The following is a 57,671-nucleotide window of genomic DNA, read 5'->3' as shown; positions in this document are numbered from 1 at the left end:
ATTCGTTTATTCATCGGTATGTCAGTGATTTTTTCAAGGCCAACTCCTGATTGCAATATTTTGCCAAACTTAATTATAATTGGGTTGATATGCAAGATTGTAAAATGGCACTTTTTGTGCTAGGTTTGTAACGGATGAGGAATTTAATCATTGTCATATCGCTGGTATTTATTGCTATCATTGCCGTTTCCTATTTTTACTTTTCCAATCTGGATGAGCGGGAGCCTGCGCAGCCACCCGAAATCGCACCGGACGAAGTCGGTGCAGTACCTGCGGAACCACCTGCTGCCGAAAACGGCATATTGTGGACGTTTGACCTGAATGCGAGCGCCATCACCAGCCCATCTATACATCGAAATGGCGATAGCACACGGTTCATCCTCGTTCAGGATGCCTACCACATCCTCCACGCCATTTCGCCCGAAGGGCAGAAGTTGTGGAACGCCCAATTACCCGGCCCTCTTGTAGACAGCATTTCACAACTGACCGACGGCAGTCTGGTATTCACTACAGCCGAACGGCTTTACCGTATCGATACCGAAGGGGATCCATTACCGGGTTTCTCACTCAAGCTCCCGCAACGGGCCACCCAGGGTGCCGTAGCAAAGGCCGATGGCACGGTGCGCATCGATGTTGGAACCCGAAGACAGGTCCTATCGTATGATGGGCGCGGGCGATTGCTGCGGCGGCAGGCACGCAGCCGTCGCAGTAGTTCCGACGAGGTAGACCCTGCGGATCAACCAACGGCTTCCCTACCCCATGGTTGCGGGCCGATTGCTTACGTCGGTCCGTTGAACGGCAGCGGCCAACGTTACCTCCTTTGTGGTAAAGACGGGAAGCTCTATTGTTTCCGCTATTAACTTATTTACGTCCGCCGGAAGCGGCTGTCTCTGCAGCAATGGCTGTGGCCATGTTTTCTAATACACGAACGGCCGCCTCCAGTTTGTCTCGCGGGGTGAGATTTTCAATCTGCTCCGGCAAGCCCGATATATCCAGTTTTACCGCACCCAAGTATTCGTCGGAAGCGATAAATTCCGAGACGGACGTAAGCGCTGGAAAGTGTTTACTGAGATTTGAGAACGTGTAAAAGCCTGACTTATTGATTGCTTTACGGATGATATGGCCCCCCAAATCAGCCAAGTTATAGGTCTTCTTCTTCGTATCTGCTACAACGGTGGTCGCAGTGCCGAATACCGCGATCGCCTTCGTGTAACCCGCTTCAAGCGAAACGTGATAGGTTTGTCGATTGTATCTTCTCGGTGCATCGGCGACCAAAACGCCCGAATTGGGTGTTTCCTTTACCGCCAGCTTCCGTTTCCTTGGCCGCTCCATGGCCTGTTCCGGCTTGATACCCGTAGCTTTCAACGCCATATTCAGCTCTTGGATATACCGTGGGTTGTACGCGCTGTGGTAATAAAGCACCTCGCAAATCCGCAATTCATGAGCCGGGTCGTCATCAAACTTCCTTTCGAAATAAGGCTGGTCGTCCGAGATGCGGAACGGACAGTACCGCGCTCCCCTACCAATGAGCTGCGCCTCTGCCATGGTGGTTTTACCGGGCTTACCCCTTTGGGCATCCCGCGTATCGTATAACCTTACAATATCAAACAGGTTCAACACATCCCATCCTTCATTCAACTTATCCACCGCAAAAACCGCCCGGTATTCGTTTGCCTCGTCCTCCAGTGAGTTGATCGCCAACTGCTTCGCTTCGCTATCGTTTTTGCTGTTCACCGAAATGAGCTTTTCTTCCGAAAAATCTTGTTTAAGTTCGGTGATCAGGTTCTCCAGACTGATGTTATTGGCCGCCAAATATCGAAATGCGTTCTTAATGGCTGCATCCGGATGGGATGTCCTTATTTTTTCCAAATCAGAGACCTTCAGGTTTTTGATGCCCGTTATAAATTCATCGAAGAACTGTTGGCTTTCTTTGATCGTTCTGGACTTAAAGAGGATGATAGGCTTGATCAGTTGTTTACGGCTTTCAAACAGCTTTCGCCGGTATTGGCTCAACAAAACGCCCTGTATGGCCCGCTCCAACGGAGGGAGGTCGGCCTGCAACACCTTTACTTCCTTGGAATACCCATCCACACGGAATTGCTTCAATGGATAATCAAAAAGGAGCTTATCGCTGTATTTCCGCGCGATCTTTGGCACCGACAAATCGATGGTTGCGGTAAATTCCAACAGGACATTATCCTTATTAGCATGGAAAACCCGGTTTACCGTATCTTCCCAGCTCCGTAGTTCCTCGGCTTCTTCGGCGTTAAGTTCACTTTTCTTTTTGGTTTCCGCATTGATGTGATGAGCCTCATCGGATATAAGGACGATTTTCGTTTCTTCGAAATCATCGTAAGTAAGGCTGTTCTCTTTCGGCGTGTTCAATCGGGAATGTAAGCCTTGGATTGTCGAAAAAACCACGTTGATATCGTCTGGATTGGCGGCTTGGAAATGATCCACTTCTTTCATGCGGACGGGTTTGTCGCCAATAGCCATACGATCCGCAAACAGGTATTTAGCGGATATCGCATCCAAAAAATTAGCCCGCGTCTTTTCGATAATATTCGTGCTGTTCACAAAAAACAGAAAGTTGCGGTAGCCATGCTCGTATAAATAAATGATAAGCCCTGCCATCACCAAGGTCTTACCGCTACCTGTGGCCATATGGTAGAGCAGCTGGGTAGGTACACCCTCAGGCTTGTGATGGTAATCGTTCCAAAAGAAATCGAACCTTCCCAAAGCTTCTTGCTGATAGGGCCGCGGCCGGAACCCTTCCCGAAGGTTGGCATAGACGTATGCTGGCACCCGGCTTTTGTAAAAATCGGCGCTATAGGATTTCAACGCTGCGTCCAATATGTGGTGTAGTTGCTGCATGCCTAGCGCCCGGCTGTTAACAAATCAATAAACCGTTGCACCAATGATGCTTGATCATTTTGAACAAGCTCCTTCCGGCAGTAATATAGGGATGGGAATGTCTTATCGCCGTATGATAACGGTGGCTCATGTACCACGGAATCGATACGCCCCTGTTTTTTGATGAGGTTGTAGGTTTGGAAATTGGCTGCAATCGCACCTTCATTTGCCACCAATTTACCCGAAGTAACATAACGGTGCATACCAGCCTTGTAGGCATTCATATAGTCCCAGTTGGGTTTGCCCTCTTTATAAGGGAAGTAGGGTATGGTAATGGTGTCAACTTCCTTCAGCATATAATCATCTTCAGCTGGCGCCCAGGTAAGTATAAAATACCTTAGACCCGATTGGACCCGTAAAATCTCCTGAGATGTCCACCTTCGGATGTCGTCGTGGTACTTCACACGGCCTTTTTCATCTTTGGTGGCCATCTTGCACAGGAAAAAGTCATTGTTGCAGTGCTGCGCCACCTTCGTAGTTTTTGCATTCTGGAACTCCAGTATGGCCAACGGTCTATTCGATTCATCGCATATAAAACAGTCGATATTCGTTGGCCAAGGGGTGCCGGCCTTCCGTAGTGCCTTATCAAAATAAGGCAGGTCTTGGCGTTCCCTGAATGGCTTGCTCGATTTCCATCCCTTGATGGCCGCGATCCAATCCGCAAATTCGGGATAGGAACGATAATGTTTGACGAATTCAACCTCGGTGAGGGAGTGGAAGTGGAAGAAATAGACATTTTCACGCTCATCGCAATACAACGCGTATGATAACGGTACACCATAACATTGGGCGAAGTTTATTTTTCTGGCGAGCGCCTCCTTACCTTCCAAAGCGACAATCGATGTCGTAATTTCGTCGATTGTACCGTTGGCACTTGGATCGTAATCAACCCTAGCCCGTTCCATCAGGCAAGTAACCCGGTTGGTGGCATCTTGGTTACAGCCTTCAACACTGTCTAGGTAAAAACCCGATTTTTCTACCAATAGTGCTTTCGCCTAGTTCACTTGGTCGCTTCGCTCTGACGTTTCTTTCCTAAAGTTTATTAGCGCCATGCTCGTCAGGTTATAGTCGGGCAAATTGGTGATTTAAATCGATGATGTCACGCCCAAATCGATAGTCATTATCATGGATTTCCGACAATGGCACATACCACTGGTTTTTGTCGAGTGTTTCATAAATGAGCGATTGGATTTCTTGGATATCCATCGTTGAAGCAGTGGATAACAACTCATCTACCCGGGGGATATTCACCCGCCAACTGACAAATGCTTCGGTTTTAGTCCGCCGCCAAACGGCCTTTATTTCACGAATGGTCGTAGCCGCTTTTACCAGGTCGGCGTAATGTGCATTGAGTTTGGCCAGTTCGCAATAAATAAACGTTTCTCCATCTAAACATTTCTGTATGCGTTTTGCCGTTACCGACTCCACATAATCCATTTGTTCACATAGAATAAACCGCCGCGTCGAGTTTTCTTCACGATTTACCTGCAGCACCGCTTCCGCCGTCGAACCACTACCCGCGAAAAAATCAAGGATAACATCATTTTCACCAGTGGTGAATTTGATGATCTTCTTGAGCAGATTGATCGATTTCGGATTTTCAAAAACCTTTTTCCCCATCATGTTGGTCAACGCCCGTGTCGACTTCCGGTTATCTTCGTAGAAATAGCCTTTCAGTAGTTCCGTTGCCGTATGAAGCCGCTTCTTTATTTTGGGTATGGTGTTTTCATCGCCCCCCCACAACACATCCCCCCTATCGGCAGCAGCCCAGAAAGTCGTTTCCGGCCAACGGTAACCGTTAACGGGTTTATTACACACCTTTTTCGTAACCGGATGCACAATATCGTAGTGGTAACCACCGGGCTTCGTATTTGCCGAATTACCGGGATAAAAAATACCTTGATCATCCACGTACGTATAATGCGAAACACCCGATAGATCGATCTCGTTGGATTTTTTAACACTTTTAACCCAGTTCCTCAAGTCTTTCTCTATCCGACCCGTATCCGCCCCGTGCTCAGCTTCCAAAGTTTCATATTGATGTTGGATTGCCTGCGCTTTCTCCGATTGGATCTGCCACTTCGGCTGGCTGGCTTTATGCTTAGCGTAACCAATCACATATTCATGCTCCACCGATATCTGCGTGGCATTGTTGTCCGTAGCCGTTTCCCAAATGATCTCACCCAAAAAATTGTCACGACCGAAAATCTCATCGCAAAGCACCTTCAAATAGGCATGTTCGTTGACATCGATTGAAATAAACAGCACCCCAAGGTTCGAAAGAAGCTGTTTACTGACCTCCAGTCTGTTTTTCATGAAGGTCAGCCAAGCCGAATGGTTGAAGCTGTCATTATATCCGAAACTGTCTTTTCCCGTGTTATAGGGCGGGTCTATATAAATCAATTTGATTTTACCCGCGAAGGCCGATTTCAGGGTATGCAGGGTCAGCAGGTTGTTTCCCTTCATCAAGAAATTATCCTTACCGCTCAATTCGGCAACATCGGCCGTGTCGACGGCGGTGTATTTTTTGAAGTTTCTTAACACTTTGGGTTGCAACAGCCGATCGATTTCGTCGGGGGCCAATGTTTCGTTCCAAAAGATTTCGTTTCCTTTGGCCTCTTCCTTTGACTGCCCCCCTTCCAGTACGGCATCTTTATACGGCCAAGCGAGCACCACCTGTTTATGCTCCTTGATGAACTCGTTGCCGTCAATCAGGCCGATACGGTTTTTAAACGCGGTGTAACTGTCGGGCAAAAAGGCTTTGTTGCTTACAAACTGCTGAAAGCCGATTTTATCAAAAACCATCACGCCTCCAATGTCTTGAAAGAAGTGCTTTTTAATGCCCTCGTGCGATAGCAGGGTCCTGATCAAGGCCGGGTCGAGCTGTAAGGTCAACTCGACAATCTTGTTCCGGAGCAGCTTACCCTCCACCACAAGCCTTTCATCTTGTTGCAATAGCCCTTTTAATTCGTCTAACAGGTTCCACATATGGGTTTATTGTTCACTTTGTCTCGGTGTCACTAAGGTCTGTTCGCGCATCCCAATGGCCAACGGTTTTCGCTAAACCTATGAGCTTATTAGCGGCTGCTTGTATTTGACAGATGACGCCAAACTTAGCCAAATTCCCGTTTATATGCAACGGTTCGCCTATTTCGCAGATGTTTCTTCAAAATAGGCTTGGAATAAACCGACAATAGTTTTAATTTGGGCAACAATTAAATAGATAATCTCAGGTTATGAATAAACGCGAATTCTTAAAAAACAGCACATTAGGTGCTTTGGGAGTGATGCTAACCCCCAGTTTATTGAAATCTTTCCCGAAGGGAACCCGGTTGCGGACGGCCCACATCGGCGTGGGGAACATGGGCGGAGAAGACTTAAAGGCCATCTCGTCGCATGCGAGTGTGGACGTCGTGGCGCTTTGCGACGTAGACGCGCTGAATTTATCAGCGGCACACAAACTCCACCCGGGCGCACGCGTGTTTTTTGATTATCGCATCATGCTGAAAGAAATGGGTAATGAAATCGATGCCGTCATCGTATCCACACCCGACCATACCCATGCGCCAGCTTCCATGCTGGCTATGCAAATGAATAAGCCCGTCTACTGCCAGAAGCCGCTGACCCATTACGTATCTGAATCGCGAGCAATGAATAAGCTGGCCGCCGAAAAGGGGCTGGTTACCCAAATGGGTATCCAGGTACATTCTTTCTATGACTACAGGCTGGCCACCCTGCTCATTCAATCGGGCATCATCGGCAAGGTACATACCGTACACGCTTGGTCGCCCAAGAACCACGGGTATGACGGTCCCCTGCCCGAGGGCGAGGATCCAATCCCCCCGCAGCTGCACTGGGATCTGTGGGCAGGAACATCAACCAAACGTCCGTATAAAGAAGGCGTTTATCATCCGGGGGTATGGCGGAAGTTGATGGACTACGGCTGCGGTACTTTGGGCGATATGGGTGTGCATATTTTCGATACCCCCTACAATGCACTGGCACTTGATGTGCCCCGGACGATTAGAAACGAATGCCGGCCAACCAACGGGTTCGGTTTTCCGGAACACAATAAGGTTACCTACGAGTTTCCGGGTACCGAATATACCACCAGGTCACTGAAATGGATTTGGTACGATGGCCCAGGCGCCCCGCCAACGCATGAGGATCTGGTGCTGCCCGGCATGGAGGATAAAGCAGACAAAAAGAAAACAGACAAGGAAGCCGAAGTCGCAGGGAAGGTTTCGCTCGATCCGAAGATAGCGGGCCAGCACGAACTGCCCGACCAAGGCGCGATGTTTGTGGGCAAAAAAGGACGCTTGTTGCTTCCCCACTTTATGCAGTTGCCAAGGAAAATTGTGAAAGGCAAATATGTCGATATTAGTGAAGAAATAGCCGGGGTATCGAAAAAGCATGGTCTCGGCGAGCCGATCCGCAACTACGCAACCGAAGGACCTAAGCATTACCACCAGTTTGTGGACGCCTGTTTGGGCAAAGGAGAATGCTCGGCTCCTTTCGATTATGCCTCACGGCTGACCGAAACCATCCTACTGGGCACCATTGCCGGGCGTTTCCCTGGCGAGACACTGCACTGGGATGCCCAAGCAGCTAAATTCAGCGAAGAGGAAGCCAATCAGTACCTTACCGGCGATTATCGGGAGTTCTAAATTGGTTGACTCCTGAACGGGGTTAGGCTCAGGATTCGTTTTTAACCTTCACCAAATCCTAAAAAAACAAATTATCATGGCCCCGGATACCAGCAAAAAGCAGGATCCGGCCATGGTAATTTTCGACTTGACGTTGGTAAATTGCAATTTTACCGTGGTAAGCTCTTTGCGAAAAAGCAAAAGCCCTCCTAATATAGCCAAGCTTCGCTTATTCGTCTCCTTTCCGTTTCAAATTGACCGTCTCCGATCCGCTTAACGGTTTAATACCCATACCCGGCGAATTGGTATATTGCGCATGGATACGCAGCACCGTTTCCTTATCGCCTTCATCTCCTTTCTTGGCGACAATCGTACCGGTTGCCGGCAGCGACTTCGGCTTACCGTTGTTATCATCGGCTAATGACATGATCCAGCGGACAATCTGCCGGGCCTCGCCGTCTTTCATGTCGGGATGTGCCGCCATGGCAACCTCCCCCCAAACGCCGCTACCACCTTGCATAATCTTTTGCATCAGATAGGACGAAGCCTCTTTCTCGTTTCGATAGCGCAATGCGACGTCTTTATAAGAAGGGCCGACACTCGGTTCGTCGATTTTATGGCACGATTGGCAATCAGAGGCCATCATGAGACTACGACCCAAAACAATTTCCGATACCTGCTGATGCCCCAACGAGGCTCCGGCCATATCCGAACCAGAGATATAGTCAACAGCTACGACAAGGTTAGCAGTGTCGATGGCACGTCCGTGGTCGTCTATATTCACCGTATATTCGATACGTTCGCCGGGCGTATAAACGCCCGATGTGTTGGATAACAAAATATCCACAATCGGGTTGTCATTGCCTGCATAAACCGATACCGGATTACTTTCAGCCTGACCCTTACCGTCCGATACCGTTACGCTAATGGCGTATTCGCCACGGTTCTCTAATGTATAGCTAAGGATTGGTTCACTGGTTTCGTGGGTAATGTCGCCTATTTTCCAGGTATAGGTAAGCTGGTCATTTTCATAATCAGTAGCGCTTACAGTAGCCTGCACGGTGAATGGTGTGGCGCCGTTTGACTTTTCGACCTCGATATCGCCCAACTGCGGAGGAAGATTACCACCTATATAATCAATCCTTAAAATACCGGCATCATCATTCTTTGCAAACCATCCCCTGCCGTACTCCAACACATAAATCTTGCCGTCCTTTCCCACTTCCATATCGATCGGATTGGCAAATGAGGCACCTTCCATAAAAGGCTCCATTTTATCGAAGTCGCCGTTCGGCAACAGCGTAACCGCCTTAATCCATCCCCGGATCCAATCATAGATAAACAGCTTGCCATCATAATAATCAGGATAACGGGTTGCTTCAGGGAACATATCGGTATAATATACCGGACCAGCCATGGCGTTGCGCCCGCCGGTACCCACTTGTGGAAACTGCGGCGATGCTGCGTAGGGGTACCAGATAAATGCCGGCTGAGCGGGTGGCAATACCCGCAACCCCGTATTGTTGGGCGAGTTATTTTCCGGGTGTGCCGGATCGAAAGGTTCGCCCCATTCACCTGTTTTGTAATTAAATGGCCGATAAGCATAATTCTCCCCGATAAAAAACGGCCACCCAAAGAAACCTGCTTTACGGGCCTGGTTTACTTCGTCATACCCACGCGGCCCACGTGTCGCCAAGCTGTCGTTGGCTGCATCTGGCCCCACTTCCCCCCAATAAAGGAATCCCGTTTTCTGATCCACCGAAATACGGTAGGGATTACGATTGCCCATCACGTAAATCTCAGGGCGCGTTTTTGCCGTCCCTTCGGCGAACAGATTCCCCTCGGGTATACGGTAGGTACCATCGGCCTGCACATCGATCCGGAGTATTTTACCCCGTAAGTCATTGGTGTTTCCCGCTGATCGGCGCACATCGTACTGCTCGTACCCCGCACGGCCATCCAATGGTGCAAAACCATGGTTTTTGTAAGTCGACGGATCCGGTTGGTCGAACGGCGTGGAGTTGTCGCCGGTAGACAGGTAGAGCAATCCGTCCCCACCAAACGCAATGGAACCGCCTGTGTGGCAGCAAATCTGGCGTTGCGAATAAAACTGAAGAATGACCTGCTCGGATGTCATATCAAGCTTGCCGTCGTCGTAAACAAATCGCGATAGACGGTTTACAGAGGTATCCGTAGGGCTGTAAAATGCATAAAGGTATTTATTCGTTTCGTAATCGGGGTCCAGTGCCAATCCCATGAAGCCCTCTTCGGCATTCACATTCGGAACGCCCGATTGATGGTACACGTCGAGAAACCCAACCTGCTTCACCGTTTGGCTATCCTGCTGGAACAACATCAGTTCGCCACGCCGTTGGGCAATAAGGATATCATAATTGGGTAATATGGCCATCTCCGTTGGCTCAAAAAGCGATCCGGTGTGCAACTGCTTTTTAACAAACCGTTGCGGATTCGGCGGCAATTGGGTTTTTACGTTATTGTAATTGAGCTTGAGGTTTTTGCCAACGGCATACTTGATACCTCCCAAAATAAGTTTTAGGTGCAAGGAATCACTGAATGAGGCTTCGGAATGCCCCAGCGCGGTATAAAATGATCTTCCCCCATCATATTCGTGATACCATACCATGGGATGCTCCTCGCCATTGTCTCCACCTTCGTAACTATCTTCATCAATGGTTACCAGTACCTTGCTTTCGGAACTCAGTTTCTTGAAGTTATACCATTCATCGTTATAACTGAATGTGCTAGGAAGTCCTTCCGTAGCTGGATGCAGCGAATCAACAACGTGGAATGTGGCTTCCTGCGGGTGGGGATGCCCCTTAAAGTAACCACCTACCAATCGGCCGAACCAGCCCCAATCATATTCGGTGTCTGATGCGGCGTGGATGCCCACAAAGCCACCTCCAGCTTGGATATACCGCTCAAACGCTGCTTCCTGGTAGTGGTTAAGCACCTCACCGGTGGTACTGAGGAAGACAACGGCCGAATAGTTCTTCAAACTATCATCATTAAACCATGCTGCATTCGTGGTTGTATCCACAGCGTATCCATTTTCGGCAGCAAGTTTAATAAGCGCAGCATTGCCAGCCGGTATTGATTCGTGGTAAAACGCCGTTGTTTTACTGAAGACCAACAGGCGCGGTTGACCACTCCGTTTGTTACACGAATAGTTGGTCAGCAACCAGATAACTGATAAAAAAAGCACTAATGGTTTCGTAACACTTCGGTGATTAAATCTTTCCATGTTTTGGGGTTCAATTACATATAGGATTGCAAAAATGATAATTTTTATGGTATTTTCGTTGTAAATATCAAATAGATTTCGTAAGTTTCACAATACAAATCACCGACATATGCCAATAAGCGCAAATTCCCAATTCTTTACAGATTTTGACGGTTATTTCACCGCCGAGGAAAAAAAACCGTGAATGGAGGGTAAGTTGGAAGAAAACCAAGACTTGGCATTGGTTATGGCCTGGCCAGATCAGACGGCGCGCGGCGATGAACGGTGGATGGCCATACTTAAACAACTCGGTGTCGTAAAAAATCTGAACTTCAAAGTGGGCCATGCTGCCATGGTGCTGGTACATCGGAAAACAGGGTCGTTGGCTTATTTTGATTTCGGTAGGTACATCACGCCACGCGGATACGGCCGGGCACGATCCGTCGAATCAGACCCGCGACTTGCATTGGAAACCAGGGCGCAAATTGACAACAAGAGCCGTATCACCAATCTGGAAACGATTTTGGATGAATTGCACCAAATAGAAGCTGCTACCCATGGTGGTGGCAGGTTGTTTTTTTCGGTTGCCCAGGGCTTGTCGTATGAAGCCGCACACCGATTTGCTACCCGCATCGTGGAGCAAGGTCCGGTAAAATATGGGGCAATCGCTATCGGAAACAATAGTTGCTCGCGCTACGTAGCCCAAGTGTTGTTGGCAGGGTTGGTAAACGAGCAAGCTGCACGACGCCGGATTACCCTGCCCGAAAGCATCAAACCGAGTCCAATGAGCAATGTTGTAAACGCTTCGCCCGACAGGACGATTTACTGCTACCACGAAGGTGAGTTGGAGACCATCCGGATGAGCCGCTGGCGTTCGCTGGGCTTTCAGGTAGACCAGCTATTGCACAACTTTTCGACGGGAAAATCCAAAGGCCTTCCCTGCGATAATAAGCCAGGCAACATAGCCGAGCCCAAACGCCCTAAGACATTGCCCGCTACGGCGCAGTGGCTGGGGGGCATTGGCGAGGGGGCCTGGTTTACCCTCGAACGAGCCGTCGATAACAACACGTTTGTTGTGGCCAAATATGCGGCAAACGGGCACGAAGAATACCGGGTTGCATGTAGCGGTAATCACCCGATAAATCCGGACATGCCTTACCAATTTACCTACCATTGCCACCACAAACACCACATGGTGACGCAATACGGCAAGGAAATTGTACTGGAAACCATCGAAAAGCCAAACAAACAGGCAAAGACAGCATAACAAAACAAAAAGGAAACACACAAACAATATGGAGTTAACTATTTTAAAATCAAAAATTCACACGGTTAAAGTAACGGAAGCAAATGTAGCATACAACGGATCGATAACCGTGGATGCCGATTTGCTGGATGCAGCTCAAATAAAGAAATATGAGCAGGTGTATATAAACAACGCCATAAACGGCAGTCGCGTCATGACATATGTACTCCCCGGAAAGCGCGGGAGTGGTGAGGTTTGCATGAATGGGGGCGCTGCCCTGCACGCCAAAGTAGGCGACACGGTTCATATTCTTAGCTTCTTTAAGGTTACCGAAGAAGAGGCCGAAAGCTATCAACCGGTACTGGTCTTCACCAAAGATAACAACCAAATCGAAAAGATAGACAAATACAATTATTAGTAAATAACTAAATGAAGAATGGGTGTCCCGAAGTTCGCTTTAAGACACCCGTTTTTTATTTACCCCCTGTCAACCAACTGCCAAAGCCATTCCCGTTCACTAATCACCACTTCGCTAATCGAGTTTCGTTAGTCCGATTCATCATTTGCCAAAATAGGCTCTCTTCAAAGAACAATCAGGACAGTACAGGATGATTTTTTATGGTAAAAAAAGTACCATTGTAATCTCCAATTGTTGGCCGTATGACGTTATACGACCCCATTATCAAGCTTAAGTAAAAGCATGCAAATCGATGGAAACATCAGTAAAATGTATTAAATCAGTGAGCTACAAACACCGTATTAATGGTCACTTTCGGTCGCTGGCTCTCGTGGGTATGTTAGCTACAGTTGCCTGTTTCTTTCAGTGCAGCGGCCCCGCACAAAAGCCGTTAACGCTCCAACAAGGAGACCACATCATGCTCGTAGGCAACAACCTGGGAGCGCGGATGATGAATTATGGATATTTCGAAACCGAAATGTACCTGCGGTACCCCGACAGTCTTCTGTATATCCGTAACATGTGCGATGCCGGCAATACACCGGGCTTCCGGCCCCATTCGGGCCGCCCCTCCCCGTGGGCATTCCCTGGCGCCGATACGCTCCAATCAGACACCGACCTGCTAAACAACCCCAATACGCAGGGCCACTGGGAAACCCCCGATGAATGGTTAACCCGACACCAAGCAGATGTCATCATTGCGTTCTTCGGCTATACCGAGTCGTTCCGCGGCGAAGAAGGACTGCAACAATACCGGGAGGAACTCGACGCATTTATTAAATATACCCTGCAACAACACTACAACGATGCCACGACCCCGCGACTGGCCATCGTATCGCCCATTGCTTTTGAAGACCGTTCTGAAGACTACGATTTACCTAACGGCAAGCAAGAAAACAAACGCCTAGCCATGTATACCGAAGCCATGGCGGAGGTAGCCCGAAACAATGACGTACTTTTCGTGGATATGTATCGTACGCTCAGCAAATTGTACGACAGCAACGATAATCCGCTGACGATTGACGGCGCACAGCTGAACGATGCCGGATACCGCGAATTTTCTTCGCGACTGGTCGATGCCGTGTTCGGCAAGGTAAAGGAAACGGACGACACCCACCGGCAGCTGGTTCACGACGCCGTGATGGAAAAGAACTGGCTCTGGTTCCAAGATTTCAAACACCCCAACGGGGTACAGGCGTTCGGACGCCGCTACGATCCTTTTGGACCTGACAACTACCCAGCAGAATTCGCCAAAATACGTGAGATGACAGACATCCGCGACCAAGCCATCTGGAAAGCCGCCCAAGGGATCCGGATGGACCTCGATAGTGCCGATGCGACCACCACCGTATTACCCGAAGTGGAAACCAATTACCTACCACGCAATACCAATTCACCCCTACCGAGGTACCTCTATGGAGAAGATGCACTCGAGAAATTCCATATGGCACCGGGCTATAAAATAGACCTCTTCGCATCCGAACAGGAATTCCCCGATCTGCAGAAACCCGTTCAGCTTACGTTCGACAACCAAGGGCGACTGTGGGTAGCCACCATGCCGTCCTACCCGCATTGGAAACCGGGCGATCCGAAACCGACGGACAAGCTATTGATACTGGAAGATACCGACAACGATGGTAAAGCAGACAAACAAACCATCTTTGCCGACGGCCTGCACCTGCCCATGGGATTCGAATTAGCTCCCGAAGGGGTCTACGTTTCGCAGGGAATGAACATGGTCCTCCTCGCGGATACCGACGGAGACGATAAGGCAGATAAAAAGGAAATCCTACTGAGCGGCTTCGATGACCACGACACACACCATGCCCACCATGCCTATACGAGCGATCCCTCGGGCGCCATATACATGGGACAGGGGGTATTTCTCCTGAGCGACCTCGAAACACCTTACGGCCCGGTGCGCGCCACCAACGGCGGCTTTTTCCGCTACAACCCCACCCGGCATAAACTGGAATATACCGCACAGCTCTCCATCCCAAACCCCTGGGGTATTACCTTCGATGAATGGGGGCAGAACTTTTACGCAGAAACCTCTGGGCCCGATGTGACCTGGATGATGCCCGGATCGCTGAAGCCGGTTTATGGCAAGGCGAATCCGAAAGCCAGAAACCTGATCGAAGACGCCCACCGTGTGCGTCCCACATCAGGGCTCGAATTTATATCCAGCCGCCACTTCCCCGACAGCGTACAGGGCGATATGCTCATCAATAATACCATCGGCTTCTTGGGAACGAAACAGCACGCCGTGGTCGAGGATGGAACGGGCTACCGCAGCTACCACCGGCAAGACTTGATGCGATCGGACGATCCGAACTTCCGGCCTGTCGACATGGAATTCGCACCCGATGGCTCGCTGTATGTCGTTGACTGGCATAATGTGCTGATCGGCCATATGCAGCACAACCAACGTGACCCCCTGCGCGACCATACCCACGGTCGCATATACCGTATTACGTACCCCGCTCGGCCATTGGTCAAGCCAGCCGCCATCGCGGGAGCCGATATCGGTACTTTGCTGGATAACCTGAAACTGCCCGAATACCGGACCCGCTACCGTACGCGGCGTGAACTCCGTGGCCGTGATGCCGACGATGTACTTAAACAGCTAGGGACTTGGCTGGACGGGCTCGATAAAAACGCCCCCCGCTACGAACACCATCTGCTGGAAGGCCTTTGGGTAAGCTGGGGACTCAACCGGGTCGACCAGCCATTGCTACGCAAGCTATTGCAAGCCAACGATCACCGCGTACGCGCGGCAGCTGTAAGGGTACTTCGCTACACCGGGCACCAGGTAAAAGACCAAGCAAAACTATTGCAAAACGCCGCCGCCGACCAGCACGGACGGGTACGCCTGGAAGCCATCGTGGCGGCGTCGTGGTTGGATAAAGATCAAGCGACTCCCATCGTGGAAGAAGCTGCCAAACATCCTATTGATAGCTGGATGGCCGATGCTTACCATACCGCGGCAACCCGGCTGGGAAATGCTACTACGCCGGTTGAAACCGAGACGGATGTTGCCGTCAATACCGATTTGAAAGGACCCGAGCTGGCTCGCTTCAAACAAGGCCAGCTGATTTTCCAACGCGAAGGTTTTTGCATTACGTGCCACCAAGCCGATGGTAAGGGACTGCCCAATTCCGGCTTCCCGCCGCTTGTCGGTTCCCGGTGGGTTTTAGGCGACGATGCCCGTCTGATTAAGCTTACCTTGAATGGATTGCATGGACCTATCGAAGTACTGGGCAAGAAATACCCCGGTCAAGTGCCCATGACACCCTTCGGTGGGCTGTTGAACGATGAAGAAGTGGCCGCCGTGCTTACCTACGTCAAAAACGCATTCGGCAACAAGGGAACACCCATAGATGCCGATCAGGTAAAAGCCATCCGCGCGGCCATTGCCGATAAAAAGGGATTCTACTCGCCAGAGGAACTGCTCGGCGAACACCCCCTGAAATAACGGCGCCAGAACAGGCTAACAGGACAGTGCAGGATGAAATTTTACGGTAAACATAGTAGCATTGTGGACACCAGTTAGCTATTATTTTATGTTACTCAATATCAAATACAATACTAAAAAGGCGTTGCCAACCATCCAAAAGCCAATCATCGATAAGAATCAACAGGATTATCCACACTTCGTGGGTATCGGAGTTTTCACATTTGGACAATAAATCAATCGACTAAACGTGATAGATTGATGGCTAGCAGGCACCTTCAAGGTATTTGTTACACGTATTTTCATGCTAAACAGATATATGCAAACAATCATCAGAAAAAAAACCGGCATCATCGCCGTATGTGTTTCGTTATTAACGATAACGGGATGCCAAACCGAAGACACCGACCAAGAATCCGTGGCGAAGAAACCGAAAGTGGAAAAAATCACAGTGGCTACGGATTTTGTCGTGGAACACCTCTATAGCCCCTCAGAAAACAAAAAGGGATCTTGGGTGGCCATGACATTCGACGACAAAGGACGGATGATTACTTCCGACCAGTATGGGGCGCTCTACCGACTGGAAATGCCGGAAATCGGCTCGGATACACTTACCAGTGAACCGCAGCAACTTGTTTTCCCCAAAGATCAGTGGGAAAACGATAGCACCCAAACCAAAATAGGCATGGGGTACGCCCAAGGGCTGCTTTGGGCGTTCAATAGCCTGTATGTTGTGGTCAACCATGGTGGCGGTGACAAGATGGAGAAAAGTAGCGGCCTCTACCGACTGAAAGACACCGACAATGATGATCAGTTTGACGAAATCACGCAATTGAAGTTGTTCCATGGCCAAGGGGAACATGGTCCGCATAGCATTATTCTCGCGCCCGACGGCGAGTCGCTCTACTTGGTTTTGGGTAACCATACGGACGTACCCGAAATGGATAGCTACTTGTTACCGTCAAACTGGAACGAGGACAACGTCTTTCAATTGATAAAAGACCCACGTGGACACGCCAACGACCGTATGGCCCCCGGTGGCTTCATCGTGAAAACAGATTCGCTCGGAAAAGAATGGCAACTGGTTGCCGGTGGCTTCCGCAATACCTTCGATATCACCTTCAACAACGATGGCGAACTATTTGCATACGATTCGGATATGGAATGGGACTTCGGCATGCCTTGGTATCGCCCTACACGCCTGTTACACGTTACCAAGGGCGCAGAATTCGGGTGGCGTACCGGAAACAGCAAATGGCCAACTTATTATCCCGATGCGTTACCATCCCTGCTTAACATCGGCCAAGGCTCTCCAACCAACCTCCTATACGGTGGTAAAGCAAAATTTCCGGACAAGTATCGCAACAGTTTATTTGCATTCGACTGGAGCTTCGGGATTATCTACACCGTGAATTTAGAACAAAACGGCGCAACATATCAAGTGTCTGCCGAGGAATTCCTTTCCGGGGTACCGTTGCCATTGACCGATGGTGAAATCGGACCGGATGGCTCATTATATTTCCTTACCGGCGGACGGCGGCTGGAATCTGATCTGTACCGCGTTTCCTATAAAGATTACCAGAAAATCAAGGAAGCGTCGAAAAAAGAAGCCCCTATTACCGAAGAAATGGCCATCCGCAGGAAAATAGAAGGCTATTTCGAGTCAGCTCCCGACACGAATATCGTTAACGACGTATGGCCATACCTGAATCACGAAGACCGCCATATCCGTTACGCCGCCACCATGGCACTCATGCACCAGCCGGTTACCACCTGGGGCAAAAAAGCCTTCCGCGAACGGAATATCCGCACAGCAACGCATGCCATGTTGGCCATGGCCAAAATGGGAGACACCATACTCCAACCCGTTATGCTCCGTAAATTGATGACCATCGATTTTGGCCGCATATCGAAAGAAAACAAGATCGCGCTCTTGCGGGCCATGGAAGTATCGTTCTACCGCATGGGTAATGTAAAACCGGAAATCACCAACCGACTCTTCGATTACTTTGCCGACCATTATCCGGCGAACGACAACGCATTGAACCGCGAATTAAGCAAATTGCTTATCCATATCGGCGCGCCATATGCCACCGAGAGAAGCCTCGCGCTTCTCGAAAATGGCATCGATGATTCGACAACCACCTACGCGATGTTAACCAGCTCGGCAGACTTGATTTTAAGAAACCCCGATTATGGAATGACCATAGCCAACGTGCTGGCTAAAACACCGCCGGCGCAACAGATTTATTTTGCCACGGCATTGAGTAAAGCAGATACGGGGTGGACACCCAAACTATATGAACGTTACTTCAATTGGTTCTATGGTGCCTTCGGATACAAAGGTGGCAACAGTTATGTTGGCTTCGTCAATGCCGCTCGGAAAGCGGCGCTGGAAAAAGTACCAACCGAACAGTTCGAACATTACAACACCATTTCGGGCGACTCCCTGTTGACCAATTCGGGCAAGGACTTATTTGCCGATATCACACCGCCTAAAGGTCCCGGTAAAAATTGGAAAATAGAAGACGCCGTGAAAACCGTCGAAGAGGATGAAACCAAAGAATCGCGCAGCTACGAAAATGGTAAGTCGCTATTTGCTGCCGTAAGGTGTGCATCCTGCCACACCATGCAGGGCGAAGGCGGAGACATCGGTCCCGACCTGACCCAACTGGGCACCCGCTTCTCTGTGCAGGATATGCTCACGGCCATCATTGAACCTGGCGACGCAATTTCCGATCAATACGGCAGCAAAGTGTTTGTATTGAAAGACGGTTCGTCCGTCATGGGCCGGTTAATCAACGAGGGCGACGAAAGCTATTCCGTATCCCAAAATCCGTACGCACCCCAGGAATTGAGGGAGATACCGAAGAACGAGGTAGCAGAAATACGGGAATCTAAGATCTCCACCATGCCCCCGGGTACGTTAAATGTATTGAATCCGGAGGAACTGAAAGACCTCATGGCCTACCTCATGGCCGGTGGAAACGAGAATAGTTCAGTCTATAAACAATGATAATGGGCAACGGCAGGATAACAAATTGGGCAAAGAAGGTTTCCAACCCACTGCAAGTGGGTGGCATTGAAACCGCCGTGCTCGATAACGGTGCCGCCAAAGGAACACGGGTAGCCTGGATAAATACCGGGGCCGGGTTACGCTATAAAGTGGTGATCGATCGCGGGATGGATATCGCAGACGCACAGTACAACGCCCATAGCTTAGCCTGGTTAAGCCATGTTGGCATCACGGCACCAGCGCACCGCCCCTATCGTGGCATCGAATGGCTAAATGCTTTCGGGGGTGGGTTGTTGACCACCTGCGGCCTCGACCACATCGGCGGACCGGAGTCCGATGCGAACGGTGAACGAGGGCTTCATAGCCAGTACAGTGGTATTCCGGCTACCATCGAATCCATCATCCAACCCGACCCGGCCATCGGTCAACTGGATATGCAGATAACCGGGGTAGTGAAACAATCGCAACCCCTGGGTGCCCAGTTTACCCTGCGGCGCACCATCTCATGCCGCCTGGGCGAGGCTGCTATCCGTATTGATGACGAGGTTATCAATACCGGGAACATCCCGGCGCCACATATGCTGCTTTATCATATGAACCTCGGATGGCCCTTGGTGGATGAGGATGTGGATATCTGCTGGCAAGGACCATGGACATCGCGCGAAGGGAAAGACAAGGCGAAAATCTTCAGGGAAGGATCGCCGTTTAAAAAAGGAAAGCCACCACTGGAAGACCATGTCGGCATCGGTGAGGAAGCTGCATTTATAGATATCGCTGCAGACCAAGATGGCATGTGCCATTGCGGGATACATAACCCTCACTTGGGAATCGCATTGGCTATTGAATTCAAGAAATCACAGCTTCCATGGATGACCAACTGGCAGCACTGGGGACCAGGAGAATACGTGGTAGGCATAGAGCCCGGCACCCATCCGCCAATCGGGCAATCAAACGCCAGACGAGACGGATCATTGATTGTTTTACAACCAAACGAACGGCGCCACTATGGCGTCACCGTGCGGGTCCATGACAATCCCGAAGAGATTGCCGCGTTTTTGCAGCAAACGGCCAACACACATTAACACATTAGTAAACAGGAATACAGAAAAAAAGACCAAAATACATGATGAACACGAAACAGTTAATTCGCGATGCATTTGATTCCGGTTCCGGAATATTTAGACTAGCACCAACATGGGTACCGCGCTCTTTCTGTGTACCAGGACGGCGCATCAAACTCCACCCCGATGACTATTATGTGCTCGGGGGAGTCCGCGGTGGTATAGACGAACGCTGGCTATCATCAACTACTCCGGCAGAAAACGGTCCCCTCACAGGTGAACACGAGGGACTGAGCCAAGTTGTTTATGAAAAGGACGGACAAACCGCACAATTCCTCCTCCGGGATGCCGTAGACGAACTAAAGGGCGAACTGATCGGCTCGCGGATATGGGACGAGCATGGCAGCTGGCCCATGTATTCCAAATTTTTCGATAATATGGGGCCCCTGCCCCACCACGTACACCACAACGATGAGAAAGCCGCTCTCGTAGGCCAAAAAGGAAAACCCGAAGCATATTACTTCCCGCCGCAGCTAAACAACCACGGTGGCGACTACCCGTATACGTTCATTGGCTTGGCTCCGGGCACAACCAAGGAGCAGATACGCGAATGTTTGGAGAACTTCACGAAGGGCGACAACAAAATCACGAATTACTCACAAGCTTATCGCTTGGAACCGGGAACGGGTTGGGACGTTCCTCCCGGCCTGTTGCACGCACCGGGTAGCCTATGTACCTATGAGCCGCAGAAAGCATCAGACGTGTTCGCCATGTACCAGTCGCTGGTCAACGAGGCCATCATCCCCGAGGAATTGCTGTGGAAATGCACACCCGAAGACCGGCTGGGCGACTTTGATGAATTGATTGACGTGCTCGATTGGGACCTCAACCTCGACCCCAACACGATGAAAAACCGGTTTATGCCGCCACTGCCCGTTCATAACGAAGCGGAAATGAATGCTGCAGGGTACTCCGAAAAATGGATTTGTTACAAATCGGAGGCATTCAGCGCCAAGGAGCTGACCATATTCCCCGGGGCAACGGTAACCATCCACGACGCGGCAGCCTATGGCATGATCATGATGCAAGGCCACGGCAAAATGGGCAACTGGGACATCGAGACACCTGCACTTATCCGGTATGGCCAGCTCACCTACGATGAGTACTTCGTGAGCGAATCTGCCGCGCAGGCTGGAGTTAAAATCACCAACTTATCGAAAACCGATCCTATCGTGATGCTGAAGCACTTCGGACCGGAAAATCCCGATCTGGTGATATCGTAATCAGATGTTTAATCACTTAGCTCTAAAATATCCGTAGCGGAATACGCTTATCGCAGCGGAGAAATGAATAACTTTCTTTTATAGACAACGCTATTTATTGTATACAATAGAAATTTAGCTAAGTTTACCTTTCATTAACTAGTAAAGATATGGATGCAACAAATAATTTTCCGAAATTACACAACGCAACGTGGCCGGGTATTGTAGGCAAGGGCCCCGATTCAGAACCTGTTATCCCTTTTGACGACCTACTTGCCTATACGGCGGCAGCAGAGGTCGACGGCATAAAATTCGATGGAGTCGATATCGGGCTGTTGGAACCGCACGTGGATTTCAATGGCGGCAGCGACGAAGTGAAACGTCTGGCCGATAAAGTAGCCCACCATGGCTTGAATATCGGTTCGCTCGTTGCTCCTATTTGGGCGGGATCGGCCATGGGCAGCGAAGAAAACCGGAAAACATTTGTGGAAATGGTGCGGAAGTCGTGCCAATTCGGGCAACAATTGCGTGAGTTGGGCGTCCGCCCCTATGGGGTGATACGCATCGACTCCTCATGCTCCCCGGCGGCGTGGGCAGAGGACCCCGTAGGCAACACAAAAGTCATCGCCGAGACATTCAGAGCAGCGTGCGATGTGGCGGCAGACTACGGCGAACAGCTGGCTGCTGAAGGTGAAATATGCTGGGGCGGTATGCACAGCTGGCGCGCCATGCTGGACACGCTGGAAGCAGTAGACCGACCGAATATGGGCTTCCAGGCTGATATGTCGCACACCTTCTTGTACCTGTTGGGCTATAACAAACCTGAAGACCGAATTCTTCCTGTAGATTTCGATTGGAGCGACCGCGCAACCCTCACTGAAGGGCTCAAAACGCTTACCCGCGCACTGCGCCCCTGGACAATCGACTTCCACGTAGCGCAGAACGATGGTACGGTATTCGGATCGGGCTCGCATGATAAAACAGGACGCCACTGCCTGCCCAATGACCCGAACGGCAAGCTAGACATCGCCGCGGATGCTGGCCATTGGTTGCGCGATGAACAAGGACAGCTCACCAAAAAATTCAATCACATCTGCTGGGACGGGTGCATGTTCCCGAATGCCGTGCTCAATAAACAAGAAACATGGAATGACATATTGGCCGCGCTGGTGAGCGTGCGCAACGCACACGGGTGGCAAGAAGGATAATACGTAAACATCATCGGTATGCAAAGTAATCCAAGCACTTCCTTTTTTCTACTGATTGCCCTATGGCTGGGCGCCACCTGTTGTACGGGTAATAGCACCGCTTCGGATACGGAGCAACAGATCCAGCAATCGGATCAATGGGTTACCTATGCCGGGGGCGACGGACCGGGAAAAGGTAAACATATCGTACTGATCAGTGGCGACGAGGAGTACCGCTCAGAAGAGGCCCTGCCCATGCTGGCGCAGATCCTGGCGAAACGGGCGGGGTTTACCTGTACCGTCCTCTTTTCCCTCGACCCGGAGAGCGGTGAAATCGATCCCAACCAACAGGCTAACATACCCGGGCTCCAAGCGTTGGAAACGGCCGACCTCATGGTCATCTTCACCCGGTTCCGAGAGCTTCCTCCCGAGCAGATGCGCTATATCGACGACTACCTCATGGCGGGCAAACCCGTAATCGGCCTTCGGACTGCTACCCACGCCTTTCACTACGCGAAGCATCAAGAAGACCAGTATGCCAAATATGACTTCCAAAGCAGCGTACCGGGATGGGAAAAGGGCTTCGGCAAAATCGTCCTTGGCGAAACATGGGTAAGCCACCATGGTGACCACGGCAGCGAAGGAACTCGCGCCGTGATCAATGACGCTCATGCCACGCATCCCGTGTTGAAGGGTGTTACGGATATCTGGGGCCCCACGGATGTGTACACCGTGGGGGCGCTCAACGACGCAACGATATTGCTTTATGGGCAGTCGACCAGCGGCATGACCGCTGATGCTCCAGTCAATACCGAAAAGGAAATGCTGCCTATCGCCTGGACGCGGGCCTACCAACTGCCTGGAGGAAACCCAGGAAAAGCCTTCGCTACGACCATGGGTGCATCGGTAGACCTCCAGAGTGCTGATCTGCGGCGATTATTGGTGAATGCCAGCTTCTGGGCCACGGGCCTGGAAATCCCCCGGCAGGTCGATGTATCAACCGTATCAACGTACGCACCAACCATGTTCGGTTTTGACGATTTCAAACGTGGACAATTTCCAGCAGACTTCAGGATGAAGACCGACTAACACTTGGATAAGTGATATGCTAAAAATCAAAATATGTTAAAAATAGGAGTCAATACCTTTCTGCTTACCTCGCCGTTTACCAGCGAACAGGTGGATATCTTCGGTCAATTCAAAGCTTGGGGCTGCGATGCCGTTGAAATTGCCTTGGAAGATGCCTCGCATATAGACCCTCGTATCATCAAACAAGCGCTCAGTGAGCATAACATCACCTGCTCTTCAATCTGTGCGGCTATGGGCCCGGGGCGCGACCTCCGCGGTACACCGGCGGAACAACAGGCAGCCATCGAATACATCACCCAAGTGATGGAGGTTATGGCACAAATCGAGTGCCCCGTGATGGTTGGTCCGTTGTATTCCACCGTGGGCAGAGCCGAACCAACACCTAAAGACGAATACCGTAAGCAGTGGGATACCGTGGTGTCACACCTGCAACGCCTGGCGGCTCGGGCCGGTGACTTGGGGGTTAAGTTGGCTTTAGAACCACTAAACCGTTATGAAACCGACTTTATCAATACCGCTGATCAGGTAACGGCACTGGTCGATGATATCGGCCATCAAGCTATTGGTATTCTGTTAGACACCTATCACATGAATATCGAAGAGAAAGATTCGGCAGCTGCCATCCGAAAAGCGGGGCACCGCTTACTACATGTCCACGCATGCGGTTGCGACCGCGGCGCACCCGGTGGCGATCATATCGACTGGGATCGTATCCGCGGAGCCCTGCAGGAAGTCAATTACCGGGGGAATTTAGTCATCGAATCGTTTACGCCGGCGGTCAAAGTGATCGCCAAAGCTGCCTCCATCTGGCGAGATTTCGAGCCCTCCCGAGAAGATATTGCCAAAAAAGGGGTTGCTTTTCTACGTAACCATTTTATGACGGGTTTTTAATTTTATAAACAAAATTTAGAAACTGACGATAAACATCGTATTTTCAACGCTTCATTTGGATATCGAATGGGTATTAGAAAAAACAATCAGGATTTAACCAGTTAAAACAGTAAAAAAATGAACGACAACGTTAACAGAAGTGCGCTATTCAATGGCTCTTGTTTCGCGCTGATCACCACGGCTTTTACATTTTCCATTCGAGCGGGGATCTTGCCCCAGCTTGGCGCAGAGTTTAATCTGACCGACACGCAACTTGGGTTTATTAACTCCATGTTTTTCTTCGGATTCCCAATTTCCATGATATTGGGCGGACTGTTTTACCACACGTTCGGCCCAAAGAATATCATGCGGGTAGCGTTTATCGCACACACCATCGGTATTATCATGACCATCTACGCGGGTGGCTATACCACACTCCTGCTGTCTACCTTATTCATCGGTTTTGGAAATGGATGTACCGAGGCGGCTTGTAATCCCATGATTGCCGATATGTATTCCGGCGTTAAAATGGACAAAATGCTAAACAGGTTCCACATGTGGTTTCCCGGCGGCATTCTGTTAGGCGCATTGATTTCCCAGTTCATGACCAGCTTAAACTTGGGATGGGAGCTACAAATGTGGATTACCATGGTTCCGACAGTTATTTACGCGTTCCTGTTTTTCGGTAAAACGTTTCCCAAACCCGTGGTGGAGGCCGCAGCGTCATTGGGCCAGAACGTCCGCGCCATGTTTACGCCGACGTTCTTGTTCATTTTCTTCTGCATGTTCCTTACCGCAATTTCCGAATTCGGTCCCAACCAATGGGTAAGTGTAATCATGGCAGCCAGCGGTGCTGAACCCATGTTGATACTGGCATTGACCAGCGGACTAATGGCGGTGGGGCGGTTCTTCGCCGAACCGGTAGTGCGCGCATTTGGCCAAACGGGTGTGTTACTGGGCGGAGCCATTTTAACGGCCATCGGCATCTATATGTTTAGTGTGGTAACGGGACCAATGGCCTATGTCGCAACGGTCATTTTTGCCATCGGCATCTGCTATTTCTGGCCGGTTATGATTGGTGCCACGGCACAACGGGTACCGAAGAGCGGAGCCCTGGGAATGTCAATTGTCGGCGGTGCCGGCATGCTTTCTTCGGCCATCTTCCAACCCATTATCGGGAGTTGGATCGATGGTGCCCGCGCCACAAATGCAGCTGCCGGGTTGACCGGAAATGCACTTGAACTTGCTACCGGCCAGGATGCGATGGTGAAAATGCTTAGTTTTCCGACGCTCCTCATCGTCTTGTTCCTTATATTTTTCTTTTGGCAAAAGAATAAGCACACCAAGCCAGCGGAAGAAGTACCCACGGCTGCTGCGTAAGCTGCTGCCTATGGGCGCTGCGGGCGGGGCGTTATGCCCGGCTAAACGGTGCTTAACATGATGACAAACAGTTAATGGCGATTATTTATCGACAATGGCAATGTTATTTACTAATAAATCAGTAATATGGATATGAAAAAACAGTTAAGAATAGGTTTGATCGGGTGCGGTTTTATGGGCCGCACGCATTCCAACGGGTACAATCGCATACAGAACTTCTTTCCCGACCTTCAATACCAACCGGTACTCCAGGCCGTGTGTTCCCGACGGGAAGAAAAGGTAAAGGCCTTCGCAGCCCAGTGGGGATATGCCTCCTACGAAACCGACTGGCGTAAATTGATTGCCCGCGACGATATCGATGCCGTGGATATCTGCACGCCTAACCACCTGCACGCAGAGATTGCCATCGCTGCGGCCGCTGCCGGAAAAGTGGTACTGACCGAGAAGCCGCTTGCACGAACCCTGGATGAATCCAAGGCGATGCTCGATGCCGTTACCAAAGCAGGGGTAAAAAACATGGTTTGGTACAACTACCGTCGGTTGCCCGCCGTAACGCTGGCCAAGAAAATCATCGAATCGGGCAAACTGGGGAGAATATTCCATTACCGGACGAATTTCCTGCAAGATTGGACCATCAGCGCCGATGTACCACAAGGGGGCGATGCAACATGGCGCATGGATGTCGATGCGGCCGGATCGGGCGTCACCGGCGACCTTTTGGCCCATTGCATCGATACCGCCATGTGGCTCAACGGCAGCATCTCCGAAGTATCGGCAATGACCGAAACGTTTGTAAAACAACGGGTACATGCGGACACCGGTCAGCTGCAGGATGTCGGGATCGATGATGCCTGTATTTTCCATTGCCGGTTTTCAAATGGTTCATTGGGCCTCTTTGAATCTACCCGCTACGCCCGGGGCCATAAGGCGTTATATACATTTGAAATCAATGGTGAAGACGCGTCGATAAGATGGGACCTGCACGACCTCAATAGACTGGAATACTTCGACAACCGGTGTGAGTCTGACGTGAAAGGCTGGAGCTCCATCCACGTGACCAATGGCGACCACCCCTATATGGATAAATGGTGGGTACCCGGGCTCGGAATCGGTTACGAACATAGTTTTATCCACCAAGTAGCAGATTTCCTCAAAAGCTTGGAAACGGGTGAACCATGCCAGCCGGATTTTCAAAATGCCTATGAAACGCAAAAGGTATGTGAAGCAGTCATTGATTCGGCAAATTCCAAAGCTTGGAAAAATACAAACGTAGAACTATGAATATATTAACAATCGGTACGATTGCCCTATCCACCTTGGCCATATCGTCTTGCACGTCGGGCAATTCCCAGCAAAACGCCGGAAATGCGTCCGACTCAACGGACTACTTAACGTTGTTTGATGGTACAAGTCTAACGGGATGGCGTGGCGACACAAGCCTTTGGCGGGCCGAAGATGGCGTCCTCGTGGGCGAAATTGTGGCCGGCGAAGAGCTAGCCAACAACTCCTTCATCATCTGGGACGGTGGCTCACCGTCCGATTTCGAATTGATTGCCGAATACCGGATGACCGGTAAAGGCAATAGCGGCATCAACTACCGTAGCGAAGAGCTCACCGAGCCCCGTTTTGCCCTCAAGGGTTACCAAGCCGATATCGATGCGGCAAACACCTACACGGGGCAAAATTACGAAGAGCGGGGCCGCACCATACTGGCATTTCCGGGGCAATCTGTTAGGCTCCCGGAAGTATCCGGCCCTATCAGCGAATATGCCAAAGGGAATATATGGACAGCCGCAGAACAAGGAGCGTCGCTTGGCGACCGCGACTCCTTACGAACGCTGATCAAGGAAAACGACTGGAATGAAATCCGCATCGTCGCCAAAGGCAATCAACTGGAGCACTACATTAATGGTACACTGATGAGTAAAGTGGTCGACGACGATGTAGCCAACAGGAAACTGGAGGGAGCACTGGGCTTCCAGGTGCACGTAGGTCCACCCATGAAAATCGAATACCGGAATATCCGGTTGAAAAACCTCGATTAACCAGCGTGTTCTGACACAGAGACGGGGCCAATGAAACTATTGTGCCCCGTCTTTGTTAACCAAAAAACGATTATACTATGCCCGTCATTCAACACCAAACAGCATCACAAACGATCGGTATCAATTACGTCGATTACGGAAGTGGCCAACCGATCATCCTCATCCATGGCTGGCCACTGAGCCACAAAGCCTGGGAAAAACAAATTCCTGCGCTCGTAGAAGCCGGTTATCGCGTAATCGCATACGATAGACGGGGATTCGGCCAATCCGATGCTCCATGGGAGGGCTACGATTACGATGCACTGGCAAGTGATCTGCATGCGTTGATTACCCAGTTGGATCTCCAACAGGTAAACTTGGTGGGCTTTTCGATGGGCGGCGGCGAAGTGATCCGATACCTCACACAATACGGAGCCGATAAGATCAACAAAATAGCGCTTGTGGCATCGATCATCCCGCTGGTGAAACAAAAGCCCGACAATCCTGCTGGCGTGCCCGAAGCTGCCCTTAAAGATATCTTGGCGGCCTTGTTAACCGATCGCCTGCATTTCCTGTCCAATTTCCACCCGGCTTTTTATAATTACAAAACCGACGGCGAACCCGTGAGTGAGCAACAGCTGATATACGACTTCAGTATTTCGTCTCATGCCGCTCCACACGCCACCATCGGCGCCGCAAAAGCATGGATGGATACCGACTTCCGCACGGAATGTAAGCAGGTAACCGTACCGACCTTGATTATCCACGGAAAAGCGGACGAAACGGTGCCTATTGCAACATCGGCAGCGCAAGCAGCGTCCTTCATTCCAAACAGCAAACTCGTGGTTTATGACGATGCCCCGCATGGTTTGAACCTCACCCATGCCGACCAGTTAAATGGCGAATTGATTGCGTTCTTCAAATCGTTCGGTCAATGAATTTTAAATCACATTTTCATATCCAAAAATTCCTTAATCGGATTTTTTATAGTAGGTTTGCAACCTTTTAGCAGTTGAATGTTTACACCGGAAACGCTTAGGGAGGAACTGGCCAAACCGAAGCAGATTGTTATTACCACACACCACAAACCCGACGGAGATGCATTGGGCTCATCGTTGGCGGTATACCATTGGTTGAAAGCCAAAGGCCACACCGTCCGTGTAATTGTACCCTCAGATTTCCCGACCTTCCTGGACTGGATGCCGGGCCGGCAAGACATTCTTGTATACACCGCAAACAAAGCAGCTAGCGATGTACACATTGCAGCCGCCGATATCATCTTTTGCCTCGACTTTAATGGCCTGCCACGCATCCATGCCATGGCCGATAGCGTGAGAGACGCAAAGGGGGTGAAAATCATGATAGACCATCATCTAGACCCCGAGGGTTTCGATGATTACCGACACTGGGATAGCAGTGCTGCCGCAACCGCGCAGTTGGTATATGATTTTATTGTTGACGTCATCAGCGACCATGGTGCTATCACACCCGAAATCGCCACGTGCCTATACACCGGTATCATGACCGATACGGGCTCCTTCCGGTTCCAGACCACCACCCCATCAGTACACCGCATTGCGGCCGACCTGATTACCCTAGGCGCCAAAAACTGGGAAATCCACGAACACGTGTACAACAGCTATACCGAAAATCGATTGAAATTCCTCGGTTTCTGTTTGTTGAACCGCCTCGAAGTGTTGCCCGAGTACCGAACAGCACTGTTTAGCATATCGCGGCAAGACCTCCACCGGTTCAACATCACTACGGGCGACACCGAAGGACTGGTAAACTATGCCCTGTCGATTAGTGGCATGAAGCTTGCCGCATTGGTTGTCGACCGCACCGACCAGGTTAAGCTTTCGCTGCGGTCTATCGGAGACTTCCCGTGCAATGAAGTATGTAAAAAGCATTTCAATGGTGGTGGGCACCGCAACGCAGCGGGCGGTAATTCCAATGATCCGCTACCGGATGTTGTCCAGCATTTCAAAGCGTTATTACCCGAATATAAATCACTATTATTAAAATAATTAATCTCACACAAAAACATGAAGAAATCAATTTTTAGTTTGGGGCTTGCCATCGCGATATTGGGTAGCGCCTGCCAACAGTTTGAGAAGGGATCGGGCGGCCTACAATACAAAATCGTGAAAGACAATGGCCAGCCCAAGGCACAAGCGGGCGATTTACTTTCCGTGCATTTAACCGTCACGTCAGATCGGGACTCCTTACTGCAAAGCACATATAAAATCGGGCTTCCCCAAATCGTCAATATCGCCCCAGACTCAGCAGAGGGCCTTTATCCGGGCGATTACAACTCCATGTTCCGGATGTTGGGCGAGGGCGACAGCGCCGTCTTTAAACTCGACCTCGACACCATGGCAGCCAAAACCATGCGACCGAAACCGGAAATTGCCGATAAGTACATTATCTTCAATGTCAAGGTAAACAAACATTTCAAGAAAGGCGATTTGACCGATAGCGCATTGTATGCCGAGGTGAACACCTATTTCGACGCCGAAATTGAAAAACTGAAGACGTCGGAAGAAGGAAAAATCGCTAATTACATCAAGGAAAATAACCTTGAACCGCTGAAAACGGCTTCAGGTCTGCAATATATCATCGTAGAAGAAGGCACAGGCGAAAAACCTGTAGCAGGCGATACCGTACAAGTAAACTATACCGGTGCGCTGGTAGCCACCGGCGATGTGTTCGATACATCCATCAAGGAGGTTGCAGAAAAGAACGATATATACAATGCGATGCGGCCCTATGAACCAGCGAAATTCGCGATTGGCGTTCGTCAGGTTATCCCCGGTTGGGACGAAGGTTTGCTGTTGCTCCCCAAAGGAAGCAAAGCGAAGCTCATCATTCCCTCGGCATTGGGTTACGGCGAAAACGGTGACGGCCGCGGCGTAATTCCACCATTTGCGCCTTTGGTATTCGATATCGAGCTGATCGATATCCTGAAGCCTGTAGCGTCCGACTCCACGGCACAGGATAGCACCGAAGAATAAGCTCCAAACAAAAACGCCTTCCACCCGGAGGGCGTTTTTGTTTTACGGCCCACGGCGACTTGATTTTGAAAGGCGAGTTAGCTAAGTTTGCAGCAAACCCCACGATTAGCTATGGAACTCACGGATACGCATACACACCTGTATTACCTTTACGGATCTCCTGAAATGGATACCCAGATGCAGCGGTGCTTCGACAACGGCGTAAAATATTGCTTGCTCCCCAATGTGGATAGCGAATCCATCGCTAAGGTATTGGGCACCGTGGCGGCGTATCCCGATAACTGTTTTGCCATGATGGGACTGCACCCGTGCGACGTCAAAACAGGCTATCACCAGGAGCTGAACCGGATAGAACAGGCAATCGCCAGTAATAAAATCTATGGAATCGGCGAAATCGGTATCGACTTGCATTGGGATAAAACCACCTTATCACTGCAACAAGAAGCCTTCCGCATTCAAACCGGATGGGCAAAGGATACCGGACTCCCCGTTTCCATCCACTGCCGGGACGCATTCGATGAGCTCTTCGCGCTGCTGGAGGAGGTGCAGGACGGGCGACTAACCGGCGTATTGCATTGCTTCACAGGGAACATGGAGCAGGCACAACGAACGATCGATCTGGGCTTACACCTCGGTATCGGCGGGGTGCTGACCTATAAAAATGCAGGTCTCGACACCGTCGTATCCCAACTCGACCTCCGGCATATCGTGCTGGAAACCGACGCACCGTACCTCGCGCCCGTACCACATCGGGGAAAAAAGAATGAAAGTAGCTATCTGCGTTATATTGCACAAAAATTCGCAGATTTGCACGGGATCTCGGTCGAAAACGTAGCGTCTATCACGACGGAAAACGCTAAACGGATATTCAGTTTTAAATGAACAATGTTTTCGTAATCTATACGGGGGGCACCATCGGAATGGTCAAAGATGAACAGAATGGCACCTTTATGCCGTTTGACTTTGACCTCATTGCCAAAAATATCCCCGAGCTGGCACGACTAAACTACAACCTCACCGTCCACTCGTTTACGCCCATCATCGACTCGTCCAATATGCAACCGGCCATATGGGTCGAAATGGCCAATATCATCAGAGACAACTATGCCAATTACGACGGTTTCGTTATCCTCCATGGCTCCGACACCATGGCCTTTTCCGCGTCGGCACTAAGCTTCATGCTGGAAGGACTGCAAAAGCCGGTCATCCTTTCCGGGTCTCAACTGCCCATAGGTGAAATCCGTACCGACGCGAGGGAAAACCTCATTACCGCATTGGAGCTCGCCTCGGCAAAAAAGAAGGACAAATCGCTCATCCATGAGGTCTGTATATTTTTCGACAACAAACTCTTCCGCGGCAACCGGTCGTTCAAATACAACTCCGCAAAATTCGAAGCCTTCCGATCGCCCAATTATCCGGTGCTGGTAGAGGCAGGCGTACACCTCAAATACAACCGCGATGCGTTACTGGACAACAGCGGCAAGGAATTCACGCTGCATACGGCATTAGACAACGCGGTGTCCGTACTCAAGCTATACCCGGGCATCAGCCGGGAGGTCGTTCGGGCCGTGCTCGAATCGCCAGCACGTTCGGTCATCATGGAAACGTTCGGGTCGGGCAATACCACTACCCATCAATGGTTTCTCGACCTCATCGACAGCGCCATACGTAGTGGAAAAAACATCCTCAACATCTCCCAATGCAAGGTGGGCAGCGTAGAGCTTGGGCGCTATGAGACCAGTAAGTATTTAAAAGAAATGGGCGTAATCAGCGGTTATGACATGACATTTGAAGCCGCAGTGACCAAACTCATGTACTTACAAGGCGAATTCGAAAAGCAAAGTGATGTAGCGTATTGGGCAGAGCGGAACCTCCGCGGAGAGATGACGGTATAAACCGCCGCCGTTACGCACGAAACCCTTCAGCTACCAGTGCATCAGCTACAATAAACGTACTTCCACCGATAAATATAAAGTCAGCCGCCGATGCCGACCGCTTTGCTGCTGTGAGGGCCTCAGCGACGTTAGTAAATGCATCGCCGGTTAACCCGTGATCGCCAGCCGCAGCACGCAACTCCTCGGCAGGAAGCGCCCTTGGCATGGCCACCTGGCAAAAATAATAGCGGGCCCCTTTCGGTAACAGGGGAAGGATATGGCTCGGTTCCTTGTCGCGCATCATCCCGATAACCACGTGGAGCGTTTCGTGTGGGGTAACCGCGATATTCGCCAAAACCTCCCGCCAACCGTCGACATTATGGCCTGTATCGCAAACAATCGTCGGATCGGTCGCCACCGTTTGCCAGCGGCCCATGAGTCCGGTAAGCTGCTGCACATGGGTCAATGCATACCTCATATCGGCATCGGTAACATCAAAGCCTTGCTGTTGCAATTCGGCCACGGCACATCGTACCGCTGGCAGGTTCTTGGCCTGATAGCTCCCCCGTAAATCCAATGCATAACGCCCACTTTCGGGCAAATCCCGCCGCGTTGCACGGAGGTGGAGTTGTCGTTCATCGCGGCCTAAGTGGTCTATTTGCCATTGATCCGATGCGAACACAAGCCGACTTCCCTTCTCCGCAGCTACGCGCTCGAATACGCCCGCCACCGCTTCCTGCCGTTCGCTCACCACTACAGGAATGCCCGGCTTGATAATCCCCGCCTTTTCGCCCGCTATTTCGGGCAGCGTACCGCCCAGCATCGCAGTATGGTCATAACCAATATTCGTGATAATGGAAAGTAAAGGCGTGATGATATTGGTCGAATCCAACCGTCCCCCCAAACCGGTCTCCACGACCGCCACATCGACCTGTTCTTCAGCGAAATAGGCAAAGGCCATGGCCACCGTTACTTCAAAAAATGAGGGTCGGATATGCTCCATCAGCGATTGATGGTCATGAACAAATGCCGCCACCCAGGCCTGCGGAATCATCGTACCGTCCGTACGGATACGCTCGCGGAAATCCAACAAATGCGGCGACGTGTACAAGCCCGTCTTGTAACCCGCCTGCTGTAAGATCGCCGCCAGCATGTGCGACGTGGAACCTTTACCGTTGGTACCTGCGATATGAATCGATTTAAACCGCTCGTGGGGGTTGCCAAGCGCCTCACAAAGGCGATAGGTGTTGGTCAGGTCTTTCTTGAATGCAGACGCGCCATCGCGCGTGAACATGGGTAAACGCGCATAGAGGTAATCAACCGCTTCGTCGTAATTCATGGCCGATCCGGAGGTTTAGTGAATAGATGTCTACTTGAGCTTGAACCGGAAAGGAATCAACCCGCGTTGCTCGCGCGGCGCACGCTCAATTTCGTTAAACCGGGCGCCCCTCACTGCACGTTCACACTTATCCCATAAAGCCTTATCCGTGAGCGTCGTCCCTTTTAAACTAACTCGGGCAAATGTAATTCGGCCGTCTCGTGCCACGCGCACTTCCACCATCACCACACCGGCCTGCTGGCCGTTATCTTCAATATTGGGCGGCACAGCCCATCCCCTATTCTGGATGGAAAGTCCGATATCGCCATCACCCGATCCACCCTCACCGTAATTCGACGCCAGCGGATCGCCTTGGTTGCTACCTTGGTTGCCACCTTCCGTACCCGTACCATCCCCCCTACCGGTCGAGTTATTACGCTTTCCGGTGTATAACGCATTGGGATTGATTGCTGGCTTACTTTCTTCCTTCTCGGCCGTTGCTTCTTCCGCGTTAGCCTTCTTAGGCTCATTGGCCACCACCGCAGGCGCATCGTCCATATCTTGTGTCGCCACACGCTGCTCCGTTACCTGTTGCGATGGAGTCTCCTGGATTTCCTGTTGCGGGTCAATTTTGTCGGGCCGTACATTATTGGCGTTGGGATCGGTAGATGCCTCGTCGACCGTCATATAATCGTCGCCCATGCCGACATCCGAGGTGCCGTAGTTCACAATAATGCCCCCGGTTCCGATATCCGGAAAAGCCGACCCGATCATGATGATGAAACTGAGAATCAACAATCCCCCCATGATACCGCCGGATATCCACAGCGCCTTGGGGTAGTTATTTTCCTCTTGTAAATGATAATAACCCATCTTATCTCGTTATCTTTTACGTTTCCTATAGGATGCTTTACCTAGTTAAATTCCATAAATCCGTTATTGCTCCGGCAACGGTTCGGTAGCGAGCACCAGCCGTATTTTCAGTTTGTTGGCAACATCCATCACCGAAATCACGTTTTGGATGGGCACCGTACTGTCGGCATAAAGCATCACCGTGAGCTCTTCGCCCGGCTGAACATACGCCTGTATCGCACTCAGCAGGTTTTCATAGGGCACTTCCTCCTTATCGAGGTAGTATTTCAAATCTTGGGTAACCGATACGGTAATCGTTTTTTTGGCAACGGATTGCTCACCAGCGCTCGAACGCGGCAACAGCAACTTCACCACCTGCGGATTCGAAACCGCCGACGCCAACAAGAAAAACAACATCAGGAAAAACATGATGTCGTTCAGGGAATCCGTAAAGACCCTTACCTCCGATTTATTTCGCTTCGCTTTTAAGTTCATTCGTCAATCACCTTTCTTATGGTCTCATTACCAGAATTTATGAGCCGGGTTCATCCAGTAAGTCAACAAACTCTATTGCATCTGTTTCGATGCGGAGAATCAGGCGCTCAAGCATGGTGTTCAACCAATGGTAGCCGGCAAATGCCAGGATACCGATGGTCAGCCCGGCAGCCGAAGCGATCATCTTCACATACAGCCCCCCCGATACACTGGCAATATCGATACCGCCGGCTGCTTCAACATCGCGGAAAATGATGATAACGCCGAAAATCGTTCCTACGAAACCCAACATGGGCGCAACACCGGCAATAATGCTTAATATATTAAGGTTTTTCTCCAACCGGGCAACTTCCAGCTTACCGATGTTCTCTATCGCGCCCTCGATATCCTTGATGGGCCGCCCGATACGTACCAGCCCTTTCTCGAGCATCCTGCCTAACGCACTATTGCTTGTCCTACATACCGATAGCGCAGAATCCAAGCGGCCCGAAAGCACACTTTGCTTGACATGCGACATCAAATTCGGATCATACTTCGAAGCTTTTTTTATCGTAATGTAACGCTCGATAAACACGACGAGCGTAGCAAAAAGCAAAAGTAAAAGAGGGATCATGATCCACCCAGCCTTGAAAAGCAATCCGATAAGACTGATTTTATCACTGGCGAGTTCGACCGTCTGTTGCGTTGCCCCCGCTAACGTATCAAGCGGATAAATGGTGTCTTGTAAAAGTGACATAAATTTTTAGTATGATTTCCTATTGTTCTATATATATGTAATCGTTAATTATGCGTTATTTTCGCTATCCAGGCCCCGGGCTCAAACGTTTTCTGTACCCGTGCCAGCTCCCTGTAAGCTGCTTCTTCCGTAGCATATGAGCCCCAGCTGATCTTCTTGCGATTGCCCGGCATCTTACTGTCAATGGCTTGCAGGTCGTAGCCTTTGGCTTTCATTTCGGCCACAAACTTATCGGCCTGCCGCATCGTGGCAAATGACCCAACGATAATTTCGTATGTTACCGAGGGCTTGGCCGGTGGGGCACTCGCCACCGGTACGCTGTCTACGCGCAGCGAGTCGACCGCGGCAGCCAATAAACTCGAATCGGCAATCACGGAATCCCGATCGCCATCGACCAGGGGTATTTTCTCTTCGGAGGGCGACGGAAGAACAGCCTGTTTGTCAGGCACTGCTTTACGATCAACAACCGCACCGCCAAACCAAGCGGGCTGGTATTTCCAAACCACCACCGAAGCGATCAACATCGCAGCGATTATCCCTCCTATCATCCACGGTGTATAACTTCTTCGGTCGGTGCCTCCCTCCGAAACAACCAACTCCTCCGTCGGCTCTACCGGTACATCGGCCACATGATCGACCGGAATTTCCGGCTCATCAGGTTCATGGGCTGCCGGCGACGGCGCAGCAATCGGTTTTGCAACGAATCGATCCGCCTCAAACGGTTTGAAAATGAAGGTCGCGCCATCGGCAAGCAAGTAGCCCAGCCCATCCAGCAATGCTTCACCATTCCGGCTAATGGCATTCATCACAGCCGCCACTGCACCTTCCAGCATCGCCTTAGCTCCACCCTCATCCAGCTGATGCTGGGCTGCCAGGTAAGTCGTCAGCTGAAACGCTTCCGTATCGCCGTCGACAAGCTCGATGCGATCTTCGGGCGGAAGAAACGCCGACCGGTCGGCATCATAGGCTGCAGGTTGATGGGTTTTCTTGAACACGCCAATGCCCGGTACGCCAACCGCGGGGTACCGTCTCAACAGATTCGCTATGCTCACACCCAAATTCATATACTCGCTTCCTTGCTCAACTGCGCGCTACAAAACTACCATCTTCTCTGCGGAACATCAAAAAGAAAAATTAATACCGCCAATAACGTTCATCCCCAAACGCGGATAAAACAGGTAACGTTCGTAGTTGGTACCCACCATGTTATTCAACCGTACATAAACCCCTATGCGGTCCGTGGCCCGGTACTCCGCTCCAGCGCTGAGGTCTGCAAACGACGGAATGGTCGTTTTACGCATACCTGTCGTACCGATTTCCGTAATCGCATACCCCGATAAGTCGATGTCCGTATCTTGCACCAATCCATAAGTCTGCCCTTGGAACAGGAGTTCGCCGTCTATATAAAGCTTATCGCTGATGTTGAAACGGGCGTTGGCCGCCACCCTCATTTTGGGGGTATACCAAGCCTCTTCCTGCTGCTGTAGGTCAAACTCATTGAAGTTAACGCGGCCACCCACTGTTACCACCTCCGAAACGCGCACATTCAACTCACCCTCCAGTCCGATAACCGTGCTGGCGTCTTCGCCATCTTCATACAACATGTTAAATTTATACGGCGTACCCGGCGCTATGGCATAAAACGGCATACTCTCGATACGGCGATAAAACGCCTTTACCTTATAGCCGAATGTTGCGCCGGCATTCCCTTTTATACCGCCGAATATATTCATGCGGTCTACCGAATTACGAATACCGTTCGTTGTGCTGAGCGCCGCCAGCCAAGGGTTTTCGCGCGTCAGCGCTTTGAAAGAGGTCTTGTTGACATCACCATTGATGCCCCCGAAGAGGTGTGCAAATTTCGGAACCAACGCGAAATCCACCTCGGCAGAAGGGAAGATGTTGGTGCGCGAAGAATCGCCGAATTCCGCAACGAAATTAGCGCCCAATGTAATGTTGTAATTAGGTCCCTGGAACCGGATATACGGGTTAACCCGGCCAATATGGTTGGCTAGGCTATATGACGCATCTTTCACCGTGGTGAAATCGCCCGAAACATGGAGGCCGACATTAAACGCATTAACCTGCTTATTGATGTACCCGGCCAAGGCAACTGAATTTTCCTTCGTATCGTACCTATTGCCGTACGCATACGCATCTGCCTTTAATGAATAATCAAAAGCATCCGTAGCACTGTCTTCATAATTACTGGTAATTTCACCGGTAAAATAAATATCGTTGAAGGCTTGAGTAGCCGGATCAGCATTCAGCGGCATACCGTCCGTACCCGCCACCGTACCATAAAACCGAGTGCCGTAGCGTTTGAAACCCACCTCGCCATCCAGCGTAATGGGACCATATACCGTACGACCGAAAACGCCGATGTGCTGCGACGAAAACCGTTGCCCCTCAAACGTCCCCTCCTGGCTCAGGTGCTTCACGTAGCCACCCAAGCGGGTATCCACCCAATAGTCCGAGCTGAGGTACACTTCACCAAGCAGCGTACCCATATTACCGGCACCTATTTTAGCGTAGTTATTGGTCAACGCCTGGCTTCTCGAAAACGGCATCTCTTGGATCGTCAGTCGCTTCGTACCCGTGTTGATATCGAGTTTTTTATCGATGATACCGTAGGTAAAATCGGGCTGGTATTGCCTTTTGTTCGTCATATCCGGACTTTGCCGGATTTTCACGGCATCGGCCAGTATGGGCCGATAATCGCGTACCACATCAATGGAATCGATGGTCGCCGGCGGCTCTTCCCGTGGCGGTTCCTCCTCCTGGGCGTATCCAACCGCCAGTCCCCCACACCAAACCGCGGTGAGTAAAAACGTATATCGCATTGATTTCTGAAAGATCATCATCCGTAAAAACTCCTATCACTTATTATTAAACATCTGTAAACGCTCCTCGGCTGCCGGAATAATATCATCTTCGCCTTCGTAATTTTCAATGACACTCTCCAGGGTACTCTTTGCTTGTAATTTATCGCCTTTGCTGGCATAAGCATCCGCAAGCAGGATAAAGCTTTTCGCCACCCAATAGTCGTACGATGACCAGTCGTTAATCACATCAAAAGCACTTTCGATGGCCTGGTCAAAGTGTAGTGTCTTATAGCGCAAATGGGCAACATTGTATTGTGCTTCGGCCCCTACCACCGTGTGGCTCTTTAGCGCGGCAAGATTCATCTCCTCCGCCGCTTTTGCTGAATCGCCCTCATTCAGCAGCACGTAGCCGGTATATAAGTGGGCCCGGGCAATATCCTCTTCGGACGAACCGTCATAAGCTTTGGTCAGTTCGATATATTTAAGGGCCTGTTCCGTATCGCCGATTTCGTAATAGCACACCAGGAGGTTGCTGATGGCATAACCGTAGCTGGCTCCGTACTCCGATGTGATCTCCAGCTTTTTAAGGTGCACAATCGCCTCGTTATACTGCTCCAGCCCGAGATACAGATCAGCTGCTGCCAGCAGCGTTTTCTCGGTATATGGGCTCGTCCAGTCGTTCAGAATGATATTCAGGTCATGCAGTGCCTCCGTCGCATGGCCCGAACGGTACAAGCTCACCCCTCTGATGTAACGGGCATGTTTCTCCTGCGCCGGATTGGGAAACTTATCAAAATACGCATTGACGGCTTCCACCGCCGCTTGGTATTGTCCGCGTGCAAACAACGTTTGTGCCACCTGAAAGGTCAGGTTATCCCGTTCGGCACCCGTCAGGTCCCCCAGGTCCGAGTTCGTTGCATAGCTCACATAGCCCGAAGCGTCGGCGCTGTCCAAATAAATATTTTCAATGGCACGCAGCGCCTGGCCAGCCTCAACGGTGGTGGAATGCTCTTTTACGACCTTGTCGAATGTAGCCATCGCAGCCTCATTGTCTTCCTTGTTGTACTGTACCAAACCAATGGTCATCAGTGCCCGCGCGGTGTAGCTACTGCGCGGATATTGCTCAATCATCTGCTGTAGCCCCTCGATAGCGGTATCGTAGTCGCCCATGACGAAATAGGTATACGGTATTTCGAAGGCCACGTCGTCGGCATAATTCGAATTGGGGAATTGCTCGATCACCGAATGTAGCGTATTCATCTTTGTTTCGTTGTCGCCTTCCAGCCCCTGGATAATGCCGCGCTGGAAAAACGCATAGTCCTGATTGGGGGCTCCGCCATTAATCAGCTCGTCGTAATATTGATTGGCACGGCCATAGTTGCGCAAGGATAAATACGAATCGCCCAACCGGGCGATGGCATCATACCGTATATTTTCTTCCATCGAACCGCTGCCGGTAGACAAAAAACGCTCAAAATATTTGGCGGCTGTGGTAAAATTATTGCTGCGGAAAGCCGCATACGCCAGCGCATAATTGGCATAGACATACACATCGGTTTCGGGTGCCGCCGGCATCTGGAGGAAACGGGAAAACGCTTCTACGGCCTCACGGTATTTCCGCACTTCATACATGGCTTCTCCTTTCCAGTACATCGCCAGCGCTGCAAACCGCGGATCGATGGGGAATTCTTCCGACCGCATAAACAAGGAAATGCTATTTTCAAAGGCCCGTTCGTTGTAAAATTCCAATCCACGGTAATACGCCACCTTTTGGTAAATCTTGTCCGCCTCCTTATCCCTATTGCGATACAATTCCAGCATATTTACGGCGGCCTCGAAATTGCTCGTGCCCAACAGGATTTCAGCCAACAGGGTTTCGGGGGTTTCTTTTTCCCCGGCACGCACCGTGGTGTCTACCGGCCCTTGCAGAACATATTGCCGGGCAATATCCAAAGCAACGCGCGGCGAATCCAATTCAAATAAAATCTTGGTATAATTGAACAGCCCATCCAATTTCAATGCGTGGTCGAAATCCAGTGCGGATGCTTTAGCAAACGCATCCCGTGCACCCTGTTTGTCGCCGGCTTTCAGGGAGATATTGCCCAAAGCAATCATCGAACCCTGATAAAACGCATCCGACTGCCCGAGGTCTCCCAGAATGGTAGCTGCACGTTCATATTCGCCGTTTTCGTAAGCCATGTAACCGATACGGTAGTTATTGATATTGCTCGGTGCAGCCTCGCGATGCCGTTCCAGCAATTTACCGTAGTAGGGTTTTCTGAAGTTGCCTTTCACAAAATAGGCGTCGGCGACAATCCAGTGCAGCTCGTCTTGGAGCGCTTGCCGGTCTATACCCATATCCGGGCTCCGGCGAATCTTTACGGCATCTTCCAACATCGGGCGGTAGTCGCGCACCACGTCGATCGAATCAATCGTAACGGGGTCCTGCTTTTCTTCCTCCTGTGCATAACCAACAGCAAGCAAGACCGAAAAAGCCCCGGTAAGCAAGTATTTATAGCCGCTCGATTCTCGCGTTATCATCGCCCGTTCAAATTCCTATCCTTCACCATTGAGCTTATCTAGCCGTTCCTTGGCCGACGGGAGGATATCATCTTCCCCTTCATAGTTTTCGATGATACTCTCCAACGTACTTTTGGCTTGGAAATCATCTCCTTTACCGGCATAAGCATCCGCAAGCAGGATAAAGCTTTTGGCTACCCAATACTCATATGACCCCAGGTTATTGATGACGTCAAATGCAGATTCGATGGCTTTATCATATTCGCCCGCTTCATATTGCAATTGCCCCACCCGGTAGCGGGACTCGGCTCCCACAACCGTCTGGCTTTTCAAAGCCGCCAAATTGAGTTCCTTCAGCGCTGGTGCTACGTCGCCCTTTCGCAACAGTGCACGGGCGGTATACAAGTGTGCTTTCGCGATATCTTCTTCTGATGACCGGTCGTACGCTTTGATCAACTCGGCATATTTGAGCACCTGTTCATCGTCGCCGATCTCTTCATAACATACCATCAGGTTATTCACCGCATAGCCATAATTCGCTTTGTACTCGGAGGTGAGCTCCAATTTCTTCAGGTGTACAATGGCTTCGTTGTATTCCTCGAGCCCTAAGTATAGCTCGGATACGGTGAGTAACGTGTTCTCGGTATACTGGCTGGTCCAGTCGTTGAGTATAATGTTAAGGTCGTGCAGCGCATCCTCCGGATGGCCGGTTCGATAGTAGCTCACGCCGCGGATATACCGTGCGTGTTTTTCCCGTAACGGGTTCGGGAATTTATCGAAGTAGGCATTGATGGCCTCTACCGACGCCTGGTACTCGCCCCTGGCGAACAACGTATGGGCGGCCTGGAAAGAAAGGTCATCCTGCTCGGCTTTTGAAAGGTCGCCAATGTTCGTGCTGGTGGCATAATTGATGTATGCCGAGGCGTCACCGCGCTCCAGGTAAATATTTTCGATGGAACGTAATGCTTGCCGTGCCTCATCGGTGGTCGAATGTTCCTCCACCACTTTCCGGAAGGTCGCCATGGCCCCTTCGGTATTATCGTTGTTGTATTGCACCAACCCGACGGTCATGAGCGCACGCGGGGCATAGCTACTGCGCGGATATTGTTCAATCATCTCCTGCAAGCCGCTGATCGCCGTCTCATAATCACCCATGGTGAAATAGGTATATGGTACCTCAAACGCTACATCGTCTGCGTAATTCGAATTTGGGAACTGTTCAACAACCGCATGCAGTGTGCTGAGTTTTGCAGCATTGTTGCCCTGCAGCCCCTGGATGATGCCCCGCTGGAAAAGCGCATAATCCTGGCTTTGTGCTTTGCCATTGATCAGGCGGTCATAGTATTGCATCGCGCGGCTATAATTGCGCATCGAAAAATAGGAATCACCCAAGCGGGCAATGGCATCATTCCGTACGTTGGTTTCAATAGCGCTTCCACCTGTCGACAGGAAACGTTCGAAATAATTGGCCGCGGTGTTGAAACTGTTGTTCCGGAAAGCCGCATAAGCCAAGGCATAGTTTGCATAACTGTACACGTCCGTCTCGCGGGCAGCGGGCAACCGCAGGAACCGCGAAAACGCTTGGACAGCCTCGCCATACTTACGCACCTCATACATGGCCTCCGCTTTCCAATAGGTTGCCAACGCCGCAACGCGGGCGTCAATAGGATACTCCTCAGACCGCATGAAAAGGGAAATACTATTCTCAAATGCACGCTCATTATAGAACTCCAATCCGCGGTAGTAAGTGACCCGCTGGTAAGCGGCGTCCGCCTCCGGGCCGCGGTGATCGATCGATTCGAGGATATCCACCGCAGCACGGTAATTGCTGGTACCCAGCAAGGTTTCGGCATACAAGGTCTGCGCCTCTTCCAACCGCCTGGTATTCGGATAAGTGTCGAGATATTCCTTCGCTGCTTCAAGCGCCACTTGATGGAACTCCAATTCGGATGAAAGCTTGGCATAATTAAACAGGCCCTCTTCCTTCAGTGCCGGATCGAAGTCGAGCTTCGACGCCTTAAAGAACGCATTGCGCGCACTTTGTTTGTTACCGGTCTTTAAAAATGCGTCGCCCAACGCAATCATCGCACTTTGGTAGTAGGCATCGGGCTCTTCCATTTTTTCCAATTCGGCAATCGCACGTTCATAGTCGCCCGTCTTGTAGGCTATGTAACCAATCTGGTAACTATCCTGGTTGTTCTGGGTTTTACCTTGGTCGCCCGCCTGGAATTTGTCATAGTATGCCGACGCTTTATCAAAGTCGTTCTTGGCAAAATACGTTGCTGCAACGATACGGAACATATCGGTTTCATGGGCCTGCTCCGTGCGCTCCAAGATCGGCAGTGCATAATCCAGCACATCGTCGTACCGGTTATCGAGGTAATAGAGCGCCGTGATGTAATACGGGTAAGTGGCTTCGTAGGTCTTTGACCCCTTCAGTTTCTCAAACTCGGCCAATGCTGTCTTGAATTCGCCATCCAGGTAACACAGGTAAGCGTAATAGTAAATGGATGCCTCCTGGTAGGTGCCGCCTTCGTCTTTCAGTTGCTCAAAAAGTGGTTTCGCCGAAGCATAGTCGTCGGTCATGAAAAAAGAATAGGCCATCTTATACCGGAATTCTCTGCTTTCCAGACCGGCCAGGTTCCTGCTATCCAGCTTGGTGAACCATTCAAGCGCCTGCTCATAATCATTTTTCGCGAAATACGACCGCCCCACCTGAAAATAAGCGGCTTTCGAGTTTGCACTCGCCGGGTAATCTTTGATGTAGCGCAGAAAATGGCTTTCGGCATCCGACTCGCCCAGCTCCAGCGCGCATATCGCCTGGTAAAACCGTGCATTTTCCTTCAATAGCGTCAACTCAACATGCTCATCCTGTTGCAATGTCGACGTGATCCGTGTAGCATCTACCTGATCGAAATGTTTCGCAGCCGCGGCATACTTTCCTTTTTCATACAACTCCATTCCCGTCTTATAAGCCTGGTTGATTTCCTGCCAAGCACTTTGCTGCGCTACAGCTACCGATGCCACTAAACTGAATGTGATAATTAACTGATTAATCCGTCTAAACATGCCGTCAAATTATGCTACTGTTTTCCTCAATCCCACGCAAAGTTGGGGCCATAAAATATACCTTACCCAATTTGACCCGCTAAATTAACGGGAAACCGAGAAGTTCTCCTCAAAAGTTGTCCACAAATGTTAATAACACCCGTTTACCTCCTATCCGCGCTTACCGGCGAGGAGGTAAAGCACGGCCATCCGAATGGCCACACCATTCTGCACTTGATCCAAAATGATGGAATGACCGCTATCGGCCACATCGCTGGTGATTTCCACCCCGCGGTTAATCGGCCCCGGATGCATAATGGTAATCTCCTTATCGAGCGAATCGAGTAAGCGTTTATTCAGCCCGTATAACATGGAGTATTCCCGCAGCGATGGGAAATAGGCGATATCCTGGCGCTCCAATTGGATGCGGAGCATGTTGGCCACGTCGCACCATTTCAATGCATTGAGCAGGTTATATTCAACCTTCACCCCCAACGACTCGATATATCTCGGTATCAAGGTAGTAGGGCCACATACCATAACCTCTGCACCCAATTTGCGCAAGCACAGAATATTGGACAACGCCACGCGCGAATGAAGAATGTCACCGATAATGGCGATTTTCTTGCCCGATACATCCCCCAAACGCTCACGAATCGAAAAGGCATCGAGCAGCGCCTGTGTCGGATGTTCATGGGCACCATCGCCCGCATTCACCAGCTGCGCATCCACGTGTTTACTGAGGAAGACGCCGGCGCCCGGATAGGGATGGCGCATTACAATCATATCGACTTTCATCGCCAGGATATTGTTCACCGTGTCGATAAGGGTTTCGCCTTTGCTCACCGACGAAGATGAAGCGGCGAAATTAACGATGTCTGCAGACAGCCGCTTCTCGGCCAATTCAAAAGACAACCTTGTGCGTGTGGAATTCTCAAAAAAAACATTCGCTATCGTAATATCCCGCAGCGATGGTACTTTTTTGATCGGCCGGTTAAGCACATCTTTGAAATTGTCGGCGGTTTCGAAAATAAGCTCGATATCGGTGGTTTGGAGATCCTTAATCCCCAGTAGGTGATCGGTACTGAGTTGCCTGGTTAATGCTGTCATCTCTTAATTAAAGCGCCCTCATTTTGACGTTAAGTTATCCTTTTCTGTCAATAATTCTATCCGGTCGTACGTGTCCACCTCTTTCCAGCTCACAATCACCCGCTGGGAATCAATAGAGTCTACCTGGATGCCGATATAATCCGGCTCAATGGGCAACTGCCGTGAGAACCGGCGGTCTACCAATACCAGCAACTCAATTTTCTCTGGCCGACCGAATGCCTGCAAGGCATCCATGGCCGCACGTATCGTACGGCCCGTCCACAGCACATCATCCATCAAGATGACCTTTTTGCCCTCGATGATGAAATCCATATTGGTGCTACTGGGCACCAGCAGTCCGCTGTCTTTACGCCGGAAATCGTCACGGAAAAAGGTAATATCGAGTTCACCGTATGCAACCTCCGGCAGCCCCGGTATCTGCTGCAATTCCTCCACAATGCGTCGTCCCAAGTACGTGCCACGTGGCTGGATACCAACGATAACGGAATCGGAAAAGTCAACGTGGTTTTCGATCAATTGATGGCACAGCCGCTGGATGGTGATTTGGAATTTTTGGCCTTCCAATAATATGGATCGTTTCATCTGAGCTGAACTTTCAAATTGGACACGGAATATGGACGCAAAACTACTATATTTTTTTGACTTCGCCCCGAACGGTGATATTTAAACGCGGCCACTCCCGTTACGGGGTGGCCGGCATGCCACCGAAAAACCGTGTCTCATATTGACTGAAAACACCGGTTACGCGGGCTGCCAATTCGTCCTGCCCATTTTCCGTAGCTGCCGCCGAAAACCTGTTCAGTGTAAACATGCTATACTGGATGTTTTGCATTTCGAGGTTGGGCTTGGTTTCGGCAATCGCCGCGTAATACTGGAGTTGTCCCGCTAAGTAACTAACATTACGTTCAATCAACGCGTTTGCTTTATCGACCTCTCCCACCGCATACAAATTCTCGGCAATGAACGAATAACCGTAGGCATCCATAATGCGGTAAATCCGGTCGGGCATATTGTCCAGGGCATCAAGGAGCAGTTTCTTCGCTTGCTCCGTTTTGCCGGCGGCAATAAGCGCCTCCGCCGGTGCGGCGTAGATACTGTTCAAGATCAGACTAATCATCCGGTACGATTCGGGGTCGATATACGAAGCATCCCGAATGTTACCCCAAACGTAGTCGTTCATCACATGGTCGTACACGACATCCGCATTGATCAGTCCCTGCGCCGTATTGGGTTGCTTGCTTATCGGCATCAAACGGAGTGCAAACCCTTCGGAAACGAGGTATTTATCCAGCCCCATGAAATTTTCACTCGGCACCGTACTGGCGAAGTAGATCGGCCGCTCCCACTTATTATTTACCAAAATAGACATGATGGCCAACTCGGCACGCGATACGTAATTACGGCTGTATGTCCACTGCATCGCATCGGCGATACTATCTTGCCATACCTCGGGCACCACGTTATTCCGAATCACGGCTTCCTTATCAATCGTTAACCGAAGGTTTTTTGTAGGCAAAAAGTTCTCCGGTTGTTCACTCTGCATCTGCCGTTTATCATTGGGATTATCCGATAGCATGAGCGCAACGATATCTTTCAGCTCCACCGAGCCGGCTATGTTCGCGTCCTGATAATAAATAACATCCCGCACCCCTTTCACATATTTTTCTTCGGGGATGTTGATCGGAAGCCCTTCGGCCTCGTTCACCTTCTTCGTCATCTGCCGCACATACCAGTCGGCACTCAGCAAACTCAGGTTTACCACCCGCACATCCGGCCGTATATTCTCCACTTCTTGCGCATACCAAAGCGGATAAGTATCGTTATCGCCATAGGTAAATAAAATAGCGTTCGGTGCGCACGATTCAAGGTAGTCTTTCGCGATGTCCCGGGCGAGAAATTTTTCCGAGCGATCGTGGTCGTCCCACCCGTCCTTTGCCAAAATTATCGGTCCGGCCAGCAAGCCGATAGCCGTTGCTACACTAGCTGCGGTTTTGGCATTCAGTTTTTTCAACCATTCGGTGATTCCAATCACCCCCAGCCCGATCCATATCGTGAATGCGTAGAACGATCCGGCGTAGGCGTAATCCCGCTCGCGGGGTTGCAGCGGATTTTGGTTGAGGTACAGCACAATGGCTAATCCCGTAAAGAAAAACAACAGGCCAACCACACCGGCATCCTTCTGGCGGCGCTTGAAGTGCCAAAACGCACCGATCAGCCCCAATATAAGGGGCAGGAAGTAAAATCGGTTGTGCGATGGGTCTGACTTCAACGAATCGGGCAAGGCATTCTGCCCGCCCACATGCAGCTGGTCGACGAATTTAATGCCACTTATCCAATTGCCCGTGGTGAAGTCACCATGGCCTTGCTGGTCGTTCTGCCGGCCAACGAAATTCCATAGAAAGTACCTACCATACATATGCCCCACCTGGTAACTAAAGAAAAACCGCAGGTTGTCGGCAAAGGTCGGCTGTTCATTCTCGCCTAAGTTGAGATAGTTGCGATAATACTGTTGGTGCGACGCTTCCCGGCTGCTATGGATACGGGGAAATACCGTTTCCCGGTCGTATACGTATTCAAAGTTCTGACCCGCCACCTCGTATTTCTCAGCACCCTTACGGTAAATGTTGCTACCGTAGCTGATATCTACAGGCCGGGAGTCAAAATACGGCCCTTTGATCAACGGACTATCGCCATACTGCTCGCGGTTAAGGTAACTGAGAAATGAAAACGCGTTATCAGGATCACTGTTATTCAGTGTCGGGTCTGCCTTGGCACGGATGAGGATCATCGTGAACGAACTGTAGCCAAACGCAATGAACGCGAACGACAGCAGAATGATGTTGAGCATCGGCTTCGCATGCTGGATGGAATACCATATCCCGTAAGCGGTGCCGCCCACGATTAACAAGGCAAATACCACCACGCCCGTACCAAAGCCCGTTCCAAGCGTATTCACAAAGAACAAATCGAAATAGGCGGCAAACTTAATCAAGTATTGGATAACCCCCCAAAGCACCACAGCCACGACCAAACAGCCAATGAGCAACGCTTTGATGGCACCACCGCTGGTCACCTGCTTGGTACGCCTGAAATAAACCACCAATGCAATGGCCGGGATGGCCAGCAGGTTCAACAGGTGGACACCTATAGAAAGCCCCATAATATAGGCGATAAACAACAACCACCTGTCGGCACGGGGTTCATCGGCGTGTGCTTCCCATTTCAGTATGGCCCAAAATACCACGGCGGTACAAAGGGAAGACATGGCATAGACTTCCGACTCGACGGCCGAAAACCAAAAAGTATCTGTAAAGGTATACGCCAGCGCGCCAACCGCACCCGCGCCCATGATCTGGATCAATCCGGCCTGCGAAAGCTCCGTGCCCGGCTTCCATAGCGCTTTGCGTGCCAATGCCGTGATGGTCCAAAATAAGAAGACGATGGTCAACCCACTGGATACCACCGAGCCGATATTCATCCAATAGGCAATGTGTTCGGGATTACCGAAAGCCAGGTTGGAAAAAACATTCTGCAGCATCAGAAACAGCGGCGCACCGGGCTGGTGTACAATCTGCATCTTGTAAGCAGACGCAATAAACTCACCGGTATCCCAAAAGCTCGTGGTCTGCTCCACCGTCATCACATAGACAATCGTGGCAATTAACCCGCATGCCCAACCTAAAATGTTGTTGATTTTATTATAGCTCATATCGTTTTCGCGTACGTTCCCTCTTAAATTCACGCCCCGAAAATAAAGAATAGTATGTTAATGGCGACATAATATTTAGATTTTTAACACATTGCGCATGCAATCAGCGCATTTCAGTAAAAAACAAAATATTTTTGCATTAATTATTCCATCGTCCTATATTTGCAAACCCATTCGAGAGGGTGGCACAACAAGTTCGGATTGCCCGATAGTATAATGGTAGTACAACTGATTTTGGTTCAGTTAGTCTAGGTTCGAACCCTGGTCGGGCAACAAAAAAAATTACGGATTGTCAGTTGGCAATCCGTAGTTTTTTAATGTATATTTATCGCACAAATAATACAACACCCCAATCCATTGCTAACCCACAAAACAACAACAGCACCATGCCACTGCAATTCAATCCGGTGAAGCTTTTTTCAGGCACCGGCACGACCGAATTAGCCAAAAAAATAGCAAGCGCCTACGGCAAGGACCTCGGCGAAATGACGGTTTCTTGCTTCAGCGATGGCGAGTTCCAGCCATTTTACAACGAGTCGGTCCGGGGATGCGACGTATTCCTTATCCAGTCGACCAACCAACCAAGTGAAAACCTTTTCGAGCTTCTGCTGATGATCGATGCTGCCAAGCGGGCTTCGGCACATTACATCACGGCGGTGGTACCTTACTTCGGCTTCGCCCGCCAAGACCGCAAAGACAAACCCCGTGTAGCCATAGGAGCCAAAATGATTGCCAATCTCATCACCGCTGCCGGTGCGCACCGGTTCATGACCATGGACCTCCATGCGGCACAGATCCAAGGCTTTTTTGATATTCCGGTAGACCACTTGGACGCTTCGGTGATTTTCGTGCCCCACATCAAGTCGCTCAATCTGCCCAACCTCACCATTGCATCGCCAGATATGGGCGGCTCCTACCGCGCCCGCACTTTTGCGAAGTATTTCAATGCTGAAGTCGTTATCTGCGATAAACAACGTAAACGGGCAAACGAAATCGAATCCATGTCGATCATCGGCGATGTTACCGGGCAAGACATTGTATTGATAGACGATATCTGTGATACTGCGCGGACACTTTCCAAAGCGGCGTCGCTCATCATGGAAAACGGCGCGGCCAGTGTGCGCGCCGTGTGTACCCACCCCGTATTGTCGGGCGAGGCATACGAGACCGTCGAAAAGTCGGCATTGACCGAGCTTATCGTTACCGACACCATTCCATTGAAACGCCAGAGTGAAAAAATCAAGGTGCTTTCCACCGCAGGTTTATTCGCCAACGCCATCAAGAATGTCAACGAACACGGTTCCATCAGCGATTTATTCAAAGTGGATTAACGGATCAACACATTCATTTCCAAAGATGAAAAACATTGCATACCTTTGCAGCCTTAATTTTTACGAATAATTCAATCAAAAAATGAAGTCAATTGCTATTAGCGGTTCTCTGAGAGAGAACGTAGGGAAACGAGACGCGAAAGAGCTGCGCTACCAAGGTAAGGTACCCGCAGTACTCTATGGTGGCAAAGAACAATACCACTTTTCCGTGTCCGCAACTGATTTGAAAACGGTTATTTATACACCGGATGTTCATTTCATCGACCTCGATGTCGACGGTAAAAAATTCCATGCCATCCTCCAAGATGCGCAATACCATCCGCTTACGGATCAAGTGCGTCATGTCGACTTCCTCGAGTTGAACGACAGCAAAGAGGTGGTACTGAATATCCCCATCAAGCTCACAGGCACTTCCCCTGGTGTAAAATCCGGCGGCAAACTGGTACAGAAACTCCGTAGCCTGCGGATTAAGGCGCTGCCTAATAATCTACCGCAGTATATCGAGGTGAGCCTCGACGCCCTGGAGGTAGGAAGCTCCGTGCGCGTGGAAAATGTACAAGTTGAAAACGGGAAAGTGCTCAACAACAGTGATGACACCATCGTTTCCGTCATCATGTCGCGTGCTTTGCGCCAAGCGGAACAAGAAGCCGCTAAGGCCGACGGAAAAAAATAAAACCGACAGTCAAATACCGGTAATTGAAAAAGCATCAGCCACCACGCTGGTGCTTTTTTGTATGTTTGCACCCGTATGGCAGCAAAAAAACAATTGATTGTTGGTCTCGGCAACATCGGCCGTGAATACGCAGACACCAGGCACAATATCGGCTTCATGATTGCCGATGAGCTTGCAAAGCAAGCCGGAACCACATTTTCCACCCTGCGGTATGCCCATTACACCGAGTTCCGCCAGCGCGGCAACAGCGTATACCTCATCAAGCCGACCACCTACATGAATTTAAGTGGCAAAGCCGTCAACTATTGGATGCACGAGCTGAAAATCCCCCTTCAAGACATCCTGGTCATCGTCGATGAAATTGCCCTGCCATTCGGTAAGATACGTCTGCGGGCCAAAGGCAGCAGCGCCGGCCACAACGGCTTAAAGAGCATCGAAGCCCTATGTGGCGGACAAGGGTACCCACGGCTTCGTTTCGGCATCGGCAATGATTTTCCCAAGGGTCGCCAGGTCGACTACGTACTCAGTGGTTTCGATAACGACGAGCTGATGGATATCCCTGCCCTGATCGACCGTTCCACGCAGATCGTCAACAGCTTTGTCCACATCGGTGTAGAGCTGACGATGACCCAATTTAACCGGTAATCTTTTTGGGTTCAATGCTGTTCCGCATATCGGCTGGAAGCACGGATAAGTCGGAGAAACCACCGACAACTTAACGGTCTTATACGCGATAATTAGTTGCAATTGAACGCTAATTTTTTTATGTTTGCACTTCATCCGAAAAAATATGTCAGAAAACGCTTCCATATCAATAAACGGTAATTCTTATGAGTTGCCCATCGTTACGGGCACAGAAAACGAACAAGCCATCGATATCTCGAAATTGCGTGCTGCGTCGGGAGCAATCACCCTCGATCCGGGTTTCAAAAATACCGGTGCTACACAAAGTGCCATCACATTTTTGGATGGAGAGAAAGGGGTGCTGCATTACCGGGGGTATCCTATTGAGCAACTTGCTGAGCATTCGACATTTCCGGAAGTAGCCTATTTGTTAATATATGGTGAACTCCCCGCAGCCAATACCTTAACCGATTTCAGGGAAAAAATCAGCAGGCACACCCTGATTCACGAAGACATGAAGAAGTTCTTCGATGGTTTTCCATCGAAGTCACACCCGATGGGACAGCTTTCCTGCTTAATCGGTGCACTCTCGGCGTTTTACCCCGAATCGCTCGACCCCAATCCCAGCGAGGAAGAAGAAAACCTGACCATCATGAAGCTGTTGGCTAAGATGCCAACTATTGTATCCTGGATATACAAGAAATCACTGGGCCACCCCGTTATCTATCCGCGCAATGAGCTCCACTATGTCCACAACTTCTTGAACATGACCTTCGGCCAGATCACCGAAGATACCAACATCGATCCAGCGGTCATCAGTGCCATGCACAAGCTACTGATCTTACATGCCGACCATGAGCAGAACTGTTCTGCCTCAACGGTGCGTATCGTTGGCTCATCCAACGCTAATCTATATGCTTCCATATCTGCCGGCATATCGGCCCTTTGGGGACCACTGCACGGTGGCGCCAACCAAGCGGTTATCGAGATGCTCGAAAATATCCGCAACGACGGCGGCAATAGTAAGAAGTGGCTGGATAAGGCAAAAGACAAAGACGACCCATTCCGGCTCATGGGTTTTGGACACCGGGTATATAAAAACTTCGACCCGCGCGCCAAGATCATCAAAAAGGCATGCGACGATGTGCTCGATAAACTGGGGATCGACGACCCGGTCTTAGACATCGCCAAAGAACTCGAAGAAGCGGCATTGAAAGACCAATATTTTGTGGATCGGAAGCTTTATCCCAACGTGGATTTCTATTCGGGCATCATTTACCGGGCATTGGGCTTCCCAACCGACATGTTTACCGTGCTCTTCGCCTTGGGCCGCTTACCCGGCTGGATTGCACAATGGAAAGAGATGAAGGCCAACAAGGAGCCTATCGGACGGCCCCGGCAAATCTATACCGGGAGTACAAAGCGAGACTATGTTCCGCTTGATAAGCGGTAGCGAATCAAGTTGAAAAAACATGGCAACGAAAGCGGAAAATATACAACGCGTATATAAAATGTCGTTTGCGAGCGTCTATCCGCATTATATTACCAAAGCTGGGAAAAAAAGCCGTACCAAGGCAGAAGTTGACGAGATCATCTATTGGCTCACCGGCTATGACGAGCAACGCTTAAAGCAACATATCGACGACAAAACCAACTTTGAGCGGTTCTTCAACGAGGCGCCGTTAATCCATCCCAACACATCTAAAATCACCGGTGTGATCTGCGGATACCGGGTAGAGGAAATCGAAGAACCCTTGATGCGGAAGGTCCGGTATCTGGACAAATTGATCGATGAACTGGCCAAGGGCAAGGCTATGGAGAAAATCTTACGGAAGTAAATCGTCCAACCAACCCAATCTCGTGTGTGGTGTTGTTCATCCGCCGGTTCAACGGCTCATTGAGGGGATTGAACTGGTCGCTATGCCCTAACCAAATATCCAGAAAATGCCTCTCGCAGACACTTTTTATGAATATGTTTAGCACCACAAAAAGCTCATGTTGAAAAAATACGCCAAAACGATCCTACTTTTTACTGGACCACTTCTATTTTTAATCATACATCATGTCCCATTAGCGGGTCTCTCCGCCGAGGGTCAAGCCGTATTGGCCTGCACAGCATGGATTGCGTTTTGGTGGATAACGGAAGCAGTAGAACTTCCTGTTACCTCAATCTTGCCTATTTTAATCTTCCCGCTATCGGGAGCCATGACGGTCGAACAAACGACTAGCTCGTACGGAAGCCCCTTCATATTCTTGTTTATGGGTGGGTTTATCGTTGGTTTGGCCATAGAAAAATGGGAACTCCATAAACGAATTGCATATGGTATCATCGGGGCCATCGGGACCAGTGAAAAGAAAGTTTTATTGGGTTTTATGTTGGCGACTGGCTTTCTATCCATGTGGATTTCCAACACAGCCACAGCCATCATGATGTTGCCCATCGGCATTTCAGTAGCGAGCCATTTCGGCAATCGTCAACCGTTTTCTAAAAACATTATGCTGGGTATTGCTTATGCGGCTTCCATCGGCGGAGTGGCGACCTTGATCGGAACTCCACCAAACATCATATTGGCTGGAATCGTAAAGGAGTCCTTAGGCATAGAAATATCTTTCTTAAACTGGATGCTCTTCGCAACACCTTTCAGTGTTATATTGTTGTGGATTACCTGGTTTTCACTAACTCGTTATAAGCCGGTTGCTCAAGCAGACGCTGTTGGATTTACATTTGACAAGCTGGGCAAAATGTCTACACCTGAAAAAAGGGTGGCCTATGTATTTGTACTTGTTGCTTTTTTTTGGATATCACGTTCCTTCATTTGGAATCGATTTTTCCCTACGTTAGATGACACGATGATCGCCATTTTTGGCGCATTACTGATGTTTCTCACGCCAGCAGGAAAAGGAAAAGGCAATCTGATGGATTGGAAAGCCGCAAAGAAAATCCCATGGGGTGTTTTATTACTTTTTGGTGCTGGGCTTGCGATCGCTAAGGGTTTTTCAAATACAGACCTCACCGTTTGGCTCGCAGGGCACTTTACTAAATTAGCGCTTTTACCGGTCGCTTTGATAATGATCGCGATTATAGCCGGGATCAATTTCCTGACAGAAATCACGTCTAATACGGCGACTGCAAGCATGATTCTACCGGTGTTGATCACACTAGGTGTATCCCTCAATCTTGATGTCTTACCCCTTTTAACAGGTGCCGCCATCGCTTCATCCTGTGCCTTTATGTTACCGGTCGCTACACCACCTAATGCAATCGTATTTAGTTCGGGTAAGGTGACAATGACCAACATGATAAGGGCTGGATTTTTTCTGAATATTGCTTCGATCTTATTGATTTATATATTTATACAATATGTATGGCATCTGATTTTTTAATGGTATGCATATTGCTCCCTTTGGTAAGCGAGGTTTTACTACAGCGTGTTTCAACCATGAGCTCTCGTGAGCTATTCGGTTTAAAGCAACCCCACAGCCTCGCCGAAGCGATAGCTCAATCCGATTTCGTGCGTGGTGTTGTTGATACGTCGGTCGAGCGTTCCGCCTCCGGGATTGAACTGGTAGCTGTAACCCAGCCCGAAGCCTGAGAAGTTGAACTGCGCCATGCCGGCTAGCTCCCCATAACTGCGGGCATTCAGCCCTACACCGAATACCTCCTTCACGAAGAACATAGCCGAAGCCTCGGCCTGTGGCCGCAGGCTTTCCGAATAGGTAGCCAATAGAGACGGCCGGAACTGGAAGTCCGGCCCCAAATGGAATAACGCTCCGGCCGTCAGGTGGTAGATATTCGTGAATTCATACCGGCTGTCGCCGGTTAGTCCGAGGTTACCCAGCATCAGCCGTGGCAGTGACAGCCCCACATAATACCGATGAGGGCGGTAAAGCATCACGCCGAAGCCTATCAGTGCATCCGTTTCCCGGATATCTTCCCGGAAAGCCGGATCCGTCGGATCCAGCTGCGAAAAGCGGCCGTCGAGGTAGCTGAAACCAGCATTCAGCGACAAACCCAAATATTCATTTTCGGAAATCCGGACCGATTTCGCAAAAAATGCACTCGCCTCGGTCAGCTTCTCCACGGCGAGGCTTTCGTGCCGGATGTTCAGGCCAGCCGTTGCGCCCATCCTATCGAACCCCATATGGCCACTCCCCCAGAAGACCGTGGGTGCACCGTCGATGCCCACCCACTGCCGCCGGCCGATCACCGATACCGCACCGTCCAAGTGCATCAGGCTCGCCGCAGGATTGATTACCGTACGCAACTGCCCATGCTGCGTATGCGTCAAGGGCTGCTGACCCGATACCGGGCCAGCTACCAAGATCACTGCTAATATTATGAATAGATTCCGTTTCATCGTCTGTTGTCTAATGTCTAGCATCTGTTGTCTGCTGACTAATACCTCAACACAAAATACCCTTTCTTATGTTTCCACGTATCGCCGTCCTTCACTTCCACGATATAGAAATACGTACCGGCCGGTAATAGCTGTTGTCCCGTACTGATGCCCCGGAAGGCAAACCGGTTATTGTCGTAACCACTGACTTCCCACAGCAGGGTACCGTTCCGGTTGAAGATCGTCACCCGGTTTTCTGGATAGTCCTTGATAGCCTCAATCATCAAGAACTCATTGATACCGTCGCCATTGGGCGATATCACCGGATGCACGCGTACCGGCAGGTCCGACGTTGGGTCTACTACACGGATGGTCAATGTCGCCGGTTCGGCCGGTTCGTGGTTAGCATCACCAGCCTGCGCGGCCGTGATGGTGACCCGTCCCAGTCGCAAGATACTCAACGTAGTGCCATCCAATGTAGCCACCTCGTTATTGTCGGCAGTGAGCACTACCGGCAACCCGCTCGTGCTGGATGCCGTCAACTCGATGCTGCCCACATCGCGGTTCGCTTCGGCAGGACCATCCAGCGTGATGGTCTGTGTGGCTTTTTCAACGGTCAGCGGCTGGCTTACCTGGGGCCGGCTGCTGTAATTCGCGTTCTCCGGTACCGTTGCCATAATGGTCGTCTCGCCTGCGCCGGTGATGGTGATTTCGCCATCGGCTGACACTTCCGCCACATCCGGGTTGCTACTTGCATAAGTAATCACTTCTCCGCTGCTTGCCGCCGCACCCGCGTCGAAACTGTCATCACCATAGGTTTTTTCTGGCAGCGGTGGGAAGTCCAGGGTACGCGTAGCCGGAACGACGGTTAAAATCGCGTCCAGTACTTGGTCTTGATAATTTCCGCCGCCATCGATGATGGCTTTTACCGTTTGATTTCCCACACGGGTTCGGCCATTGTTTTCGTAAGTCACCGAGGCTCCCGCTGGCAGGTCGCCAGCGAGAGCGAGTTTATGCTCGGTACCATCATAGGTAAATGAAGTATTTTCGAAGACAATCCCCGTGATCTGTCGCGGGGTAATCGTTAGTTTGCCCGCTTCAAAAGTCACCTCGTAGTTGTCACTTAACGACAGGTCGCCCTGGGTAATCGCGTAAGTACCCACACCTTCCCCTTCTGCACGTTCTAGGCTGCCCGCAAAAGCATTGTCGTCCACCAGCTCCGGTGCAAAGGTATAGGTCAGAGCCGGATCGTCAGTACCGAACGCTTTGGTTTTGTCGGCTGCTGTAACCACAATTTCAAGCGGTGTAATGGTCAATGTAGCCGTCAGCTCGCCGTCTTCGTAATTGGCCCCACCATCA

43 protein-coding genes and 1 tRNA gene (1 of these 44 running past the window's edge) are annotated in these 57,671 nt (G+C 50.4%); 26 read left to right on the top strand and 18 right to left on the bottom strand.

All coding sequences use genetic code 11. From position 1 onward, the window contains the following. Positions 1-14: the start of a DUF423 domain-containing protein gene (locus U9S71_RS05350; protein ID WP_326325845.1), read on the bottom strand. Its footprint begins 376 nt before the window's first position; 14 of the gene's 390 nt are visible here — the first part of the coding sequence; the start codon lies at positions 12-14; its stop codon lies beyond the left edge, outside the window. Between the two features lie 120 nt (positions 15-134). Between U9S71_RS05350 and U9S71_RS05345 the strand changes: the two genes are divergently transcribed. Beyond that, positions 135-860 carry a hypothetical protein gene (locus tag U9S71_RS05345; RefSeq protein ID WP_326325844.1) on the top strand — a complete coding sequence of 242 codons (726 nt, stop codon included), beginning with the start codon at positions 135-137 and terminating at the stop codon, positions 858-860. Between the two features lies 1 nt (position 861). On the opposite strand, the gene U9S71_RS05340 is transcribed toward U9S71_RS05345, so the two are convergent. From U9S71_RS05340 to U9S71_RS05330, 3 genes are all read right to left on the bottom strand, one after another. Then, positions 862-2,874, bottom strand: a complete 2,013-nt coding sequence (locus U9S71_RS05340; protein WP_326325843.1) for a DEAD/DEAH box helicase family protein — start codon at positions 2,872-2,874, stop codon at positions 862-864. A 2-nt stretch (positions 2,875-2,876) separates the two neighbouring features. Then, positions 2,877-3,896: a hypothetical protein gene (locus tag U9S71_RS05335; RefSeq protein ID WP_326325842.1), complete on the bottom strand. Its 1,020-nt coding sequence runs from the start codon at positions 3,894-3,896 to the stop codon at positions 2,877-2,879. 79 nt (positions 3,897-3,975) lie between these two features. After that, positions 3,976-5,901 (bottom strand): site-specific DNA-methyltransferase, encoded by a 1,926-nt coding sequence (locus U9S71_RS05330; protein WP_326325840.1) that lies wholly within the window; start codon positions 5,899-5,901, stop codon positions 3,976-3,978. A gap of 248 nt (positions 5,902-6,149) precedes the next feature. On the opposite strand from U9S71_RS05330, the gene U9S71_RS05325 reads away from it, so the two are divergent. Beyond that, on the top strand, positions 6,150-7,580 hold the full coding sequence (locus U9S71_RS05325; protein ID WP_326325838.1) for a Gfo/Idh/MocA family protein: 1,431 nt from the start codon (positions 6,150-6,152) through the stop codon (positions 7,578-7,580). 208 nt (positions 7,581-7,788) lie between these two features. Here the strand turns inward: U9S71_RS05325 and U9S71_RS05320 are convergent, their stop codons facing one another. Next, entirely contained in the window at positions 7,789-10,821 is a 3,033-nt protein-coding gene (locus U9S71_RS05320; RefSeq protein WP_326325836.1) for a ThuA domain-containing protein, read from the bottom strand. 184 nt (positions 10,822-11,005) lie between these two features. Here U9S71_RS05320 and U9S71_RS05315 point away from each other — a divergent pair, with 184 nt between their 5' ends. The 17 genes from U9S71_RS05315 (at position 11,006) to U9S71_RS05235 (ending at position 32,755) form a co-directional block, all read left to right on the top strand. Beyond that, a complete protein-coding gene (locus tag U9S71_RS05315) occupies positions 11,006-12,067 on the top strand; it encodes a DUF6695 family protein (protein WP_326325834.1) in 1,062 nt (353 codons plus the stop codon). A gap of 28 nt (positions 12,068-12,095) precedes the next feature. After that, positions 12,096-12,464 (top strand): aspartate 1-decarboxylase, encoded by a 369-nt coding sequence (gene panD, locus U9S71_RS05310; protein ID WP_326325832.1) that lies wholly within the window; start codon positions 12,096-12,098, stop codon positions 12,462-12,464. A gap of 292 nt (positions 12,465-12,756) precedes the next feature. After that, positions 12,757-15,978 carry a PVC-type heme-binding CxxCH protein gene (locus U9S71_RS05305; protein ID WP_326325830.1) on the top strand — a complete coding sequence of 1,074 codons (3,222 nt, stop codon included), beginning with the start codon at positions 12,757-12,759 and terminating at the stop codon, positions 15,976-15,978. Positions 15,979-16,276: 298 nt separating this feature from the next. Then, positions 16,277-18,973, top strand: coding sequence for a c-type cytochrome (locus U9S71_RS05300; protein ID WP_326325828.1), 2,697 nt, complete (start codon positions 16,277-16,279; stop codon positions 18,971-18,973). Positions 18,974-18,975: 2 nt separating this feature from the next. Then, positions 18,976-20,055, top strand: a complete 1,080-nt coding sequence (locus tag U9S71_RS05295) for an aldose 1-epimerase family protein (protein ID WP_326325827.1) — start codon at positions 18,976-18,978, stop codon at positions 20,053-20,055. Positions 20,056-20,096: 41 nt separating this feature from the next. Further along, complete coding sequence (locus tag U9S71_RS05290; protein ID WP_326325825.1) at positions 20,097-21,317, top strand: class I mannose-6-phosphate isomerase; 1,221 nt, start codon at positions 20,097-20,099, stop codon at positions 21,315-21,317. 149 nt (positions 21,318-21,466) lie between these two features. After that, positions 21,467-22,504 carry a sugar phosphate isomerase/epimerase family protein gene (locus U9S71_RS05285; RefSeq protein WP_326325823.1) on the top strand — a complete coding sequence of 346 codons (1,038 nt, stop codon included), beginning with the start codon at positions 21,467-21,469 and terminating at the stop codon, positions 22,502-22,504. A gap of 18 nt (positions 22,505-22,522) precedes the next feature. Continuing rightward, positions 22,523-23,572, top strand: a complete 1,050-nt coding sequence (locus U9S71_RS05280; RefSeq protein ID WP_326325821.1) for a ThuA domain-containing protein — start codon at positions 22,523-22,525, stop codon at positions 23,570-23,572. Positions 23,573-23,605: 33 nt separating this feature from the next. Beyond that, positions 23,606-24,463, top strand: a complete 858-nt coding sequence (locus U9S71_RS05275; RefSeq protein WP_326325820.1) for a sugar phosphate isomerase/epimerase family protein — start codon at positions 23,606-23,608, stop codon at positions 24,461-24,463. Positions 24,464-24,580: 117 nt separating this feature from the next. Continuing rightward, on the top strand, positions 24,581-25,822 hold the full coding sequence (locus U9S71_RS05270) for an MFS transporter (protein WP_326325818.1): 1,242 nt from the start codon (positions 24,581-24,583) through the stop codon (positions 25,820-25,822). A gap of 132 nt (positions 25,823-25,954) precedes the next feature. Next, the gene (locus U9S71_RS05265) at positions 25,955-27,103 is read left to right on the top strand and encodes a Gfo/Idh/MocA family protein (RefSeq protein WP_326325817.1); all 1,149 of its coding nucleotides are present in this window, start codon (positions 25,955-25,957) and stop codon (positions 27,101-27,103) included. Continuing rightward, entirely contained in the window at positions 27,100-27,867 is a 768-nt protein-coding gene (locus U9S71_RS05260; RefSeq protein ID WP_326325816.1) for a 3-keto-disaccharide hydrolase, read from the top strand. Before U9S71_RS05265 ends, U9S71_RS05260 begins: the two co-directional genes overlap by 4 nt. A gap of 77 nt (positions 27,868-27,944) precedes the next feature. Continuing rightward, the gene (locus U9S71_RS05255; protein WP_326325815.1) at positions 27,945-28,784 is read left to right on the top strand and encodes an alpha/beta fold hydrolase; all 840 of its coding nucleotides are present in this window, start codon (positions 27,945-27,947) and stop codon (positions 28,782-28,784) included. Between the two features lie 78 nt (positions 28,785-28,862). Further along, the gene (locus U9S71_RS05250) at positions 28,863-29,873 is read left to right on the top strand and encodes a DHH family phosphoesterase (RefSeq protein WP_326325814.1); all 1,011 of its coding nucleotides are present in this window, start codon (positions 28,863-28,865) and stop codon (positions 29,871-29,873) included. An 18-nt stretch (positions 29,874-29,891) separates the two neighbouring features. After that, positions 29,892-30,860, top strand: a complete 969-nt coding sequence (locus tag U9S71_RS05245) for an FKBP-type peptidyl-prolyl cis-trans isomerase (protein ID WP_326325813.1) — start codon at positions 29,892-29,894, stop codon at positions 30,858-30,860. A gap of 111 nt (positions 30,861-30,971) precedes the next feature. Then, a complete protein-coding gene (locus tag U9S71_RS05240) occupies positions 30,972-31,742 on the top strand; it encodes a TatD family hydrolase (protein ID WP_326325811.1) in 771 nt (256 codons plus the stop codon). Further along, entirely contained in the window at positions 31,739-32,755 is a 1,017-nt protein-coding gene (locus U9S71_RS05235; RefSeq protein WP_326325809.1) for an asparaginase, read from the top strand. The genes U9S71_RS05240 and U9S71_RS05235 overlap by 4 nt, the downstream gene beginning before the upstream one ends. 10 nt (positions 32,756-32,765) lie before the next feature. On the opposite strand, the gene U9S71_RS05230 is transcribed toward U9S71_RS05235, so the two are convergent. The 11 genes from U9S71_RS05230 to U9S71_RS05180 form a co-directional block, all read right to left on the bottom strand. Next, positions 32,766-34,073: a bifunctional folylpolyglutamate synthase/dihydrofolate synthase gene (locus U9S71_RS05230; RefSeq protein ID WP_326325808.1), complete on the bottom strand. Its 1,308-nt coding sequence runs from the start codon at positions 34,071-34,073 to the stop codon at positions 32,766-32,768. A 30-nt stretch (positions 34,074-34,103) separates the two neighbouring features. Further along, positions 34,104-34,925 carry an energy transducer TonB gene (locus U9S71_RS05225; protein WP_326325806.1) on the bottom strand — a complete coding sequence of 274 codons (822 nt, stop codon included), beginning with the start codon at positions 34,923-34,925 and terminating at the stop codon, positions 34,104-34,106. 63 nt (positions 34,926-34,988) lie between these two features. Then, positions 34,989-35,399, bottom strand: coding sequence for an ExbD/TolR family protein (locus tag U9S71_RS05220; protein WP_326325805.1), 411 nt, complete (start codon positions 35,397-35,399; stop codon positions 34,989-34,991). Between the two features lie 37 nt (positions 35,400-35,436). Next, positions 35,437-36,135 (bottom strand): MotA/TolQ/ExbB proton channel family protein, encoded by a 699-nt coding sequence (locus U9S71_RS05215; protein WP_326325803.1) that lies wholly within the window; start codon positions 36,133-36,135, stop codon positions 35,437-35,439. 44 nt (positions 36,136-36,179) lie between these two features. Next, a complete protein-coding gene (locus U9S71_RS05210) occupies positions 36,180-37,187 on the bottom strand; it encodes an SPOR domain-containing protein (RefSeq protein WP_326325801.1) in 1,008 nt (335 codons plus the stop codon). A 69-nt stretch (positions 37,188-37,256) separates the two neighbouring features. Next, a complete protein-coding gene (locus tag U9S71_RS05205) occupies positions 37,257-38,978 on the bottom strand; it encodes a TonB-dependent receptor (protein ID WP_326325800.1) in 1,722 nt (573 codons plus the stop codon). A gap of 36 nt (positions 38,979-39,014) precedes the next feature. Beyond that, entirely contained in the window at positions 39,015-41,501 is a 2,487-nt protein-coding gene (locus U9S71_RS05200) for a tetratricopeptide repeat protein (RefSeq protein ID WP_326325799.1), read from the bottom strand. A 15-nt stretch (positions 41,502-41,516) separates the two neighbouring features. Then, positions 41,517-44,549 carry a tetratricopeptide repeat protein gene (locus U9S71_RS05195; RefSeq protein ID WP_326325798.1) on the bottom strand — a complete coding sequence of 1,011 codons (3,033 nt, stop codon included), beginning with the start codon at positions 44,547-44,549 and terminating at the stop codon, positions 41,517-41,519. A gap of 150 nt (positions 44,550-44,699) precedes the next feature. Then, positions 44,700-45,638 (bottom strand): aspartate carbamoyltransferase catalytic subunit, encoded by a 939-nt coding sequence (locus U9S71_RS05190; protein ID WP_326325796.1) that lies wholly within the window; start codon positions 45,636-45,638, stop codon positions 44,700-44,702. An 18-nt stretch (positions 45,639-45,656) separates the two neighbouring features. Then, positions 45,657-46,220: a bifunctional pyr operon transcriptional regulator/uracil phosphoribosyltransferase PyrR gene (gene pyrR, locus U9S71_RS05185; protein ID WP_326325794.1), complete on the bottom strand. Its 564-nt coding sequence runs from the start codon at positions 46,218-46,220 to the stop codon at positions 45,657-45,659. A 100-nt stretch (positions 46,221-46,320) separates the two neighbouring features. Continuing rightward, on the bottom strand, positions 46,321-49,347 hold the full coding sequence (locus tag U9S71_RS05180) for a glycosyltransferase family 117 protein (RefSeq protein WP_326325793.1): 3,027 nt from the start codon (positions 49,345-49,347) through the stop codon (positions 46,321-46,323). A 202-nt stretch (positions 49,348-49,549) separates the two neighbouring features. Here U9S71_RS05180 and U9S71_RS05175 point away from each other — a divergent pair. The 7 genes from U9S71_RS05175 to U9S71_RS05145 all read left to right on the top strand — a co-directional run bounded on the left by U9S71_RS05175 (position 49,550) and on the right by U9S71_RS05145 (position 55,359). Next, positions 49,550-49,620, top strand: a tRNA-Gln gene (locus U9S71_RS05175). A 113-nt stretch (positions 49,621-49,733) separates the two neighbouring features. Beyond that, positions 49,734-50,678, top strand: coding sequence for a ribose-phosphate pyrophosphokinase (locus U9S71_RS05170; RefSeq protein WP_326325791.1), 945 nt, complete (start codon positions 49,734-49,736; stop codon positions 50,676-50,678). Between the two features lie 82 nt (positions 50,679-50,760). After that, positions 50,761-51,351, top strand: a complete 591-nt coding sequence (locus tag U9S71_RS05165) for a 50S ribosomal protein L25/general stress protein Ctc (protein ID WP_326325790.1) — start codon at positions 50,761-50,763, stop codon at positions 51,349-51,351. Positions 51,352-51,426: 75 nt separating this feature from the next. Then, a complete protein-coding gene (gene pth, locus U9S71_RS05160; protein WP_326325789.1) occupies positions 51,427-51,996 on the top strand; it encodes an aminoacyl-tRNA hydrolase in 570 nt (189 codons plus the stop codon). A 145-nt stretch (positions 51,997-52,141) separates the two neighbouring features. After that, entirely contained in the window at positions 52,142-53,428 is a 1,287-nt protein-coding gene (locus tag U9S71_RS05155; RefSeq protein WP_326325788.1) for a citrate synthase, read from the top strand. Between the two features lie 19 nt (positions 53,429-53,447). Next, on the top strand, positions 53,448-53,813 hold the full coding sequence (locus U9S71_RS05150; RefSeq protein WP_326325786.1) for a DUF2200 domain-containing protein: 366 nt from the start codon (positions 53,448-53,450) through the stop codon (positions 53,811-53,813). Between the two features lie 157 nt (positions 53,814-53,970). Next, positions 53,971-55,359, top strand: a complete 1,389-nt coding sequence (locus U9S71_RS05145; RefSeq protein WP_326325784.1) for an SLC13 family permease — start codon at positions 53,971-53,973, stop codon at positions 55,357-55,359. An 80-nt stretch (positions 55,360-55,439) separates the two neighbouring features. Here U9S71_RS05145 and U9S71_RS05140 read toward each other — a convergent pair whose 3' ends face one another. Together U9S71_RS05140 and U9S71_RS05135 are read right to left on the bottom strand one after the other, a co-directional pair. Further along, positions 55,440-56,333, bottom strand: a complete 894-nt coding sequence (locus U9S71_RS05140) for a PorP/SprF family type IX secretion system membrane protein (protein ID WP_326325782.1) — start codon at positions 56,331-56,333, stop codon at positions 55,440-55,442. 38 nt (positions 56,334-56,371) lie between these two features. Beyond that, a partial coding sequence (locus U9S71_RS05135) for a T9SS type B sorting domain-containing protein (protein WP_326325780.1) occupies positions 56,372-57,671 on the bottom strand: 1,300 nt, incomplete at its 5' end.

Source organism: Parapedobacter flavus (assembly GCF_035818675.1).
Taxonomy (GTDB): domain Bacteria; phylum Bacteroidota; class Bacteroidia; order Sphingobacteriales; family Sphingobacteriaceae; genus Parapedobacter; species Parapedobacter flavus.
Note: the sequence above shows the minus strand (reverse complement) of the source record. Positions and strands in the feature narration are given on the sequence as shown.

Bases quoted from the DNA above. Each gene is read 5' to 3' on its own strand.
- U9S71_RS05345 (WP_326325844.1), top strand. From the start codon at position 135: ATGAGGAATTTAATCATTGTCATATCGCTGGTATTTATTGCTATCATT.
- U9S71_RS05340 (WP_326325843.1), bottom strand. From the start codon at position 2,874: ATGCAGCAACTACACCACATATTGGACGCAGCGTTGAAATCCTATAGC.
- U9S71_RS05330 (WP_326325840.1), bottom strand. From the start codon at position 5,901: ATGTGGAACCTGTTAGACGAATTAAAAGGGCTATTGCAACAAGATGAA.
- U9S71_RS05325 (WP_326325838.1), top strand. From the start codon at position 6,150: ATGAATAAACGCGAATTCTTAAAAAACAGCACATTAGGTGCTTTGGGA.
- U9S71_RS05320 (WP_326325836.1), bottom strand. From the start codon at position 10,821: ATGGAAAGATTTAATCACCGAAGTGTTACGAAACCATTAGTGCTTTTT.
- U9S71_RS05315 (WP_326325834.1), top strand. From the start codon at position 11,006: ATGGAGGGTAAGTTGGAAGAAAACCAAGACTTGGCATTGGTTATGGCC.
- panD (WP_326325832.1), top strand. From the start codon at position 12,096: ATGGAGTTAACTATTTTAAAATCAAAAATTCACACGGTTAAAGTAACG.
- U9S71_RS05305 (WP_326325830.1), top strand. From the start codon at position 12,757: ATGGAAACATCAGTAAAATGTATTAAATCAGTGAGCTACAAACACCGT.
- U9S71_RS05300 (WP_326325828.1), top strand. From the start codon at position 16,277: ATGCAAACAATCATCAGAAAAAAAACCGGCATCATCGCCGTATGTGTT.
- U9S71_RS05295 (WP_326325827.1), top strand. From the start codon at position 18,976: ATGGGCAACGGCAGGATAACAAATTGGGCAAAGAAGGTTTCCAACCCA.
- U9S71_RS05290 (WP_326325825.1), top strand. From the start codon at position 20,097: ATGATGAACACGAAACAGTTAATTCGCGATGCATTTGATTCCGGTTCC.
- U9S71_RS05285 (WP_326325823.1), top strand. From the start codon at position 21,467: ATGGATGCAACAAATAATTTTCCGAAATTACACAACGCAACGTGGCCG.
- U9S71_RS05280 (WP_326325821.1), top strand. From the start codon at position 22,523: ATGCAAAGTAATCCAAGCACTTCCTTTTTTCTACTGATTGCCCTATGG.
- U9S71_RS05275 (WP_326325820.1), top strand. From the start codon at position 23,606: ATGTTAAAAATAGGAGTCAATACCTTTCTGCTTACCTCGCCGTTTACC.
- U9S71_RS05270 (WP_326325818.1), top strand. From the start codon at position 24,581: ATGAACGACAACGTTAACAGAAGTGCGCTATTCAATGGCTCTTGTTTC.
- U9S71_RS05265 (WP_326325817.1), top strand. From the start codon at position 25,955: ATGAAAAAACAGTTAAGAATAGGTTTGATCGGGTGCGGTTTTATGGGC.
- U9S71_RS05260 (WP_326325816.1), top strand. From the start codon at position 27,100: ATGAATATATTAACAATCGGTACGATTGCCCTATCCACCTTGGCCATA.
- U9S71_RS05255 (WP_326325815.1), top strand. From the start codon at position 27,945: ATGCCCGTCATTCAACACCAAACAGCATCACAAACGATCGGTATCAAT.
- U9S71_RS05250 (WP_326325814.1), top strand. From the start codon at position 28,863: ATGTTTACACCGGAAACGCTTAGGGAGGAACTGGCCAAACCGAAGCAG.
- U9S71_RS05245 (WP_326325813.1), top strand. From the start codon at position 29,892: ATGAAGAAATCAATTTTTAGTTTGGGGCTTGCCATCGCGATATTGGGT.
- U9S71_RS05240 (WP_326325811.1), top strand. From the start codon at position 30,972: ATGGAACTCACGGATACGCATACACACCTGTATTACCTTTACGGATCT.
- U9S71_RS05235 (WP_326325809.1), top strand. From the start codon at position 31,739: ATGAACAATGTTTTCGTAATCTATACGGGGGGCACCATCGGAATGGTC.
- U9S71_RS05230 (WP_326325808.1), bottom strand. From the start codon at position 34,073: ATGAATTACGACGAAGCGGTTGATTACCTCTATGCGCGTTTACCCATG.
- U9S71_RS05225 (WP_326325806.1), bottom strand. From the start codon at position 34,925: ATGGGTTATTATCATTTACAAGAGGAAAATAACTACCCCAAGGCGCTG.
- U9S71_RS05220 (WP_326325805.1), bottom strand. From the start codon at position 35,399: ATGAACTTAAAAGCGAAGCGAAATAAATCGGAGGTAAGGGTCTTTACG.
- U9S71_RS05215 (WP_326325803.1), bottom strand. From the start codon at position 36,135: ATGTCACTTTTACAAGACACCATTTATCCGCTTGATACGTTAGCGGGG.
- U9S71_RS05205 (WP_326325800.1), bottom strand. From the start codon at position 38,978: ATGCGATATACGTTTTTACTCACCGCGGTTTGGTGTGGGGGACTGGCG.
- U9S71_RS05200 (WP_326325799.1), bottom strand. From the start codon at position 41,501: ATGATAACGCGAGAATCGAGCGGCTATAAATACTTGCTTACCGGGGCT.
- U9S71_RS05195 (WP_326325798.1), bottom strand. From the start codon at position 44,549: ATGTTTAGACGGATTAATCAGTTAATTATCACATTCAGTTTAGTGGCA.
- U9S71_RS05190 (WP_326325796.1), bottom strand. From the start codon at position 45,638: ATGACAGCATTAACCAGGCAACTCAGTACCGATCACCTACTGGGGATT.
- pyrR (WP_326325794.1), bottom strand. From the start codon at position 46,220: ATGAAACGATCCATATTATTGGAAGGCCAAAAATTCCAAATCACCATC.
- U9S71_RS05180 (WP_326325793.1), bottom strand. From the start codon at position 49,347: ATGAGCTATAATAAAATCAACAACATTTTAGGTTGGGCATGCGGGTTA.
- U9S71_RS05170 (WP_326325791.1), top strand. From the start codon at position 49,734: ATGCCACTGCAATTCAATCCGGTGAAGCTTTTTTCAGGCACCGGCACG.
- U9S71_RS05165 (WP_326325790.1), top strand. From the start codon at position 50,761: ATGAAGTCAATTGCTATTAGCGGTTCTCTGAGAGAGAACGTAGGGAAA.
- pth (WP_326325789.1), top strand. From the start codon at position 51,427: ATGGCAGCAAAAAAACAATTGATTGTTGGTCTCGGCAACATCGGCCGT.
- U9S71_RS05155 (WP_326325788.1), top strand. From the start codon at position 52,142: ATGTCAGAAAACGCTTCCATATCAATAAACGGTAATTCTTATGAGTTG.
- U9S71_RS05150 (WP_326325786.1), top strand. From the start codon at position 53,448: ATGGCAACGAAAGCGGAAAATATACAACGCGTATATAAAATGTCGTTT.
- U9S71_RS05145 (WP_326325784.1), top strand. From the start codon at position 53,971: ATGTTGAAAAAATACGCCAAAACGATCCTACTTTTTACTGGACCACTT.
- U9S71_RS05140 (WP_326325782.1), bottom strand. From the start codon at position 56,333: ATGAAACGGAATCTATTCATAATATTAGCAGTGATCTTGGTAGCTGGC.